This window comes from Kineococcus arenarius subsp. arenarius (assembly GCF_050871845.1).
GTDB lineage: Bacteria > Actinomycetota > Actinomycetes > Actinomycetales > Kineococcaceae > Kineococcus.
Window position 1 is genome coordinate 1 of record NZ_JBJLSE010000015.1, and the last position, 57,207, is coordinate 57,207.

The window sequence follows — 57,207 nt, forward strand, 5'->3', positions numbered from 1 at the left end:
CCCTCGGCGCGGTAGCGGGCCACCCAGCGGTGGGCGCACTGGCGCGAGACGCCCAGCTCGCGGGCCACGTGCGCCACGGCCCGCCCGTCGTGGACGACGCGCCGCACCAGCAGGGCACGGCCGTGGGCGGTTAGGCGGGCATTAGCGTGGGACATGAAGGCCTCTCGGTCGTTGGGCGGACGGCGTCAGACACCTCCACCCAGCACCAAGGGGCCTTCTTCGATCAAGCACCCACCCGGCGTGTCACCAACCTCATGGCCGAGTACACCTAGGGCACCCCGCAGGTCCCGGTGCGGCCGGGGTTCAGCCGTGCCGGCGCTGCGCGGGCACCCCGGCCCCGGCGCGGCGGCCGGCGTTGCCCCAGGCGCACCCGCCCAGCGCGACGGCGGCCGCGACGAGCATGACGACCGCGAGGTTGAGCGGGCTGGTGGCGCCGCCGAGGCTGACCAGCGGGGACGCGAGGGCGGCGAGCGCGAACTGCAGGGCCCCCAGCAGGGCGGAGGCGGAGCCGGCGGCGCGCGGCACGGCGGCCAGCGCGAGCGCGGTGCCGTTGCCCATCACCAGGCCCAGGGCGGCGATCGCGACGGCGATGGGCAGGGTGAACCAGCCCGCGGGCACGTCGAGCAGGACGAGCAGCAGCAGCGCCGCGGAGGCCAGCAGGCAGGCGCTCAGCCCGGTGGCGAGCAGGCGCTGCACGGGGAAGCGGCTGGCGAGGCGGGCCGAGGCGCCGCTGACCACGGCGAGCAGCAGGGCGTTGACGCCGAACACCAGGCCGTACTGGACCTCGCTCAGGCCCATCAGCTCCTGGTACAGGAACGGCGAGGCGGAGATGTAGGCCATCATCACGGCGAACCCGAACGCGAACGCGAGGGTGTTGCCGACGTAGGTGCGCGAGCGCAGATCCCGGGCGGTGGAGCCGGAGGCGGCGCGCAGCTCGCGCGCGACGGCGCGGCGGGCCGGCGGGTGCGACTCGCGCACGACCGCCAGGACGGCGACGAGCACCAGCACCGCGAGGGCCAGGACGACGGCGAGGATGCCGCGCCAGCCGACGGGACCGACGAGCAGGCTGCCGGCGAGCGGGGCGACGACCGGGGCCAGGCCACCGACGATCATCAGCAGGCTCAGGGCGCGCGCGGCGGCGGCACCGGCGACGAGGTCGGCGACGACGGCGCGGCCGATGACCATGCCGGCCGCACCGCCCAGGCCCTGCGCGACGCGGGCGGCGACGAGCACGCCCACCGTGAGGGCGAGCACGGCGAGCGCGCTGGCGAGCACGCACAGCACGGCGCCGGCGACCAGGGGGCGCACGCGGCCGAAGCGGTCCGACAGCGGGCCGAAGACGAGCTGGCCGGCGGCGGTGCCGACGAGGAACGCCGTCAGCGTCAGCTGCACGCCGGTCTCGTCGGTGCCGAGGTCGTCGGTCATCTGGGGGAAGGCGGCCAGGTACAGGTCGGTGGCGAAGGGGGCGATCGCGAACAGCAGGGCCAGCACGAGCAGCAGCCCGCGGGTGAGCCCGCGGTGGCCCTCGACGGGCGGGAGCGCGCGAGCGCCGGTGAGGTCGGCGGGGGCGGGAGTGGGCACGGGGGGTCCTCGTCGATCGATGATGTTTAGATAACTATAACCCGACAACGACCGTCGTACCCTGGAGCCGTGGGAACCACCGCGCAGCCGCCGGGGAACGACGAGCTCGCCGACCTCGCCGACCTGCTCATGACCGTCGCCCGCGACCTGCAGAGCCGGCACGGCGCCGTCGAGGGCGTCGTCGCGCTGACGGCCACCGAGACGACGGTGATGCGCCACCTCGACCGCAACCCCGGCACCTCCCCCAGCGCCGCCGCCGCGGCCACCGGCCTGCAGCGCAGCAACCTCAGCGCGACCGTGCGCTCGCTGGAGGCCAAGGGCCTGGTCGAGCGCTCCCACGACGCGCACGACGGCCGCGGGGTCGCGCTGCACCCGACCGCGCTGGCCGCGCGGAACCTCGCCCTGCTGCGCGCCCACTGGGCCGACCGCCTGCGCCGGGCCCTGAACGGCGGCGACGACGACGACGCGGTGCGCGGCGCGCTGGCCCTGCTGGAGCGGATCGAGCACGGCCTGGCCGCCGGCCGCTGACGCCCGGTGCGGCACGGGCAGCCGGGCCGCGCCGGCGGGCGCCGCTAGAGTCGACCGGCGCCCGATCACCGGACCGCGGCGCCGGGTGGGAGGGTCCGTTCCGTTGGCGCGCACGTCGCTGGTCAGCCAGGTGGCCGAGACGATCCTGGAGCAGGTCGTGCGCGGCGAGCTGCCCGCCGGGCAGCTGCTGCCCACCGAGGCCGAGCTGTGCGAGGCGCACGGCGTGAGCCGCATGACGCTGCGCGAGGCGCTGAAGACCCTGCAGGCGCAGAACGTGGTGCGCGCCGCGCCCGGCGTGGGCAGCTACGTGAACCCGGTGGAGCGCTGGACGGGGCTGGAGGCGGTGCTGCGGGCCACCTCCGCCGGCGCCGGGGACGACGCGACGTCCGTGCAGCTCGTCGAGGTGCGCCGGATGATCGAGACCGGCGCCGCCGCGCTGGCCGCCGCCCGCCGCGACGACGCCGACCTGGAGCGGCTGGAGGAACTGCTGGAGCGGATGCGCACCGCGCACGAGCACGGCGACGTGGACGGGTTCGTGCACGCCGACATCGCGTTCCACGACGTGCTCCTGCGCGCCTCGCGCAACCCGTTCGTCGCCGTGCTGCTGGACCCGCTCTCGCGGGTGCTGCGGGAGAAGCGCGAGCAGACCTCCGCCGTGCCGCAGATCCAGGCGAACGCCGTGGAGCAGCACGCCCTGGTGCTGGCGGCGGTGCGCGCGGGCGAGCCGGAGGGGGCTCGCCGGGCGATGGACGCGCACCTGCAGCAGACCGCGGAGGACCTGCGCCGCTACGTGCTCGACCCCTCCTGAGCACCCGCCCTCGACAGGGGCCACCCGGCCGCCTAAGATGTCTGACATCTGACAACAAAGGAGTTCTCATGGTGGACGAGGACAGCCTCCTCCAGCAGCACCCCTCCCCCGTCGCGGTGCCCGCCGCCCGCGTCGCCGAGGCCGTGGAACGCGCCGGCACCGTCCTGGTGGTCCTCGACGACGACCCCACCGGCACCCAGTCCGTGTCCGGGCTGCCCGTGCTCACCGCGTGGACCGAGGACGACCTCGCCTGGGCGCTCGGCCTGGGGGCGCCGGCGGTCTACGTGCTCACCAACACCCGCAGCCTGGACCCCGGCGAGGCCGCCGAGCGCAACCGGCAGGTCGTCACCGCGGCGCTGGCCGCCGCCGCCCGCACCGGCACCCGGGTCCGCTTCGTCAGCCGCAGCGACTCCACCCTGCGCGGGCACTTCCCGCTGGAGACCGACGTCATCGCCGCCACCCTCGCCGAGCACGGCGAGCGGGGCGTCGACGGTGTCGTGCTCGTGCCGGCCTTCCCCGACGCGGGGCGCATCACCGTCGGCGGCGTGCACTACCTGCGCACCCCCGACGGGCTCGTCCCGGCCGGCGAGACCGAGTTCGCCCGCGACGCCACGTTCGGCTACCGCAGCTCCGACCTGCGCGAGTGGGTGGCGGAGAAGACCGCCGGCCGGGTGCGCGCCGCGGACGTCGTCGTGCTCGACCTCGACGTCGTGCGCGCCGGCCCCGCCGCCGTCGCCGCGGCCCTGGCCCCCGTCACCGGCGGTGCCCCGGTCGTCGCCGACGTCGTCACCGAGGACGACATGCGCCTGCTCTCCCTGGGCCTGGCGCGGGCCGAGGAGACCGGCAAGGAACTGCTGTACCGGGTGGGCCCGCCGTTCGTGCGCGCCCGCACCGGGCAGGAGGTCCACCCCCCGCTGACCGCGGCGGAGGTCTTCGGCGAGCGCCCGCCCCGCAGCGGCGGCGGGCTGGTCGTCGTCGGCTCGCACGTGGGCCTGACCAGCCGCCAGCTCGCGGTGCTGCAGGCCGAGCGCCCGGACGTGCGCTCCCTGGTCGTCGAGGTGCCCCAGGTCCTGGACCCCGCGCGCGCCGGGCAGCACGTCGCCGAGGTCGCCGCCGAGGCCGTGCGGCTGCTCGCCGACGGCGACGTCGTCGTGCACACCAGCCGCGACCTGCGGCGCACCGACGACCCCGCCGAGAGCCTGGCGATCTCCCGGCGCGTCTCCGCGGCCGTCGTCGAGGTCGTGCAGCGCGTGCTCGCCGCGCACCCGCCGCGCTTCGTCATCGCCAAGGGCGGCATCACCTCCAGCGACGTGGCCGCGCACGGCCTCGGCATCCGCCGCGCCCTGGTGCGCGGGCCGATGCTGCCCGGCATCGTCTCGCTGTGGGAGCCCGTCGACGGCCCCGCGGTGGGCACCCCGTACGTGGTGTTCGCCGGCAACGTCGGCGACGACGGCTCCCTGGCCGCCGTCGTGCGCACCCTCACCGCCCCGTGACCGACCCCGCGACCACCCCCGCGACCACCCAGGAGCCCCCGATGCCCACCACCCCCGGCTACACCGTCGCCGTCCTCGGCCTGGGCGCCATGGGGCTGCCCATGGCCACGCGGCTGACCGAGCAGCTCACCGTGCACGGCTTCGATCCCGCGCCGCAGCGGGCGGCGCTGGCCGCGGACGCGGGCGTGCGGACGTTCCCCTCCGCGCCCGAGGCCGCCACCGGCGCCGACGCCGTCCTGCTCGCCGTGCGCGACGGCGCGCAGCTGCGCGAGGTGCTCTTCGGCGAGCAGGGCGTCGCGGGCGTCCTGGCCCCCGGCGCCGTGGTCGTCATGACCAGCACCGTCGGCATCGACGACGTCGTGGACGTCGCCCGGCGCCTGGCCGAGCACGACGTCCACCTCGTCGACGCCCCCCTCAGCGGCGGCCCCGCGCGCGCCGGCGCCGGCGACCTGCTCATCGTGGTCGGCGCCGCCCCGCAGGCGCGCGAGAAGGCGGCGCCGGTGCTGGACCTGCTCGCCTCCACGCTCAGCGTCATCGGCGACGAGCCCGGTCAGGGCCAGGCCTTCAAGACCGTCAACCAGCTGCTGTGCGGGGTGCACATCGCCGCCGGCGCCGAGGCGCTCGCGCTGGCCGAGCGCCTCGGGCTGGACCCCGCCGCCACCCTGGAGACCCTCTCCGCCGGGGCCGCCGGCTCCTTCATGCTCGCCAACCGCGGCCCGCGCATGCTGCAGGCGCTGCAGGAGGAGGACCCCGAGGTCCTCAGCCGCCTGGACATCTTCGTCAAGGACATGGGCATCGTCACCCGCGCCGCCCGCGCCGCGGGCCTGCCGACCCCGGTGGCCTCCGCCGCCGAGCAGCTGTACCTGCTGGGGGCCGCGCAGGGGCGCGGCGCCGACGACGACTCCTCGGTGATCGAGGTCGTCGCCCCCCGCCCCGCGGGCACCAGGGGCGGGGCCGCCGGGTGAGGGCGCGCCTGGACGAGCTCGTCGCCGGCCGGCTGGCGGTGCGGGCCGCGCTGCCGGCGCTGAGCTGCTACGAGTTCGGCACCGCCCTGGCCGTCGTGGAGGCCGCCGAGGAGGCCGGCGCCCCCGTGGCACTGCTCGTGCCGCCGGCCGTGGCCGGCGGCCGGCACGGCCCGCGGCTGATCGCGGCCCTGCGCGTCCTGGCCGACGCCGCGAGCGTCCCCGTCAGCGTCCAGCTCGACCACGCCACCGACGTGGACCTGGTGCTGGAGGCGGTCGCCGCGGGCGCCGACGCGGTGCTCGCCGACGGCTCCAAGCTCCCGCTGGAGGACAACGCCGCCTTCGTGGCGCGCGTGCGCGAGCTCACCGCCGGCTCCGGCACCGTCGTGGAGGCCGAGCTGGGCGACATCGCCGGCGACGAGGACCGCGCCCTGAGCGTGCACGCGGCCGGCAAGACCGACCCCGAGCTGGTCGCCGGGTTCGTGGAGGCGTCCGGGGCCCAGCTGCTGGCGGTCTCCGTCGGCAACGTCCACGGCCGCTACGCGGGTGAGCCGCGGCTGGACTGGCCGCTGGTGGCCGCGGTGCGCGAGCGCTGCCCGGTCCCCCTGGCCCTGCACGGGGCCTCCGGCCTGCCCGAGGACGACCTCGCCCGCGCCGGGGCCGCCGGCCTGGGCAAGGTCAACGTCAACACCGAGCTGCGCGCGGCGGTGCTGGACGCCACGCAGGAACTGCTGCCGCGCACCCGTGCGGCGGGCGACGACGTCCTCACCCTGGAGGCGGCGCGGCGCACGGCGGCGCACCGGTTCACCGGCTCGCTGCTGCGCACGCTCACCCCCGCCCCGCGCTGAGCGGGTCCACCACGGGGGGGCCGCTCCGCGTGGAGGTGGGGACCGCGCCACCCTCCTCCCGCCCCTTCCCCCGTCCTCCCGCCCTCTGCCACCCTCGTCACGTGGACCAGGAGGTGGACACCTTCGGTGCCGGGGTGCAGCGCGGGGTGCTGTGCGGCGCCGTGCTGGGTGCGGTGCTCGTCGCGGTCCGGGGCGGTTCCACGCTGAGCGGCGAGGACGCCGGGACGATCCTCGTGACGTTCGTGGTGCTGGGGGCCTTCACCGGCTCAGCCGCCGGCGCTGTCTGCGGCACCGTCGCAGCGGTGCTCCAGCGGTCGGCGCAGCGTGCCGGTGCCGCCGAGGCGTGGTGGGTCGCCGTCTGCGGCGCACTGGTCGCAGCCGCGGTCACCGCCGGCGGTCTCGGCCTGTGGCCCGTGTTCTTCAAGGGCGTGGCGCCGCCGGGGTCGCAGGGAGGCTGGGTGCTCGTGTGCGCCGCCACCGCGCTGTGGCAGGTCCGCCGGGTGCAGCACCGGTTCGCGGGGTAGTCCCGCGGGTCCGGCGCTCCCGGCCGAGGACGACCTCGCCCGCGCCGGTGCCGCCCGTCTGGGCGAGGTCGACGTCGACACCGAGCTGCGCGCGGCGGTGCTGGACGCCACGCAGGGACTGCTGCCGCGCCCCCGTGCGGCGGGAGGCGCGGCGGGGCACGACGGGGCACGACGGGGCACGACAGGGCTTGTCGATCCCGTGACGATCCGTCCGCGGCGGCCGTCAGGCCGGGCCCGAGCGGCGGGACGCGCCTAGCGTCGGGGGTGCGGGTCCAGCGCCGGACCCGCGAGGCGACACGGGAGGAGAGGACCGTGGGAACCACCCCGCAGGACGGACACCGCACCGGACGCCGCGCGGCGCTGACCGCCGCCGCGGTGCTGGCGCTGGCCGTCCCCGGCACCGCAGCGGCCGGCGCCACCACCGGTACCGTCACGGGCAGCAGCACCGCACCCGCCGCGGCGAGCACCACCGCAGCCGCCGAGGTGACCGCGGCCCGCGCCGGCGGGGCCGACCGCTACGCCACGGCCGCGGTGGCCGCCACCGAGGTCACCCACCCCGGCGGCGCGGCCACCGCGGTGCTGGTCACCGGCGAGGCCTTCCCCGACGCGGTGGCCGCCGCCGCCCTCGCCGGGCAGGCCGACGCCGCCCTGCTGCTCACCCCCGGCGACCGGCCCCACGAGGCCACCGCCCGGGCGCTGGACGAGCTGGGCGTGCGGGAACTGCTGGTGCTGGGCTCGGAGTCCGCCGTGAGCGCGCAGGTCGTCGACGCCTACGCCGGCGGCACCCGGCGGGTCACCCGCCTCGGCGGTGCGGACCGGTACGAGACCGCCGCCCTCACCGCCCGGGAGGTCGCCCGCCGCGGTGACGTGCGCGAGCTGAACGGCTACCGGGCGGCGTTCCTCGTCAGCGGGGAGGACTTCCCCGACGCCCTGGCCGCCTCCGCCCCGGCCGCCGCCGGGGCACCGGCGCCGGTGCTGCTGACCCGCCGCGGGGAGCTGCCGGCGGCCACCGCGCAGGCGCTGCGCGACCTGGGCGTCGAGCACGTCTGGATCGTCGGCGGCGAGGGCTCCGTGGCCGCGGAGGTGCAGGCGCAGCTCGAGGGTGCGGGCATCGGCAGCCTGCGGCTGGGCGGCGCGGACCGGTACGGGACGGCGGTCGAGCTGGCCCGCGAGTTCGTGCCCACGCCGCTGCTGGACGGCTCCAGCGCCACCCTCGCCCGCGGGGACTCCTTCCCCGACGCCCTGGTGGCCGGCGTCACCGCCGCCGCGACCGGGGGCCCGGTCCTGCTGACCGCCTCCGCCGACGACCTGGGCGCCGCCACCCGGGACTACCTCGCGACCCCCTCGGGGCAGGTGTCCGTGGTGCGGGCGGTCGGCGGCCAGGGGGTCCTGACCCCCGACCTGCTGGCGCGGGCCGTGCACACCGTCGAGACGGGCCTGAGCACACCGGTCCTGCCGGCGTGGGAGCTGAGCCCGGCCGACCCGGTGACCGTGCCCGCCGGGGACGTGGCCGACTTCGCCGTGCGCGCGCTGCCGGGCGGGCCGGCCGTGCCCTTCGAGCTGGACGTGGTGCTGTTCGAGTGCACCGCGGCCGGCGAGGTGGACGGCGCGTGGACGTTCACCGACGCCGACGGCGACGGCCTGGCCGACGGCTACGCGAGCACCGACACGGGCTCGGCGGCCATCGCCGTCGTCAACGGCCAGGACGTCGCCGACGCCGACGCCGTCGTCAGCGGGGCGCTCGGGGGCGAACTGACGTTCCGGCTGGCCAGCGCCGCTCCCGACTGCGCCGTCCCGGTCGCCTTCGACGACACCGGCAGCGACGACGGCTGGCTGGCCGTGGACGGCGCCGGGCGGCCGCTGGAGCCGTACGCCGCCGGCCGGGCGGAGTGGACGTGAGCAGCCGGGCGTGAGCGGCTGGGCACGGGCGCTCAGCCGAGCGGCACGGCCTCCAGCAGCTCCCACGGGCCGCCGGCGCAGCGGTGCACCTGCACGCCGGTGGCCCGCACCGTCCACGGCGAGAACCCCGCCGAGAGCCGGGCCACCAGCTCGCGCGCCCGCTCGGGGGGCACGAAGTTCTGCACGGTGACGTGCGCGGAGAAGCGCTGCGCGTCCTGGCGGGTCAGCCACGGCGCGAACCGGCCGGCGAGGTCGGCGCGCAGCGCGTCCAGCGGCGCCGAACGCAGCACCAGCGCCGCACCTCGGCCCAGCGAGCGCACCCCGCTCACTTCCACGGCGAAGGGCGGACGGCGGCACGCGTCGGCCACCTCGGTCAGCACCAGCGGCAGCCGTTCGCCGGGCAGGGCGTGGAACAGGGTGACGTGGGCGCCGACCTTCAGCCGCTCGGGCGGGAAGTGCCGGCGGCGCAGCTCGTCGAGGTGCTGCTGGTCGCCGGGGTCCAGCGCCAGGGCCAGCACCAGCGGGGCGGGGTCCCCGGGCCGCCCACCGGGCCCGTTCACCGGGTGGTGAGCAGCCAGACGCCCAGGGCGGAGGTCGCCAGGGAGAGGACGGACAGCACGGTGGCCGCCACCCACCAGGCGCGGTGCGGCGCCCGGCGCGCCAGCGCCCGCACCGACAGCACCAGCACCACCAGAGCGACCGCGATCGCCAGGGGGAAGAAGGCCAGCGAGCACAGGATCGACAGCCCCGCCGCGATCGTGGCGCCGATGGCCCCGATGGAGGGGTCGGGCGCCACCTCGGGCTCGCGGGGGAGCACCGGCGGTGCCGGCCGGGGGCGGGGGTTCCTGCGCTGGGCCACCCGTCCACTGTGCCAGCCGCCGCGCACGCCGCCGCGGGCCGGTGCCGCGGGACCGGCCCCCGGGCCTGCTCACCCCGTGCTCCGTAGGGTGGGCGCGTGCCCGCCACCGCCACCCGCCACCCGGCCACCCCCCGCCGCACCGCCCGCGCCGCGGCAGCGCTCGTCCTCGGCCTGAGCGCCGGCCTCGGCGGTGCGCTGGCCACCGCCCCGGCCGCCGCGGCGCACGACCGCCTCGTCTCCAGCGACCCGGCCGCCGACGCCGTGCTGGAGCAGGCGCCCGAGCAGGTGGTGCTGACGATGTCGGCCGCCCCCCTCGGGCTGGGGACGCAGGTGGAGGTCACCGGCCCCACCGGTGTCGTGTCCACCGGCGAGGCGCAGATCGTCGACGAGACGATCACCCAGGCGCTGGGCGGCGAGCGCCCCGCGGGCAGCTACGAGGTGCAGTACCGGGTGACGTCCTCCGACGGGCACCCGATCTCCGGCTCCTTCACCTTCACCGCCGAGGCGGCGGCGGCCGCGGCCGGCGCGGCCACCACCGCCCCCACGCCGGACGTGGTGACGTCCTCCCCGGCGACCGAACCGGCCCCGGCCACGGAGAGCTCCCCCGCCGCGGACGGTGACGCGGACGCGCTCGCGGACGTCGCGGCGGACGACGGCGGGACGAGCACCGGGGTGGTCGCCGCCGTGGTGGTGGCCGTGCTGGCCGTGCTCGCCGGCGCCGGCGTCATCGTGGCGCGCCGGCGCCGGCGGGGCTGACCTCCCCCGCCGGCGGGCGCACCCGGCGCTCGGCGCGCACGTCCACCAGCCACAGCGCGGTCGTCAGCAGCGCGAACGCCGCGCCCACGGCCGTCACCGCGCCCCAGCCGCCGGCGATCCAGGCCGCCGACCCGGCGGCCGAGCCGAGCGCGCCGCCGGCGAAGTACGTGGTCATGTAGGCGGAGTTCAGCCGGGCGCGGGCGTCCGGGCGCAGCGGGTAGATCACGTTCTGGTTGGACACGTGCACCATCTGCAGGCCGAGGTCGGCCACCGCGAAGCCGGCCACGAACAGCACCAGGGACGTCAGCGCGTCCGAGGCGGACAGGCCCAGCGCCGCCCAGGACGCCACCAGCAGCAGCGCACCGGCTCCCGTGGCCAGCTGGGTGCGGCCCGCGTCGGCCATCCGCCCCGCCAGCGACGCGGCCAGCGCGGCGCCCGCCCCGACCAGGGCGATCAGGCCGATGGCGCCGTCGCTGAGGCCGAAGCGCTCCCCCGCCAGCAGGAACGTCATCGTGCTGAACAGCACCGAGACGCCCGCGAAGCCCGCCGCGCCCAGCAGGGCGCGGGTGCGCAACCTCGGCTCGGCGCGCACCAGCGCCGCCGTGGAGGCCAGCGTGGCCCGGTAGCCGCCCACCCTCCGGGGCACGCTCACCGGCAGGCGGCGGCGCAGCACCAGCGCCAGCAGCACCAGCCCGGCGGCGACCACCGCGTACGGCGCGTGCCAGCCGGCCACGTCGGCCAGCGCTCCGGACGCGCTGCGCGCCAGCAGCGCGCCGACGAGCAGGCCGCTCATCACCGTGCCCACCGCCCGACCGGCGCGGCCGGGTTCGGCCAGCTCGGCGGCGAAGGGCACCAGGACCTGCGCGGCCACCGAGAACAGCCCCGCCACGGCGGTGCCGATCAGCAGCACGGGGAACGACGTCGCCACCGCGCACACCGCGTGCCCGGCCGCGGCCAGCAGCGCCAGCGCGGTGAGCAGTCGGCGGCGCTCCAGCAGGTCGCCCAGCGGCACCACGAGCAGCAGGCCCAGGCCGTAGGAGACCTGCGCGGTGGTGACCAGGGTGGCGGCGCTGCCCTGCCGCACCCCCAGGTCGGCGGCGATGGTGTCCAGCAGCGGCTGGTTGACGTAGTTGCCGCCGACGGTCAGGCCGGTCGCGACGGCCATGAGCAGCAGCAGGGAGCGGGTGAGCACGCACCCAGCGTGCTCCCGTGCGGCGGCCACCGTCCAAGCGGTCGCAGACCCCCCACCGATCGGGGAACGCGATGGGTCCGCCCCTGCGGCAGCGCGCGGGCGGGAGCGGACCACCGCGCGGTGCCCGCCCCCGGACCGGCCGTGACCCGGCGACCTTGCCCTGCCGGGCGGCGGCGGGGAGCATGTCGGGGTGGCACCCCCGGCTCCCGGGCCGTCAGCAGGGCCGCTCGCGACGACGCGCAGCGCCGCCGTCGCGCGAGCGGTGCGGGCCGGCGAGGACAGCGAGCAGCTGCAGCGGCTGGTGCGCACAGCGGCGCGCGTCCTGCACGTCCCGGTGGTGATGGTCTCCTTCGTCGCCGCGGACCGCGAGATCATCGAGGCCGCGGTCGGCCTGCCGGAGCCGTGGGCCTCGCTGCGCTCCACCCCGCTGAGCCACTCCCTGTGCGCCCAGGTCGTCCGCCTGGACGGTCCCGTCGTCCTGTTCGACGCCCGCACGGACCCCGCCTACCGGGAGCACGCGGCGGTGGTGGAGATGGGCGCCGGCGCCTACGCCGGCTACCCGCTGCGCCACGGCGGGCACGCGCTGGGGGCCTTCTGCGCGGCCGACTTCGTCCCGCGGCAGTGGTCCGCCGGCGACCTGCAGCTGCTGGAGGACCTCGCCGCCGCGGTCTCCGGGGAGCTGGGCCTGCGCATCGCGCTGCAGGAGCTGCAGGACTCGCACGAGCAGCTGCGCGGGGTGGTCGCGGAGCTGCGCGAGCAGTCGCGCACCGACGCCCTCACGGGCGTGGCCAACCGCCGCCGCTTCGACGAGCGCCTGGCCGAGGAGGTCGCCCGCCTGCAGCGGCGGCCCGGCTCCCTGGCGCTGGTCCTCGTCGACGTCGACCGGCCCGGGGAGGCCGGCGGCACCGCGGGGCACCGGGCCGGTGACGAGGTCTTGGCCGAGGTGGCCGCCCGCGCGCGGTCCGTCCTGCGCGGCACGGACCTCGTCGCCCGCCTGGGGGGCGACCAGCTCGCCGTGCTCCTGCCGGACGCCGACGCGGCCGCCGCCGCCCGGGCGGCGCGGCGCGTGCGCCGGGTCGTCCGGGAGCGCCCCGTCGCCGGAGCGGCGATCACCGTCACCACCGGCACCGCGGCCTACGTGCCCTCCCGCGGGGTCGAGCAGTTCCTCGCCGACGCCGACGCCGCCCTGCACGAGACCGGCGGCGCCGGCGCGGACCAGGACCAGGACCAGGACCAGGACGAGGGGTGAGGGGCCGCACCGGACGGGGCAGACTCGGGGCATGAGCGCACCCGAGGGCCCCGCCTCCGCCGACACCCCCGGCTCCGCCGACACCGCCGACACCGCCGGCACCGCCGGCACCGCCTTCGCCGACCTCGCCCTGCGGGAGGAGCTGCTGCGGGCCCTGACCGCGCTCGGGTACGAGGAACCCACGCCCGTCCAGCGGGAGGCCGTCCCGCCGCTGCTGGCCGGCCACGACGTCCTCGGGGTTGCGGCGACCGGCACCGGCAAGACCGCGGCCTACGCGCTGCCCCTGCTGCACGTGCTCGCGCCGCTGCCCGAGCGGCCGGGCACCCCCACCGCCCTGGTGCTGACCCCCACCCGGGAGCTGGCGGTGCAGGTCTCGGAGGCGATGTACAAGTACGGCCGCGAGCTCGGCGCCCGGGTGCTGCCGGTCTACGGCGGCACCCCCGTCGGCCAGCAGCTGCGGGCGCTCTCCCGGGGCGTGGACGTCGTCGTGGCCACCCCCGGGCGGGCGCTGGACCTGCTCGGGCGCGGGGCGCTGAGCTTCGAGGCGCTGCGCACCGTCGTGCTCGACGAGGCCGACGAGATGCTCGACATGGGTTTCAGCGAGGACATCGAGACGCTGCTGTCCGCCACGCCCGAGGAGCGCCAGACGGTGCTCTTCTCCGCGACCATGCCCGCCCGCACGGCGGCGCTGGCCCGCCGGCACCTGCGCGAACCGGTGCGGGTGCGCATCGAGCGCGCCCCCCTCGCCGAGGGGGACGTGCCGAAGGTCCGCCAGAGCGCCTACCTGGTCCCCCGCGCCCACAAGACGGCCGCGCTGGGGCGGGTGCTGGACGTGGAGGCGCCCAGCGCCGCCATCGTCTTCTGCCGCACCCGCGAGCAGGTGGACGCGGTCACCGAGAGCCTGAACGGGCGCGGGTACCGGGCCGAGGCCCTGCACGGCGGCATGGGCCAGGACCAGCGCGAGAAGGTGCTGGGGCGGTTGCGGGCGGAGACCGCGGACCTGCTGGTGGCCACCGACGTCGCCGCCCGCGGCCTGGACGTGGAGCACCTGAGCCACGTCGTGAACTACGACGTGCCCAGCGCGCCGGAGTCGTACGTGCACCGCATCGGCCGGGTCGGTCGGGCCGGGCGCGAGGGCGTGGCCATCACGCTGGCCGACTCCCGCGAGCACCGGATGCTGAAGACGATCGAGCGGGTCACCGGCCAGCGCATCGCCGTCGAGTCGCTGCCGACGGTCGCCGACCTGCACGCCCGGCGCCTGGAGCTGACCCGCGCCGCGCTGCGCGAGAGCCTGCTCACCGACGACCTGGACCGCTTCCGCCCGGTCGTGGAGGCCCTCGGCGACGAGTTCGACGTGGTGCAGGTCGCCCTGGCCGCGGTCAAGCTCGCCCACGAGGCCACCGGGGGCCGCGACGACGACGTCGACATCCCGCAGGAGCGCCCGGCGAGCGGCGCGGCCGGCGGGCGCGGCACCGGGCCGGACCGCGGCCGCCCGCCGCGCCGCGGGAGCGGGGAGGCGATGACGCGCCTGTACGTGGGGGCGGGGCGCAGCGCCGGCATCCGCCCGCAGGACCTCGTGGGGGCGATCGCCGGGGAGTCCTCCCTGACCGGGCGGGACGTGGGCGCCATCGAGATCACCGAGCGGTTCTCGCTGGTGGACGTGCCCGCCGACAGGGCCGAGGAGGTCATCCGGGGCCTGCGCGCGGCGACGCTGCGCGGCAGGCGGGCGACGGTGCGCCGCGAGCGCCCGGCCGGGCGGGGCGCGGCCGCGCGTCGGTGACCCCCCTGCAGCTGCGGTGCGCGCTGGCCGTGGCCGACGCCCTGCACTTCACCCGCGCCGCGCACGAGGTGGGCATCGCCCAGTCGGCGCTCAGCGCCCACGTCGCCCGGTTGGAGGACGAGCTGGGCGCGGCGCTGTTCGAGCGCACCAGCCGCAGCGTGCGGCTCACCGCGGCCGGCGAGGCGCTGCTGCCGCGCGCCCGCGCGGTGCTGGCCGAGCTGGACCGGCTGCGCACGGACGTGGCCGCGGTCACCGGGGCCGTCGAGGGGCCGCTGCGCATCGGCACCATCCCGACGCTGGTGGACGTGGACCTGGCGGGGTTGCTGGCGCTGCTGCGCGAACGGCACCCGGGGGTGCGCGCCACCGTCGTGGAGCAGACCTCCGGCCGCACCCTGGCCGCCGTGGCCGACGGCACCCTGGACGTGGGGTTCACCGGCACCGCGCTCAGCGAGCCCCTGCCCGGCGTGCAGGTGCAGGTGATCGCCACCGAGCCGCTGGCGGCCGTCGTCGCCGAGGACGACCCGTGGGCGGCCCGGCGCCGGCTGCGGCTGCGGGACCTCGCCGGGCGGGCGGGCGTGGACTTCCCCGCCGGCACCAGCGGGCGCCGGCAGAGCGACGAGGCGTTCGCGGCGGCCGGCCTGGCGCGCGAGGTCGCCGTGGAGAGCTCCTCGGCCGCCTTCCTGCTGGCCCTCGTGCGCGCCGGGGTGGGGGTCGCGCTGCTGCCGGCCTCCGCGGCGCGGGCGGCCGGCGGGGTGCGGGCGGTCGCGGTGGTCGACGCGCCGGTGCGCCGGGTGTGCGCCGTGCACGCCGGCGCGGCCTCCTCCGCCGCGGCTCGCGCCTTCCTGGACCTGCTCGGGCGGCGGCTGCCCGCGTGAGCGCCACGAGGGGCGGCCCCCGCCGGGGACCGCCCCTCGCACGTCAGCGCGGGTCAGCGCACCGTCACGGGACGATGAGGCCGGCCGTCTGCGAGCGCGCCTTCTCGAAGCGCTGGGCGGCGTCGGCCCAGTTCACGACGTTCCACCACGCCTTGACGTAGTCGGCGCGCACGTTCTTGTAGTCCAGGTAGTAGGCGTGCTCCCACACGTCCAGCAGCACGATCGGCACCAGGCCGAGCGCGATGTTGCCCTGCTGGTCGTACAGCTGGACGTTGATGAGCTTCTGCCCCACCGAGTCCCAGGCGAGGATCGCCCAGCCGGAGCCCTGCACGCCCGCGGCGACGGCCGCGAAGTGCGCGCGGAACTTGTCGAAGGAGCCGAAGTGCTCGTCGATGGCGGCGGCCAGCTCGCCGGTCGGCTTGTCGCCGCCGTCCGGGGAGAGGTTCGGCCAGAACGCCGAGTGGTTGACGTGCCCGCCCAGGTTGAAGGACAGGTTCTTCTCGTGCAGGTTCACGGTGGCCAGGTCGTCGGCGTCGCGCGCCGCGGCCAGCTTCTCCAGGGCCGTGTTGGCGCCCGTCACGTACGCCTGGTGGTGCTTGTCGTGGTGCAGCTCCATGATCGTCCCCGAGATGTGGGGCTCGAGCGCGGAGTAGTCGTACGGAAGGTCCGGCAGCGCGTAGTCAGCCATGTCGTCTCGTCGTCTCCTCGTCCTTCGCGTGGGTCCTCGCGCGGGGCGGGCGGCCCCCGGGGGGCCCGGGGTGCCGGGCACCCGCGCGCTCGACCTTCGCGCAGCCTCCCGGGCCGCGCAACCGGCCGCGGCCAGCATCCCACCTGGTGATCACGCCGCCGGGGACGGGGGTGTCGGCGGCGCCTGGCACTGTTGACCGCGTGACCTCCCCCGCCCGGACCGACCGCCCCGCCCCCGCGCCGCCCGCCGCGCCCGTCGTCGGCTTCGACCTGGACATGACGCTGGTGGACTCCAGCGAGGGCATCGCCGCGACGCTGCGCGCGACGCTGGCGGAGGCGGGCGTGCACGTCACCGCCGCGGACGTGTGGCCGTACGCCGGGATGCCGCTGGAGCTCATCGTCGCCGGCCTGGTCCCCGGCGCCTCCCCGGAGCGGGTGGCCGGGCTGGCCGCGCGCTACCGCGAGCTGTACCCGTCCCTGGGCGTGCCGGGCGTGCGGGCCTACCCGGGCGCGGCGGCCGCCCTGGCCGCTCCCGCCGCGCACGGCGGGCGCAGCGTCGTCGTCAGCGCCAAGCACACCCCGAACGTGCACCGGGTGCTGGCGTGCGCCGGGCTGGACGGCGCGGTACGCCCCGAGGACGTCGCCGGCGACCTCTTCGCCGAGCAGAAGGGCGTGCGCCTGGCCGAGGCGGGCGCGACCGCCTACGTGGGCGACCACCCCGGCGACGTGCGCGCCGCCCGCGCCGCCGGCGCCGTCGCCGTGGGGGTGACCACCGGCGCCCACGACGCCGCCGCGCTGCGCGGGGCCGGCGCCGACGTCGTCCTGGACGGGCTGGAGGGCTTCCCCGCCTGGCTCGCCGCGCACGCCGCCGACCTCGCCGGTGCCGCCGCGGGCGCGGCCGGGCGGCGGGAGGGCACCGCCCCCGGATCCCGTTAACCTGGGTACCGGCCGACGCGCCCCCGACCGGGGCCGCGCGACGGCCCGCAGACACCCGATGCTCACCGGGCCGCGGCCACCGGCCGCGCCCACCGCTCACACGAGAAGGTTCCCGTGCCGACTGGCAAGGTCAAGTGGTTCGACGCCGACAAGGGGTTCGGCTTCCTCGCCGCCGAGGACGGCGGCGAGGTGTTCGTGCACGCCTCGGCGCTGCCGGCGGGCACCACGACGCTGTCCAAGGGCGCCCGCGTGGAGTTCGGCGTCGTGCAGGGCGAGCGCGGCACGCAGGCGCTGTCCGTGCGGCTGCTGGACCCCGTGCACTCCGTGGCGCGCGCCACCCGCAAGAAGCCCGAGGACATGGTCGTCATCGTGGAGGACCTCATCAAGCTCCTCGACGGCGTCTCCGCATCGCTGCGCCGGGGCCGCTACCCCGAGAAGGGCGGGGCCCGCAAGGTCGCCACCGTCCTGCGCGCCGTCGCCGACGACCTCGAGGCGTGAGGGTGGCCGAGAGCACCGCGGCCCGCCCGCGCCGCACCCGCAAGCCGGTCCTCGACGCGGCGACGGCCGGTGCCGTCGACCTGGCCCGCGCGGCCGCCGAGGAGGTGGCCGACGCCGGCACCGTCGGCGAGCACCTGGAGGCCGTCGCCGAGGGCGACCGGGTCGTCAGCCACGCCTTCGACTGCCTGCTGCCGGGGTACCGGGGCTGGCGGTGGACGGTGACGCTGACGCGCGCCTCCCGCGCCCGCAACGTCACCGTCAGCGAGGTCTGCCTGCTGCCCGGCGACGAGGCGCTGCGCCCGCCGCAGTGGCTGCCGTGGGCCGAGCGGATCACGCCCGGTGACGTGGGCCCGCGCGACACCCTGCCGCGCAAGGCGCACGACCCCCTGCTGGAGCAGGGCTACGAGGCCGTCGGCGACGACGAGGCCGACGCGCTGGCGCTGTGGGAGCTGGGCCTGGGCCGCGAGCGGGTCCTGTCGGCGCAGGGTCGCGACGAGGCCGCGACGCGCTGGTACGAGGGCGACCGCGGCCCGCGCACCGAGATCGCCGAGAACGCCGCCGCCCCGTGCTCCACGTGCGGGTTCTACCTGCTGCTGGCCGGTTCGCTGCGGCAGGTGTTCGGGGTGTGCGCCAACGAGTGGTCCCCCGAGGACGGCCGCGTCGTCAGCGCCGACCACGGCTGCGGCGCGCACAGCGAGACCGACGTGGAGGCCGAGCCGGAGGCGGCACCGCCCGCACCGCTGGTGGACGACCTCGCCGTCGACGAGCTGGACCTCGTGGGCACCGCGGACGACGCCGACGACGCGGTCCCGGCGTCCTGAACCGTCCCGCGGCCGGGGTCGGCCCCGACCCGTTCGGCACCGCGCGGCTGCGCGAGCGGGTCCTGCAGGCCTGGGCGGCCTCACCGGCGCGGCTGCGCGAGGACGCCAACGCCGAGGAGGACGCCGCCCTCGGCGCCTACCGCGACCGGCTGGTGGTGGAGCTGGCCCAGAACGCCGCCGACGCCGCCTCGGCCGCCGGGGTGGGCGGCCGGCTGCTGCTGCGCCTGGACGACGACCGCGCCGGCGGGCCGGGGCGGCTGCTGGCCGCCAACACCGGCGCCCCGCTGGACGCCGCGGGCGTGCAGGGCCTGGCGACGCTGCGCGCCTCCGCCAAGCGCGGCGCCGGCGCCGAGGTGGTGGGCCGCTTCGGCGTGGGCTTCTCCGCGGTGCTGGCCGTCACCGACGCCCCCGTGGTGGCCTCCACCACCGGCGCGGTGCGCTTCTCCCGCGAGGACAGCGCCGCCCTGGTGCGCGAGGTGGCGCACCGCCCCGGCGGCGAGGGGCTGCGGGCGGAGGTGGAGCGGCGCGGCGGGCACGTGCCCGTGCTGCGGCTGCCGTTCCCCGCCGAGGCCGTCCCCCCCGCCGGTTTCGACACCGCCGTGGAGCTGCCGCTGCGCGACGCGGCGGCCCGCGAGCTGGTGCTGGAGCTGCTGGCCGGCACCGGGGACGTGCTGCTGCTGGCGCTGCCCGCCCTGGACGAGGTGGTCGTGCAGGTGCCCGGCGAGCCGGACCGGGTGCTGCGCGACGTCGCCGACCGCTGGCGGGTGCTGCGCCGCGCGGGCCGTCACGAGGCGGCGGTGCTGGCCGGCCGGGGCGTGGAGGAGCGCGAGCGACCCGCCTGGCAGCTGGCGTGGGCGCTGCCGCGCACCGGGTCCGCGGCACCGGCCGGACCGGGCGTGCTGTGCGCCCCCACCCCCACCGACGAGGACCTGCCGTGGCCGGCGCTGCTGGTGGCGACCCTGCCGCTGGGGCCGGACCGGCGCCGGGTGGTGCCCGGGCCCGCCGCCGACGCCGTGCTGGACGCCGCCGCGCAGGCGTACTGCGACCTGCTGGTGCAGGTCGCCGCCGACGGCGGCGACGCCCCGGCCCTGCTGCCGCACGGGGTGGCGGCCGGCCGGCTGGACGCCGAGCTGCGCGAGCGGGTGCTGCTGCGCGCCCGCGACGCCCCGCTGCTGCCCGCCGTGGAGGCGGTGCCGGCTGAGCCGGGCGAGCCGGCTGAGCCGGGCGGCGGGGGCACGGGGCGGCTGCTGCTGCGGCCGTCGTCGGCGATCGCGCTGCGCGGCGCCGGGGCCGACGACCCGGTGCTGCTGGCCGCGCTGGCCCCGTCCCTGGCGGGCCTGGTGGCGGCGCCGCGCGCCGTGGACCGCCTGCTCACCGAACTGGGCGTGGTGCGCGTCGGCCTGGCCGACGCGCTGGAGCTGCTGCCCGGTGCGGGCCCGCCCGCGGCCGCGCGCGAGCTGTTCGCGGCCCTGCTGCCGCTGGCGGCCGACGCCTCGGCGCGCGAGGCGGTGTCCGGGCTGCCGGTGCCGCTGCTGGACGGGCGCACGGTGCGCGGCGCCCGCGGCGTCGTCGTCCTGGACGCCGCCGCGGCCGACGCCCTGGACCCCGGTGCCGCCCGGCTGCTGGCCGGGTACGGCCTGCGCGTCGCGCACCCGGAGGCCGCGGCCGGCGCGGCCGGTGAGCTGCTGGTGCGCCTGGGCGCGCGGGAGGGCGGGGCGTGGGCGCTGCTCACCGACCCGGCGCTGGCGGCGGCCGCTGCGGACTCCCCCGACGCCGAGGACCCCGACGCCGTCGCGGACGCGGTGCTGGCCGTGGTGGAGGCCGCGGTGAGCGGCCCGGACGGCCCCGTCGACGCGGGGTCCGTGGCCCGGGTGGCGCGCGACGTGCCGGCGCTGCGCGACCTGGCGCTGCGCGACGCCGACGGCGAGCTGGCGCCGGCCGGCGCCCTGGTGCTGCCCGGCACGCTCGCGGCGCGCGCCCTGGACCCGGCGGCGGTCGCGGAGGTGGACCCCGAGCTGCTGGAAGTGTGGGGGCCGGGGGTGCTGCGGGCCGCCGGCGTGCTGGCCGGGCTGGTCGCCGTGCCGGTGACCGCCCTGGACCTGGGCGACGCCGAGGAGGTCGGCGACGCGGTGGAGCGCGGGGTGAGCGGGCTGGACGAGTACGTCCAGGAGGTGTGGGGCGACGTGCTGGACGACGCGGCCGACGGCCCCGGCGACGACGCCGGTCCCGACGGCGCGTGGGGCACCGTGGTGGAGGACGCCTGGGCGGTGCCCGACCTGGACCTGGTGACCGGGTGGTGGCCGCAGGTGCTGGGCGAGCTGAGCGCCGACCCGGTGGGGGCGGCCGCCCTGACCCGGCCGTGGGCGGTGGGGCACCGCCGCCGGCCGGGGCCGGCAGCCTGGTGGCTGCGCACCCGCGGGCCGCTGCCTCCGGTCAGCCGCGCCCCCGGGGGTGCCGCACCGGGGTGGCTGCCGGTCGCGCCGCAGTGGGTGCAGGAGCTGCCGGCGCCGGTGCGCGCGGCACTGGGGGTGCTGGAGGACCTCTCCGGCGCCGGTGCGCACGACGTGGCGGGCCTGCTGGCGGCGGCCGCCACCGACCCGGCCGCGGTGCCGGTGGCGGACCTGCTGCGGGTGTGGGCCCTGCTGGCCGCGCACGCGGACGAGCTGCCCCCGCAGCCGCCGCGGGTGCTGGCGGCCCTGGACGCCGCCGGGCGGGTCGTGCGGGCCGGCGCCGGCGAGGTGGTGGTGGCCGACGACCCCGGCTGGGCGCAGCGCACCGACCTGGGCCCGCGCCTGCTGGTGCCGGCCCGGTGCGCCACGGCGGTGGCGGACCTGCTGGACGTGGACCTCGCCTCCGACCGCGCCGACGGCGTGGTCGAGGAGTCCGGCGACGGCGGCGTGCGGCCGGTGCCGTCCGAGGTGGCGGTGCTGCTGCCGGGCTGCCCGCCGTCGTGGCGGGCGGTGCGGCGGCTGCGGGTGGACGGGCACGAGGTGGCGTTCTGGGTGGAACCGGCGGACGGGCCGGGCGCGGCCACCGTGCGGGCCACGGGCCCGACCGCCGCGGCCGCGGGCCTGGCGCTGGCGGCGGGCCGATGGGCGCTGCGCCGGGCGGTGGCCGACCTGCTGACCGCGGACGCCGGGCAGCGGGCCCACCTGCTGGCGGAGGAGCTGCCCGGCTAGCGCACCCGCGGCGGTGCCCCGCCGGGCTCCGCGGGCCCGTGCTCGCGCCGCCGGGCGGCGCGGCGCTCGCGCCGGTGCACGTACCCCAGGCCGATCAGGCCGAGCGCGATGCCGGCGATGCACGAGCCCAGCCAGCGCCCCTCCCCCGTGTCCCGCACCTCGGGCACCACGAGCGCGACGACGAGCAGGACCCCCCACACGGCCAGGCCGACGAGCACGGCGCGGCGGTCGTCGGTGCGCAGCGGTGGCGGCGGGGGCTTGGCCCGGGAGGGCGGCAGGTACAGCGGCACGCCCCCAGTGTGCGGGACGGGCCCCTCTGGTGGGATGGGTCCCGTGCCCCAGCAGACGCCCGGCCCCGCCCGCCCCGCCTCCCCCGCCACCGTGCTCACCGACCCCTCCCCGCGCCGGCGCACCGCGCTGGTGACCGGTGCCAGCAGCGGCATCGGCGCCGCCACGGTGCGGGCCCTGGCCGCGGCCGGGTTCGACACCGTGGCGGCGGCCCGCCGGGTGGAGCGCTGCGAGGAGCTGGCCCGGGAGGTCGGCGGGCGGGCGCTCGCGCTGGACGTCACCGACGACGCCTCGGTGGCGGCGCTGGCGGCGGCGGTGCCGGAGGTGGACGTCGTGGTGCACTCCGCCGGCGGCGCCCTGGGGACCGACCGCGTCGAGGACGGCGACGTCGAGGGCTGGCGGCGCATGTACGACACGAACGTGCTCGGCGTGCTGCGCGTGCACAAGGCGCTGCTGCCGGCGCTGCGCCGCGGCGGCGACGGGCACGTCGTGGTGCTGGGGTCCATCGCCGGTTTCGAGACCTACCCCGGTGGCGGCGGGTACACGGCCGTCAAGCACGCGGTCAACGCGCTGTGCCGCACGGTGCGCCAGGAGATGGTGGGCGAGCCGGTGCGGGTCACGGAGATCGCCCCCGGCATGGTGGAGACGGAGTTCTCCCTGGTGCGCCTGGGCGACGCCGAGGCGGCGGCGAAGGTCTACGAGGGGCTGACGCCGCTGAGCGCGCAGGACGTCGCGGAGGTGATCGCCTTCGCGGTGACGCGCCCTGCGCACGTGGACCTGGACCGGGTCGTGGTGCGCCCGGTGCAGCAGGCCGACGCCGCGCACGTGCACCGGCGGCGCTGAGCGCGCCCGGCCCGGGGGTGCCGGGGGGCCTCAGCGCCCCAGCAGCAGCCCGGCGGCCACCGGCCGCCCGAACAGCCAGCCCTGGGCCCGGTCGCAGCCCATCTCGCGCAGCAGCGTCGCCTGCTCGCGGGTCTCCACGCCCTCGGCGGTGACGACCATGCCGTGCGCGTGCGCCAGGGCGATGAGGGCGCGCACGACGGCCGCGGCGCGCTCGGAGGTGCCCAGCGGCCGCACGAAGCTCATGTCGATCTTCAGGAAGCTCAGCGGGAAGCGGTCCAGGTAGGACAGGGAGGAGTAGCCCGTCCCGAAGTCGTCCAGGCCGACGCGGGCGCCGATGCTGCGCAGCTCGCCGAGGCTGGCGCGGGTGGAGCTGGACAGGTCGATGAGGGTGCGCTCGGTGACCTCGCAGAGCAGGCTGGAGCCGGAGGCGCCGGTGCTCTCCACGCTGTGCGCCAGGCGGTGCGCGAAGGAGGGGTGCTCCAGCGTCTTGCCGGAGACGTTGAACGACACCTGCAGGCCCTCGCCGTCCTGGCGCCACTGGCGCAGCTGGCGCAGCACCTCCCCCAGCACCCAGGTGTCGACGTCCACGATCAGGCCCGTGTCCTCGGCGGTGTCGACGAAGACCTTGGGCTCCAGCAGCCCCTCCGCGGGGTCCTGCAGGCGCACGAGGGCCTCGGCGGCCACGAGCCGCTCGTCGCGCAGGTCGACGATGGGCTGCCACACCACGCGCAGCCCGTCGGTGCGCAGGGCGCGGCGGACCTTGTGCTCGGCCTCCCGGCGCGCCTGGGCGTCCTCGCGCATGGCCGAGTCGTAGACGGCCACGCGGTCGCGCCCGGCGTCCTTGGCCCGGTAGAGGGCCATGTCGGCGCTGCGGAAGAGGTCGTCGGCGGTGCCCTCGTGGCCGACGGCGACGCCGGCGCTGGAGGTGCACACGAACGGCTCGGGCAGGCCGGGCAGCAGGACGGGGGCGCGCAGGCGCCGCAGGATGTTGCGGGCCATGGTGGCGGCGGCCTCGGGGCGGTCCACGCCGGGCACCATGAGGACGAACTCGTCGCCCCCCAGGCGCGCCAGGGTCGAGCCGGCGGGGGCCGCCTGCTCCAGGCGGGCGGCGATCTGGCACAGCAGCGCGTCGCCGATCTGGTGGCCGAGGGTGTCGTTGACGAGCTTGAAGCGGTCCAGGTCCAGCAGGACCAGCGCGACGGCGGCGGTGGGCGTGGCGCTCGCCAGGGCCTCGCCGAGGCGGACGTCCAGCACGGCCCGGTTGGCCAGTCCGGTCAGGGAGTCGCACTGGGCCAGCCGCACCAGCTCCCCCGTGGAGCGGTCCCCGGCGACCAGGTCGAGCACGAGGCCCTGCACGACACCCGCACCACCGGCACCCAGGGGCACGCTGGCGCCCAGGAGGGTGCGCTCGGTGCCGTCGGCGGTGCGCACCCGGAACGGGTACGGCACGGGGGCCCCCACGCGGGCGGCGGGGTCCTGGGTCTGCGCGAAGGGGCCGCGGTCGTCGGGGTGGACGCGCTCGCGCCAGGTGGCCAGGTCGGGGTCGGGGTCGTCGGGGCCCATCCCGAGCACGGCGCGCAGCCTGTCGTCCAGGGTCAGGCGGCCCGTGGCGGGGTCCCACGACCAGGAGCCGAGCCCGGCCAGGCGCACGGCGCCGGAGAGCAGCTTCTGCACGCCGGCCAGCTCGGCCGCGCTCCGCTCCGCGTCGCGGGTGGCGCGCAGGGCGCGCCAGGCGGCGCCGGCGGCGGCGGCCAGCAGCTCCAGGACGGCGCGGTCGGGGGCGGGGTCCCCCCACACGGCCAGCCGGGGGGCGCTCGGGTCACCGGGCAGGAGCTCCAGGACGGCCGAGGGCGTGGCGCCGGCGAGGTCGGTGACGGTGGTGCGCCGGCCGGGCAGCAGGACCACCTCGCCGCGGGCGGCCAGGACCTCCAGCTCGCGGTGGCGGGAGCGGGCGACGGGCCGCAGCAGCAGGGCGCGGGTGCAGCCGGCCCGTCGAGCCTCGTCGACGAGCTCCTCGGCGAGCGCGCCGGGGTCGGTGCAACCGGCGAGGCGGCGCTGTGCCCGCAGGACGGCGGCGAGGTCCTGCGGGACCCCCTCGCCCAGCGCAGGCTCGTCCCGCAGGACCGAGGTCGTCGGAGAACCCCTCACGCGTCAGCTCCCGTCTCCGAGCAGGCGTCCCTGCCCGACGCCTGGCACTCGCTCACCGCCATCGACTGTAACGCTTCGTAGAGAACTGCGGCACTCATCGTGACAAGCACTTCGTTGCCGTTGGTAATTAGCATGGCTAAGGAGTACCGTGGTCGCGTGACCAGCAGCACTCCCGAACCACCCGGCGCACCCGTCGACGAGGCGCGCGTGGACCTGCTCGCCGCCGACCTGCGCGTCGCCGTGCTGCGCACCGCGCGCCGCCTGCGCTCGCAGAAGAGCGTCGAGGACCTCACCGACGGGCAGCTCTCCGTCCTCGCCGACCTGCACGTCCACGGCCCGCGCACCCCCGGCGAGCTCGCCGAGGCCGAGCACGTGCGCCCGCCCTCGATGACGCGCACCGTCGCCGCGCTGGCCGCCGCCGGTTACGTCGAGCGCACCGGCCACCCGGACGACGGGCGCCAGGTGCTCGTGTTCCCCACCGCGGCCGGCCGCGCGGCGGTCGAGGAGACGCGCGCGCGCCGCTCCGCGTGGCTGCGCGAGCGCCTGACCCGCCTGGACGACGACGAGCGCGCCACCCTGGAGAGCGCGGCGCGCCTGCTGCGCGCGGTGGTCGAGGAGTGAACCGGACCTTCCGCTCGCTGCGGCACCGCGACTACCGCCTGTGGGCCAGCGGCGCCATCGTCAGCAACACCGGCACGTGGATGCAGCGCGTGGCGCAGGACTGGCTCGTCATCCAGGTCCTCACGAACGGCTCGGGCACCGCCGGCGGCATCACCACCGGCCTGCAGTTCGGCCCGATCCTGCTGCTGGCACCCGTCGCCGGCTGGGTCGCCGACCGCTTCCCGCAGCGCCGCACCCTGATGGCCACGCAGGCGGCGATGATGGCCCTGGGCCTGGCGATGGCGGCGCTCGTGCTGTCCGGGGTCGCCCAGCTGTGGCACGTGTACGTGCTGGCCACGCTGCTGGGCTGCGCCTCGGCGATCGACGGGCCCGTGCGCCAGACCTTCGTGGGCCAGCTCGTGCCGCCGGAGGACCTGCCCAACGCCATCGGGCTGAACTCCGCCTCGTTCAACTCCGCCCGGCTCATCGGTCCCGGCCTGGCCGGCCTGCTGATCGCGGCCTTCGGCACCGGGCCGGTGTTCCTGATCAACGCGCTGTCGTTCCTCGGCCCGCTGACCACCCTGCACCTGATGCGCCCGGCCGAGCCGGTGCGCCGCGAGCGCCCCGCGAAGGGCACCGGCGGGATGCGCGAGGGCCTGCGGTACGTGCGCGCCCGCCCGGACCTGCTGGCGATCTTCGCCCTCGTGGGTGTCGTGGGGACCTTCGGGCTGAACTTCCAGCTCACCTCCGCGCTCATCACGAGCGTGAAGTTCGGCCGGGACGCCGCCGCGTTCGGCGTGGCCGGCACGGTGCTGGCCGTCGGCTCGCTGCTGGGCGCGCTCATCGCCGCGCGCCGCGAGCGCCCCCGCTGGCGCCTGGTGATCGGCGCTGCGGTGGCGTTCGCGGCGACCGCGTCGGTGTCGGCGGTGATGCCGAACTACTGGCTGTACCTGGTGGTCCTGCCGTTCCTGGGGCTGTCGTCGCTGACGCTGCTGACGGCGGCCAACGCGACGGTGCAGATGACCACCGAGCCGCGCATCCGCGGGCGGGTCATGGCGCTGTACATGTCCCTGGTGCAGGGCGGCACCGTCGTCGGCGGCCCGTTCGTGGGCTGGGTCGGCACCCGCTTCGGGGCGGAGTGGTCCGTGCTGGTGGGCTCGATCCCCTCGGGGCTCGTGGCGGTGGCCGTCGGCGTCGTGGTGCTGCGGCGCGCCAGGGTCCGCGTGAGGTACTCCTTCCGCACCACCCCCCACCTGCGGGTGGTCCCGGTCCGCTCCCCCGACGGCGGCGACGAGCGCGACGCCGCCGCGGCGTAGCCGCGAGAGCGGCCACCGCTTCAAGGGCGGGCGCCGCACTGCCGACCCCTGGTCGGTGAGCTCCTCGTCCAGGCGGCCGGCCGCTGCGGTGCGTCACCTGCTCGCCCCCCTCCTCGTGGCGGGGCTGCTCGCCGCAGCCGCGGTGCTGCTGCACCGGACCCTGCGCCACTACTCCTGGGCGGACCTGGGGGGCGACCTGCTGGCGCTCGGCCCGGGCGTCGCGCTCGGCGCGACGGCGGTCTCCTACCTGGCGATGACCGGCTACGACGCGCTGGCGCTGCGCTACGTCGGGCACCCCCTGCCCTACCGCCGCTACGGCCTGGCGTCGTTCGTGGCGACCGCCTTCGGCAACAACCTGGGCGCCTCGGCGGTGGTGGGGGCGGCCCTGCGGGCCCGCGTCTACTCCCGCTGGCAGGTCCCCGGTTCCGCCATCACGCGGATCGTCGGCTTCAACGCGGTCACCCTGGCGCTGGGAGCCGCGGTCCTGGCCGGCGGCGGCATGCTGCACGACCCGGCCGGGGTCGGCGCGGCGCTGCACCTGCCCCGCGCCGTCGTCCTGGCCGTCGGGTCGCTGCTGCTGGCGTCGGTGGTGGGCTACCTCGCCTGGGCCGTCGCCGGGCGCGCGGTCGGCCGGCGCTCCTGGCGCGTCGAGCGCCCCTCCCCCGGCCTGGCGGTGGCTCAGGTCGTGCTGTCGACGTTCGAGTGGCTGACCATGGCCGCGGCCCTGCACGTCCTGCTGCCCGCCGAGGGCAGGCTCCCGTTCCTGGCCTTCGCCGTCGCCTTCTCGATCGCGACCCTCGCCGGGCTGGTGAGCGGCGTGCCCGGCGGGCTGGGCGTCTTCGAGTCGGCGCTGGTCGTGCTGATCGGGTCGACGACCTCGCCCGCGGGGCTCGCGGTGGCGCTGGTGGCGTACCGGATCTGCTACTTCGTGCTGCCGCTGCTGCTGGCCGCCGTGCTCCTCGTCGTGCACGAGGCCCGCCCGGTCGTGGAGGCGTCCCGCTCGGTGCGCCTGCCGTCCGTGCTCACGCCCTCGGTGCTCGCGCTCGGCGTCGCCGGCACCGGGGTGTTCATGGTGGTGGTCGGGGACCTGCCGGGCACCCGGGCGCTGGACGTGTCGGCCGTCACCATCAGCCTCGCCGGCTTGTCCGCCCTGCTCACGGCCCGGGGGCTGCACCGGCGGCTGCGGAGAGCCTGGGCGGCCACCCTGGCGCTCCTGGCCGGCGTCACGGTGGTCGCCGCCGCCCACGGCGACCTGGCGCTGTCCGCCGTGACCGCCGTGCTCGCCCTGCTCCTGGTGCCGGCACGCCCGGCGTTCTACCGCGGCGCCCTCTCCGCCCGGCCGCGGAACCCGGCCTGGCCGATCACCGCGGCCGTGCTGGTCGGGGCGGCCGTCTGGTGGCACGAGTTCAGCGGCTTCGGCGGTGCGGTCGACGCCCCCCTGCTGGCGGCGTCGTTCTCCGGCGACACGCCGGGGGCGGACCGGCTCGTGATGGCTGCGGGCGCCGTCGGCATCCTCATCGGCGGGCGCCGGACCCTGACGGCGGCGGTCCCCGTCCCGCGGGTCGCGGACGACGACGAGGTGGCCCGGGTGGCGGACGTCGTCGCCCGGTGGGGGCGCTGCACCTCGCACCTGGCCTTCACCGGCGACAAGCGCTTCCACTTCGGCCCGCGCGGCACGGCCTTCCTGATGTACCAGGTCCAGGGGCGCAGCTGGGTGGTGATGGGGGACCCGGTCGGGGACCCCGCCGACCACCGCGAGCTGGTCCGCAGCTTCCTCGGGGAGGTCGACCGGCACGGCGGCCGGCCGGTCTTCTACAACGTGCTCCCCGACCACGCGGACCTGTACCGCGAGTGCGGGCTGAGCCTGGCCAAGCTCGGCGAGGAGGCCGTCGTCCCGCTGGAGGGGTTCACGCTCAGCGGCAGGGCCAAGGTGAACCTGCGCAACTGCCGCAACAAGTCCCAGCGCCTGGGCATGACGGTCGAGTTCGTCGCGCCGGGGGACGTCGCTCCCCTGCTGCCCGCCCTGCGCGAGGTGTCCGACGCCTGGCTGACCCGGCGCAACGGCAGGGAGAAGCGGTTCTCCCTGGGCGCCTTCGAGGAGGAGTACGTCTCGCGCTTCCCGCTGGTCGTGGTGCGCCAGGGGGAACGGGTCATCGCCTTCGCGACCCTGTGGATCGGCGCGGACGGCCGGGAGGTGCAGGTCGACCTGATGCGCCGCCTGCCCGACGGTCCCCGGACGGTGATGACGTTCCTGTTCATCGAGTGCATCCTGTGGGCGGAGGAGCACGGTGCCACGTCGTTCAACCTGGGGATGGCGCCCCTGTCGGGGCTGCGCACCGACGCCACCGCCTCCCCCTGGGACCGGATCGGGCACCTGCTGTGGAGCCGCGGGGAGCAGTTCTACAACTTCAGGGGTCTGCGGGCGTTCAAGCAGGGCTTCGGCCCCCGGTGGCGGACCCGCTACGTGGCCGCCCCCGGCGGCCTGGCCCTGCCGAACGCCATGGTGGACGTGGCGACGCTGGTCGGCGGCGGTATCCGCGGGGTCGTCCGGGGCTGATCCGGCGACCGGACCCGGGGCCGTCGGGGGCGGCCGGGGTCAGGACTCCTCGATCGGCAGCGTGACGTCCAGGTCGTAGAACCGCGTGGTCTGGGTCGGACGTTCGTTGTCGTCGCTGACCAGCAGCAGCTGCAGGCGCCGATCGCCCTGCGCGGACAGCACGGTCATCCCCTCGATGTTGTCCAGCAGCGGGTTCAGCTGCTCCTGCTCGGCCACCGCCCCCTGCGCCGGGCACGTCACGAGGTCGGCCAGCAACGTCTTCGCGACGACGGACTCCTCGTCGAGGACCTCCACCGCGCTGACGTCGGCCGCCGCCGCGGGGTCGATCACGTAGAGCCGGACGGTGTTGCCCACCTGCTCGATGAACTCCCGCTCGATGAGCACGATCCGGCCGTCGGGAGCGGCGAGGAGTTCGGGGACGCCGAGGCCCGGGTCGGCCTGGTAGGCGATCTGCGGGCCGAGCTCGAACGGCGCCGCGAGGTCGGTGCGGTGCCAGGTCTGGATGCGCAGCGCGCCGTCGGGGTCGCCGAGCAGTTCCTGCTCGTCGTTGGAGTAGAGCGTCAGGCCGTCGGCCGAGAGGGTGAGGCCCTCCAGGGACAGGTTCGTCTGCGCGCGGCCGGCGGGGGCGATCTGCAGAGCCGCGGGAACGGGCAGGCTGCCCAGGATCCGGCCGTCGGGGCTGTAGCGCCGGACGGCCGGGCCGACCTCCGAGGAGACCAGCAGGGTTCCGTCCCGGTCGACGACGAGGCCCTCGCTGTCGAGCTCGGCGCCCGCCTCGTCCCGCAGGGGGACCACGGCGGTCGGGGTCCGGGTGGCGGCGTCGAGCGTGAACAGCTCCGAGCGGTCGGACAGGGCCAGCAGCGAACCGTCGGGGGCCGGTGCGAGCGCGGACAGGCCGGCGACGGGCTGCCCACCGAACGTCGTCTCGTCCAGGTGGTCGGAGAAGCCCGTCAGGCTCACGGCGGCGCTGCACCGGACCGCCGCGGAGGCGTCGGGGCCCAGCGGAGCGGCCGCGGAGGACGTGACGGTGGACAGCGACACGGCGCTGGCGAGGACGGCGGTGGCGGCGAGGGTTCTCTTCACGAGGGCGCAACCTAGGAGCCGTCCGCGACCGCCCGGGGGACGGCACGTGAAGAGCGGACGAAGATCACCCACGCCTCCCGGTGCACGAGGGGGCTCGGCTCCTCACCGGGGACGGCACCCGGAGCACCCCGCCGGCGGGCGGACAATGTCCGGGTGCCGACCACCGACCTCGCCACCGCGCTGTCCGACGTCCGCGAGCTGCTGCTGGACGAGCAGAACCTCGTGCGGGCGGTGGCGGCGGGCCGTCGGCGCGGGGTGGAGCCGCCGGAGCACGAGCGGGTGGAGGTGCGCCCCGTGGCGCTGCGGTCCGGTGCGCACCTGCAGGTCCTGTTCCGCAGCGGCCCGGTGGTCAGCACCCGCAACGTGCCCGCGGGCGAGGCCGCCGGGGCGGTGGACGACCTGCTGGCCCTGCCCTACGGCAACTGGCACGTGGAGACCGCGACGGCGACGCTGCAGCTGCGGGTGACGAAGAAGGGCGAGGCGCAGGTGCACCGCGCCGCGCGCGCCGGCACCGCGCCGGCGGGCCCGCAGGCGCACGACCGCGCCAAGCAGCGCCTGGTGGACCCCGACGACCCGGTGTTCCGGGTCCTGGGCGCCGGCGGGGACAAGCGCCGTCAGGTGGAGGCGTTCGTGCGCCAGCTGGCACCGCTGACCCCGGCGGTGCTGGAGCAGGCCGGGCCGGTGGTGCGGGCGGTGGACCTGGGCTGCGGCAACGCGTACCTGACGTTCGCGGCGCACCGCTGGCTGTCCGCGCAGGCCGGCGGGCGCGGGAAGGAGCTGCGCACCGTCGGCGTCGACGTGCGCGAGGACGTCCTGGAGAACAGCCGTCGCGCGGCGGGCGAGGCGGGCCTGGCGGGTCTGGGGTTCGCGCGCGGCAGCATCGCCGAGGCCGAGCCCTTCGCCCCGGGCGAGCGCCCGGACGTCGTGCTCGCGCTGCACGCCTGCGACACCGCGACCGACGAGGCGCTGGCGCGCGCGGTGCGCTGGGGTGCGCCGCTGGTGCTGGCGGCGCCGTGCTGCCACCGGGACGTGCAGCGGCAGATCGTGGCCGCCGGGGAGCGCGGTCCGGTGGTGCGCCACGCGATCCTGCGCGAGCGGTTCGCCGACGTGCTCACCGACGCGCTGCGCGCGCTGGTGCTGCAGCTGCTGGGCTACCGGGTGGAGGTGGTGGAGTTCATCGACTCCGCCCACACGCCGCGCAATGCGATGCTGCGCGCGGTGCGGACGGGGTCCGCACCGCGCGCGGAGCACCTGGCGGAGTTCGACGGGCTGTGCCGCGAGTGGGGCGTGCAGCCCGCCCTGGCCGCCGAGCTGGCGGCGGAGCTGGACGCGGTGCGCTCAGCCCTCGCCGGCCGGCCGGCGGGCGACCGCGAGGCTCAGGCCGCGCTGTAGGTGAGGCACTTCGTCTCGCCGGAGTCGGCGGTGCCGACGTCGATGGCGGACGCGGTGCAGGTCAGGTCCGAGTTGTGCTTGCAGTCGGCGAGCTGGCAGGCGCCGACGTGGCCCTCGGGGGCGGTCTTGTGCTTGGTGGGCAGGCCCAGGAAGGTGCCGCAGTGGTTCGCACCGTGGTCGCCGACGGTGATCGTCGGGGCGTGGCACGACACGTCCGCGTTGAAGGTGCACCCGCTGACGGAGCACTGGTGGATGGGGGTCAGGTCCAGGTTCACGGTCGCCATGCCTTCGACCATAACGGCGGAATGCCTTCCCCGCCACGAAGGAACGCCTTTCCTACGCCTTTCGGGGAATGCGTAGGCAAGGCATTCCTTCGCCCGCCGGAGAAGAAGGTCAGGCTTTCCTGATCCGTTCGGCGACGTGGTCCACGCACGCGGTCAGCGCCCGCACGTCCTCGGGTTCCACGGCCGGGAACAGCCCGATGCGCAGCTGGTTGCGGCCCAGGCTGCGGTAGGGGAAGACGTCGACGATGCCGTTGCGGCGCAGGACGTCCTGCACCCGGACGCTGTCGACGGAGGGGTCCAGGTCGATCGTGGCCACGACGGTGCTGCGCGCGGCGGGCTCGGTCACGAAGGGGGTGGCCCACTCCCGCCCGGCGGCCCAGCCGTAGACGACGGCGGCCGATTCCGCGGTGCGCCGGGCGGCCCACTCCAGCCCCCCCTGCCCCAGCAGCCACTCCACCTGCTCGGCCAGCATCACCAACGTCGCCACCGCGGGGGTGTTGTACGTCTGGTCCTTGCGGGAGTTCTCCACCGCGGTGCGCAGGTCCAGCGACGGCGGCACCCACCGGCCGCTCGCGCCGAGCTCCTCGGCGCGCGCCAGGGCGGCCGGGGACAGCAGCGCGATCCACAGCCCGCCGTCGGAGGCGAACGACTTCTGCGGGGCGAAGTAGTAGGCGTCCGCCTGCGAGACGTCCACGGCCAGGCCCCCGGCGCCGGAGGTGGCGTCCACCAGCACCAGCGGCCCGCCGTCGGCCGGGGCCGGCCCGGCCGGGCGCCGCACCGGGGCCATGACGCCGGTGGAGGTCTCGTTGTGCGGCCAGGTCACGACGTCGACGCCGCCGGCGACCTCGCCCAGCGGCGGCAGCGTGCCGGGCTCGCCGCGCACGACGACCGGTTCGGCCAGGAACGGCGCCCCGGCGGTGACGGCGGCGAACTTCGAGGAGAACTCCCCCAGCACCAGGTGCTGGGAGCGCTCGCGCACCAGGCACAGCGCCGCGACGTCCCAGAAGGCGGTGCTGCCGCCGTTGCCGAGGACCACCTCGTAGCCGGCCGGCAGCGAGAACAACTGCGCCAGCCCTTCGCGCACGCGCCGCACGAGGGACTTCACGGGCTCCTGGCGGTGGGAGGTGCCCAGCACGGTGCGCCCGGCGCGCAGCAGCGCCTCGACCTGCTCGGGGCGCACCTTGCTGGGACCGGAGCCGAAGCGCCCGTCGGCGGGCAGCAGCTCGGCGGGGATGCGGATCTCGGGCGCGTCGCTCACCCCCCGATCCTCCCGCACCGGCGCGGGTGGGCCCGCCCGGGAGGTGCCCGGCGCCGGGCCGGTGCAGGGTGGAGGGGTGGACGACCCCTTCGACCTGCAGCGCTTCACCGACGCCCAGGAGGGCACCTACGAGCGGGCCCTGGCCGAGATCGGCGCCGGGCGCAAGACCTCGCACTGGATGTGGTGGGTCTTCCCGCAGGTCGCCGGGCTGGGCCGCAGCGAGACGTCGCGGCGGTACGCGGTCTCCGGGCTGCCCGAGGCGCAGGCGTACCTGGCGCACCCCGTGCTGGGGCAGCGGCTGCGCGAGTGCGCGCGGGTGCTGCTGGACCTGCCGGGTGAGGACCCGGTGGCGGTCTTCGGCGAGACGGACGCGGCGAAGCTGCGCTCGTCCATGACGCTGTTCGCGGCCACCGACCCCGAGGAGCCGACGTTCGACGCGGTGCTGGAGAAGTTCTTCGGGGGCGAGCGCGACGGGCTGACGGAGGACCGGCTCGGCTGAGGCCGGTCCCCCGCCCGTCACCGGCTCAGTCGCAGAACGCCTCGGCCAGCAGCTCGACCTGGCCGCGGAACTCACCGGGGTCGGCGGCGGTGGTCAGGGACGCCACGAGCCGTTCCCCGGTGTCCTCGGTGCTCAGGGCGGTGCTGAGGTAGCCGGGGATGCCGCCGTCGTGGCCGTACACGGTCGTGACGCCCGTCCCGCACTGCAGCGGCGCCACCGTCAGCCCCAGGCCGTACGCCGGGGAGACCTCCGTGGTCCGCTTCATCTCCGCCAGCAGCTCCGGCGGCAGCAGCTCCCCGTCCAGCAGGGCGTCGAGGAACCGGTCCAGGTCCGCCGTGGTGGACACCAGCTCCCCGGCGGACGAGGCGACCGAGGGGTTCAGCCGGGTGACGTTGACGACTTCCCCGCCGATGCGCGCGTAGCCGTGGGCGTGCGGCGCGGGCAGGTTCACCCGGTCGCCGGGCAGCGAGGTGCCGCGCAGGCCGAGCGGTTCCAGGACGCGCTGCTCGACGGCGCTCGCGTACGGCTCACCGGTCACCGCCTCGACGAGCTCGCCCAGCACCAGGTAGCCGGTGTTGGAGTAGTTCCAGGCTGTGCCCGGCTCGAAGTCCAGCGGGCGGGCGGCGGCCAGGGCGATGAGGTCCCGGGCCTCGTGGTGCTGGTAGCGGACCTGCTCGTAGGCCTCGGGCGTGGGCACGGCCGACGGGTCGGCGGGGATCAGCGCGGTGTAGTTCGCCAGGCCGCTGGTGTGCTGCAGCAGCATGCGCACGGTGATGCGGTCCCCGTCCGGCAGCAGGCCGGGCAGGTGGCGGGACACCGGTTCGTCGAGCTCGACGCGCCCCTCGGCGACGAGCTGGAGCACCACCGTGGCGACGAACGTCTTGGTGATGCTGCCGGCGCGGAACCTGCCGTCGCGCGGCACGGGGGTGCGGCGCTCGTGGTGGGCGCTGCCGCTGGTCAGGACGGCCTGCCGGCGGCCGTTGGTGACGCGCACCTGCACGGCCTGCGCGCCGGTGGCGGTGAGCTCGTCCAGCGCCCGCTGGACCGCGCGGCGGTCGATGCCGTCCCGCGCGGGCGCGGCGGGCGGGGCGGCCGCCGCGCCGAGCGCGGGTGCGCTGAGCAGCGCCGCGCAGGCGAGCACCGCGGCGGCGCGGCGGCGGTCGTGGTGGCGGGCGCGGGTGGTCGTCGTCATCGTCGTGCCTCTCCTGTGGGCCGGCTGAGGACACGAACCCTCCCGGGCGGTCACGGCCGCCACCAGCCCCCGGGGTCTCGCGGGCACCGGTGCGCGATCACCCGGAAGTCGTAGGCCGGCCGCGACGACGGTCGGGAGGGTTCAGACGAACTCCTCGAACCGCTTGCGCACCAGGCGCAGGACGTCGTCGGGGTCCTCGGCCCACCAGCGCGAGGAGAGGACCTCGACCTCGACGGGCCCGTCGAAACCGGTGGCCGCGACCTGCGCGGAGAGCCGCGGCAGGTCCATGAGGCCGTCGCCCATGACGCCGCGGTCCAGCAGCAGGTCGGAGGTCCCGGGCAGCCAGTCGGAGACGTGGTAGCCGAAGACCTTGCCGGTGGCGCGCTGCAGCTGCTGCTCCAGGGCCGGGTCCCACCACACGTGGTAGGCGTCGACGATCACGCCGAGGTGGCCGGGGTGGGCGGGTTCCAGCTCCTCGACGAGGTCGAGGGCCTGGCCGATGGAGACCACGACGGAGCGGACGCTGATCATCATGGGGTGCAGCGGCTCGATCGCCAGGCGCACCCCGGCGGCGGCGGCGTGCGGCAGCAGGGCCGCGATGCCGTCGCGCACGCGGGTGCGGGCGGCGGGCAGGTCCTTGTCGACCAGCGGCCCGCAGACCAGGACGAGGGTGTCGGCGCCCAGCTCGGCGGCCTCCTCCACGGCGCGGCGGTTGTCGTCCAGGACGGCGGCCGGGTCGGCGGAGGGGTCGGTGAACATGCCGCCGCGGCACACGGAGCTGACGCGCAGGCCCGCCTCGCGCACCAGCTCCACCGCGCGCGGCAGCCCCGCGGCGGCGATCTTGTCCCGCCACAGGGCGATCGCGCCGATGTCGTGGCGCACGCACCCGGCGACGGCCTGCTCCAGGGACCAGGAGTTGACGGTGATCTGGTTGAGGCTGAGGCGACGGGTGTCCACGGGCTCGCTCCTTCGCGGGCTGGAATACGCTTTCCATCGAGCCTGCCACAGCGGCTCGCGGCGGTCAACGCCCCGCACGCACGACGCCCCCGGCCCAGGGGGCCGGGGGCGTTCGGGGTGCCCGGGAGCGGGGCGCTCCGGTGCGGCGGCGCGTCAGGAGCCGCTGTGCTCGCCGGACTGCTGCCCGCCGCCCTCGTCGGCCTGCTCGGCCTCCTCGGCGAAGCCGGTGTCGTTGCCGTAACCGGGTTCGGTGGGCGACTCGGCCGCCTCCGCGCTGCCGGGCTCCTGGCTGGGCTGGGTGGTCATGGCGTTCCTCTCGCTCGGGGTCGTCGGTCGGTCAGGGGCGGAAGACCGCGCGCAGGCAGCCGTCCTGCTTCTCCTTGAACATCTCGTACCCGCGCACGGCGTCCTCCAGCGGCATCTCGTGCGTGGCGAGGAAGCCGGTGTCCAGCTCGCCGTCCAGGACGTGCTGCAGCAGGCGCGGCACGTACCGCTGGCCGTGCTGCTGCGCCGAGCGGATCGTCAGGCCCTTGTTCAGGACCACGCCCATCGGGAACTTGTCGGTCAGGCCGTACACGCCCAGCACCGAGACCACCCCGCCCTTGCGGCAGGCCAGGATCGCCTCGCGCAACGGGGTGGCGCGGTCGGTCTCCAGGCGCAGGGCCTGCTTGGCGCGGTCGTAGACCTCCTGGGCACCGGTCCCGTGGCCCTCCATGCCGACCGCTTCGACGACCGCGTCGGGCCCGCGCCCACCGGTGCTCTCGCGCAGGGCCTCCTGGACGCTGTCGACCTCGGAGTAGTCGATCGTCTCGGCGCCCACGCGGGTGCGGGCCAGTTCCAGCCGCTCGGGCAGGCGGTCCACCACGATGACGCGCTCGGCACCCAGCAGCTTCGCGCCGGCGGCGGCCATGAGCCCCACCGCACCGGCGCCGAACACCGCCACGGTGTCGCCGGGGGTGATGTCGCAGAAGTCGGCGCCCATGAACCCGGTGGGGGCGGCGTCGGAGGTGAACAGCGCCTGCACGTCGCTCACGCCCTCGGGGACGGAGAAGCAGTTCACGTCCCCGAACGGCACGCGGACGAACTCCGCGTGCGAACCGGCGTAGCCGCCGAAGGGGTGGGTGTACCCGTAGATCCCGCCGCTGGGGTACCCCAGGACGGGTTGCTGCAGCGGGGCGTTGGGGTTGGTGGTGTCGCACAGCGACCACATGTCGTGGCGGCAGTAGAAGCACTCCCCGCACCCGATGAACGACGGCACGACGACGCGGTCGCCGACGCGCACCCGCCGCACCTCCGGGCCCACCTCCACGACGACGCCCATGAACTCGTGGCCGAACACGTCGCCCCGGCGCATCCCGGGCAGGTAGCCGTCGATGAAGTGCAGGTCCGAACCGCAGGTGACGGTCAGGCTCACGTCCAGCAGCACGTCGTGCGGGTTCAGCAGCTCGGGGTCGCGGACGGTCTCCACGGCCAGGTCGTTCACGCCGTTCCACACCAGCGCACGCATCAGCGCTCCTCCTCCCGGGCGGCGGGCTGCGGTCCCAGGGTGGGGATCTCCCCCGTCACCAGCAGGGCCCGCAACCGGTACAGCAGGGTGAACGGCACCGCGCCGACCCCGGCGCTCAGCTCCGGCGCGACCTCGCAGGTCACCTCGGTGCCCAGCTCCCGCGGCGCGGGGCGGGTGCTCACGCGCAGCAGGGCGCCGTCCGGGCCCTGCTCGCCGGGGCGGTGGAACTCCACGACGTCCGGCCCGTCGGTGAGCTCGGCCTCCACGCTCGTGCCGCCCCCGGCGGTGAGCGAGAACGTCCAGCGGCCGGGGGCGCCGGCCTCGACGCGGCCGAGGTCGCCCAGCAGCCGCGAGACCACCTGCGGGTCCCGCCAGGCGGCCAGCACGTCCGCGGTGGGGCGGCCGACGGTCAGGGTCTGGCGGGCCGGCTGCGCACCGGGCCGCGAACCGGGCAGGACCTTGGCGGCGGCGCCCACGGCCGAGGCGACCACCTCGCGTGCCTTCTGCGTCACGTCCACGGTCGGCCACGCTACGGCGAGGGCGCGGGGGCGGCACCTCGGCGGCCGGGGCCCGCGGGTCCCCGGTCCGGGCGGTCAGCGCAGGGAGTCCAGGTGCGCGTCCAGGACCGCCTCGGCCCAGGCGGTGTCCTCGCCTTCGGGCAGGCGCAGCAGGTGCAGGGCCAGGCCGTCGACGAGGGCGTGCAGGCGGGCGGCCTCCATGTCCGGGTCCAGCCCGGCACGTGCCTGGCCCACCTGCTCGAGGGCGAGCACGATCCCGCGGCAGCCGACGGCGAGCTCGGCGTGGGCGGCGTCGTAGCCGGGGCGCAGGTCGGCGTCGGTGAGCGCCAGGGCGCCGATGAGCAGGAACACCTCCATCTCCAGGCGGCGCTCGGCGTCCAGGGGCAGCAGCTGGCGCAGCACGGCCCGGGCGGCCTCGCGCGGGGCCAGGCCCGCCGCGGCGGCGGCGGTGCGCTCGCGCACGCGCCGGCCGGCGAGCTCCAGGCAGTAGGCGAGCAGGGCGTTCTGGGTGGGGAACGCGCGCCGCAGCGAGGCGGTGGCGAGCCCCGCCTCCGTGGCGACGGAGCGCACGGACACCGCGCGCACGCCGTCGCGCACTGCCACGCGCCAGGCGGCCTCGGCGATCTGCACCTCGCGGGCGGCGTGGTCGATGAGCTTCGGCACCCCCGGAGCGTACACAGTCGTGTTAAATTCTTTGGTGACACAGCCGTATTAGCAAGAGTCCCGGAGGTTCCCGTGCTCGCCCTCATCGCCGCCTGCGAGGCGGGTTTCTGGATCGCCGTCCTCGCGGGGCTCACCGCCCGCTACCCGCTGCGCGCACCCCGGGCGGGCCTGGTCCTGCTCGCCCTGGCGCCCGTGCTCGACCTCGTGCTGCTCGCCGCCACCGCGGTGCACCTGCGCGGCGGTGCCGTCGCCACCTGGCACCACGGCCTGGCGGCCGTGTACATCGGGGTGTCCGTCGCCTACGGGCACCGCCTCGTGCACTGGGCCGACGTGCGGTTCGCGCACCGCTTCGCCGGCGGGCCGGCCCCGGTGAAGCCCACCGGGCGGGCCTACGCGCGGGCGTGCTGGGCGGACGTGGCGCGCACCCTGCTCGCCGCCGGGATCGCCGCCGGGATCGTCCTGGGCCTGGTCGCGCTCGTGGGCGCCCCCCGGCGCACCGAGGCCCTGCTGGGCGTGCTCCCGCTGCTCGGGGTGATCTGCGCCGTGGACCTGCTGTGGGCCGTGAGCTACACGCTGTGGCCGAAGCGCGAGCGCACCGGCACCCGGGGCCGCGGGGTCCCCACCGCCCTAGGGTGAATCCCGTGGAGGACCCCGCCCGGCGCCGCGTCGACTACGGCGAGCGCTCGTTCGACGAGGACGACCTGGCCGCCCACCCCCTGGCCCAGTTCGAGCGCTGGTACTCCGCAGCCGTCGCCTCCGGCGAACCGGAACCCAACGCGATGGCCCTGTCGACCCACGGCCCCGACGGGGTCTCCTCGCGCACCGTGCTGCTCAAGGGCGTCGACGGGCGCGGGTTCGTCCTGTTCACCAACCAGCGCTCGCGCAAGGCGCTGGCGATCGCCCACGACCCGCGGGTGGCGCTGCTGCTCGTCTGGCACGGCACCCACCGCCAGGTGGCGGTGCGCGGCACCGCCGAGGTGCTCCCGCGCGCCGAGACCGAGGCCTACTTCGCCTCGCGCCCCTACGGCTCGCGCATCGGCGCGTGGGCCAGCGAGCAGTCCCGGCCGATCACCTCGCCCGCCGAGCTGCGCGAGCGCGAGGCCGAGCTGCGCCGGCGCTTCCCGAACACCGGCTCGGCCGACGACGTGCCCGCCCCGCCGCACTGGGGCGGCTACCTCGTGCGCGCGCACGAGGTGGAGTTCTGGCAGGGCCGCACCTCGCGCCTGCACGACCGGCTCGTCCTGCTCAGCCGCGACGGCTCCCCCGCCGCCCTGGACGACGCGGCGGCCTGGCGCACGGAGCGCCGCCAGCCCTGAGCGCAGCGGCGCGGGGCTCCGCCACCCGGCGACCGGCCGGGTCCGGTCCTTGACATCGTCGCCAGGATTGTCGACAGTCTCGTCGTCAGCCCGGACCGCCCGGCACCGGCTGCCCGCGGTCGCAGGAGACCGCCCGCCGCCGCAGGCACCGCAGCCGCGCACCACGACCGCTCCAGGAGAGTCCGTGACGCAGACGTCACCCGCAACCGCCGAGCACGACCCCGACCAGCACCCCCAGCCCTCCCCGCGGGCGCGCGAACTGGTCCGCGGCGCCTACGACACCCACGTCCACGTCGCCCCCGACGTCATGCGCCGGCGCATCGACGACCTCGACCTCGCGCGGCGGTTCGCGGACGTCGGCATGGCGGGTTTCGTGCTGAAGTCCCACTACGTCCCCACCGCCGAGCGGGCGGCCGTGGTGCGCAAGGCCGTGCCCGGCACCGACGCGCTCGGCGCCGTCACCCTCAACGGCTCGGTCGGCGGGCTCAACCCCGTCGCCGTGGAGATCGCCGGGCGCCAGGGCGCCCGGATCGTCTGGTTCCCCACCGTCGACAGCGCCAACCAGCGCCGCAGCCGGGCCGCCGCGCCCCCCGGCGCCACCCCGCCCATGTGGGCGCAGGTGCAGGACGACCTCGCCGCCAAGGGCGTGGTGTCCCCGCCCGTGGAGGTCGTCGACGCCGACGGGCGGGTGCTGCCGGCCGTGCGCGAGGTCCTCACCGTCATGGCCGACCACGACCTCGTCCTGGCCACCGGCCACCTCAGCGGACCGGAGATCGTCGCCGTGGTCGACGCCGCCGCCGAGACGGGCGTGCAGCGCATCGTCGTCACCCACCCGGAGTTCACCTCCCAGCAGCTGCCGGCCGACGTGCAGCGCCACCTCGCCGGGCGCGGCGCCCTGCTGGAGCGGTGCTTCACCACCCCGCACACCGGCAAGGTCAGCTGGGACCTGCTGTTCGAGCACGTGCGCGCCGTCGGCCCCGAGCACTCCCTGCTGTCCTCCGACCTGGGGCAGCCGTTCAACCCCCCCGTCGAGGACGGCCTGGCGCTCATGGCCGACGCGTTCCTGGCGGCGGGCTTCTCCGAGGACGAGGTCGTCACGATGGCGGTGACGAACTCGCGCCGCATCGGCGCGCCCTCCTCCGCTCAGGACGGGGCGGTGGGTTCACCGTGACCGCCGCCGCCGCCGCGCGCACGGACGAGGACGTCGTGCTCGGCGTGCAGGGCCTGTCCAAGCACTTCGTCAAGGGCGACGAGGCCCTCGTCGCCCTGCGCGACGTGGACCTGCAGGTGCAGCGGGGCAGTTTCGTGGTGCTGCTGGGCCGCAGCGGGTGCGGCAAGTCGACGCTGCTGAACCTGCTGGCCGGGCTGACCCGGCCCACCGCCGGGCGCATCACCTACCGGGGCGAACCCGTCGAGGGCCCCCGCACGCAGGTCGGCTACCTCACCCAGCACGACACGCTCATGCCGTGGCGCGACGTGGTGCGCAACGTGGAGATGCCCCGGGAGATCGCCGGGCAGCCCCGCGCCGAGCGCCGCGCCAAGGCGGAGGAGCTCATCCGCACCGTCGGGCTCGGCGGCTTCGAGAACCACTACCCCCGCGAGCTGTCGGGGGGGATGCGCCGGCGCGCCAGCCTGGCGCGGATGCTGTGCGCCGATCCGGAGACCCTGCTGCTGGACGAGCCGTTCGGCGCGCTGGACGCGCAGCTGCGCACCGAGCTGCAGGCGGAGCTGCTGCGCCTGTGGTCGGGCAGCGGGCGCACCGTCGTGTTCGTCACCCACGACATCGAGGAGGCGCTCGTGCTGGCCGACCGGGTCGTGGTGCTCGGCCTGGCCGGGCGCATCGTCCTGGACCAGCAGGTGGACCTGCCGCGACCGCGCGACCCCGACGAGGTGCGGGTCGAGCCCCGCTTCGTCGAACTGCACCGGGCCCTGTCGGCGGCCCTGAAGGAGGGAGCACGGTGAGCACCACCGCACCGTTGTCGGGTCCCGGCGCGGGCGACCTCGCCGGGCCGCTGCGCGTGGAGTCGCAGCGCGGGTGGCGGACCCGGCACGGCCGCACCTCCGTCGTGTGGGGCGCCCGGGCCGCGGTCCTGGTCGTGTTCCTCGTGGCCTGGCAGCTGCTGTCCGGCCCGGTCCTGGACGCGACGGTCGTCAGCGCCCCGCTGGCCATCGCCGAACGCCTGGTGGAGTGGACCGTCGACGGCACGCTGTGGACGAACACCTGGATCACCGTGCAGGAGATCGTGCTGGGGTTCCTCCTCGGCGCCGGCACCGGTGCCCTGCTGGCCTACCTCATCGCGCCGGTGCGCACGCTGTGGGAGGTCCTGGACCCCTACCTCATGGCGCTGTACTCGATCCCCAAGGTGGCCCTGGCGCCGCTGTTCATCGTGTGGTTCGGCATCGGCACGGAGATGAAGGTGCTGCTGGCGGCGGTCACCGTGTTCTTCCTCGTGTTCCTGAACACCGCGGCCGGGGTCCACGAGGTCGACCGGGCGCTGATCGACGCCGTGCGGCTGATGGGCGGGAACCGCCGCGACGTGGCCCTCAAGGTGGTGCTGCCCGCGTCGCTGACGGGACTGATCACCGGGCTGCGCGTCTCCATCCCCTACGCCCTGATCGGCGCGGTGATCGGTGAGCTCGTCGCCTCCAACCGGGGGCTGGGCTACCTCATCAGCGCCTCCTCCGCCCAGTTCGACACCGACGGAGTGTTCGCCACGCTCATCGTGCTGAGCGTCGTGGCCGCGGTGCTGAACACCCTCGTCGGCCTGCTCGGCCGCCGGGCGAACCGCTGGAAGCCCCTCGGGGACGACTGAGCACCACCCCGCGCCACCCCGCACCACCCCCGCTCGCCCCGTCGAAGGAGACACCATGAGCAGGTCCCACCCGCCCACCCGCCGCCTCGTGCTGGGCGCCTCGGCCGCCGCCCTCCTGGCCGGGTGCGCCAACGACGCGGACACCACCCCGGCCACGGGCGAGGACGCGATGACGCTGGCCGTCGGGCAGATCAGCGACTCCGTCGCCTTCTTCCCGTTGTTCGTGGCCGAGGACCAGGGGTACTTCACCGACGAGGGCCTGACCCTGGGCGACCGCCCGCGGCTGGGCACCGGCGCCAAGCTCGCGGCGGCGGTGCAGTCCGGCAGCATCGACGTCGCCGCCGGCGTCATGACCGACGCCTTCAACCTGTACGGCAACAACCCGGACGCGCGCGTCGTGGGCAGCCTGGTGAACGCCTACTACGTCGACGTCATCGCCGGGAACTCCCTGCAGGTCTCCGCCGACGCCCCCCTGGAGGAGAAGGTCCAGGCGCTGCGCGGGCGCAACATCGGCATGACCGGCCCCGGCAGCGGCACCGAGGCCCTGCTGACCTACCTGTTCACGACGAACGGGATGGACCCCGCCACCGACGCGGTCCTGGTCAACCTGGGCGCCGACCCGTCCGCGGCGATCGGCGCGCTGGAGGCGGGGCGGGTCGACGCCCTGTCGTTCTTCCAGCCCGTCGGCCAGCAGGCGGAGGCCACCGGCGTGGGCACCATCCTCATCTCCCCCGCCCGGGGCGACGTGCCCGCGCTGCAGGACCCCGTGCACGGGGCGCTGTTCACCACGCAGGGCGTGCTGGACCGCAAGCCCGAGGCGGTCGCCGCGTTCCTGCGCGCGATCGCGCGCGCCGAGGAGACCATCGCCGGCGACCCGGCGCAGGTGCGGGAACTGCTCAGCGGCTACCTGGGCGCCCTGGAACCGGCCACCGTCGACGCGCTGGTGCCCGTGCTGCAGGCGGAGATCCCCTCGAGCCCGGAGGTCACCGAGGCCGCTTACCAGGAGTCGGCCGACTTCCACCGCACCAGCGGTCTGGTCGAGGACCCGCCGGCGTACGCGGAGGTCGTGGCGACCGACGCGGCCGGCTGACCTCGTCCGGGAACTTTCCGGCAACGAGGTTCCGGAACCCCTCCCGTCCTGGTCCGGAAGCCGCTAGCGTCCCTGCTGAGAGCGCTCGCACCACCTCGACGCGGAGTGGTCGAGCGCTCCCGGGCCGAAGCTTCGCCTCGATGCCGCACCGTCGCGGCTCGTCGGACAGGAGACCACCGTGGACCGCACCACCACCCGCCGCTCCCTCCTCGCCGCGGCGCTGGGCGCGCCGCTCACGGCGACCGCGCTGACCGCCTGCGGCGGTTCCTCCGGGCCCGGCCAGGCCGCCGAGGGGGGCGCGAGCATCTGGTACCTCACCGGCGAGCCGAAGGAGAGCATCCGCGACGCCTACGTCGAGGCCTTCAACGAGAGCTCCGAGGGCGACCTCGCCCACACCGCGTTCGAGAACGACGCCTACAAGTCCAAGATCCGCACCGCGGTCGGCGCGAACCAGGCGCCCACCATCATCTACGGCTGGGGCGGCGGCGGCATGCGCGACTTCGCCCGGGCGGGGCAGATCGAGGACCTCACGGACTGGCTGGCGGAGAACCCCGAGGTCAAGGACCGCCTGCTCGACACCACCTGGCCCGCCGCGACCGTCGACGGCCGGATCTACGCGATGCCCAACGAGACGGTCCAGCCGATCGTCCTCTTCTACAACAAGCGCCTCTTCGAGCAGGTCGGCGCGCAGCCCCCGCAGACCTGGGACGACGTGATGGCCCTGACGGGGACGTTCAACGCGGCGGGCATCGCGCCGATCTCGCTGGCCGGGCAGTCCCGCTGGACCACGATGATGTGGCTGGAGTTCCTCTTCGACCGCGTCGGCGGCCCCGAGGTGTTCCAGGCCATCTACGACGGCGAGCCGGAGGCCTGGTCGAACCCGGACGCGATCAAGGCGCTGACGATGGCTCAGGACCTGGTGCGCGCCGACGGCTTCATCACGGGCTTCAACTCCGTCGTCGCCGACCAGAACGCCGACCAGGCCCTGCTCTACACCGACAAGGCCGCCATGATGCTGCACGGCACGTGGACCTACGGGTCCATGAAGGCCGACGGCGGCGACTTCGTCACCGGCGGGCACCTGGGGTACGCGAACTTCCCCGCCGTCGCCGGCGGCAAGGGCGACCCCAGCAACTCCGTGGGCAACCCGGCGCAGTACTTCTACCTCTCCTCCTCCGCCACGGACGAGCAGAAGGAGCTGGCCAAGACGTTCTTCGCCGAGGGCCTCATGACCGACGAGGTCGTCACCGCGTTCATCACCGACGCCGGCGAGGTCCCGGTCGTCAAGGGCGTGGAGGACCAGCTGGGCCAGGCCGCCGACCCCGAGTGGATGGAGTTCGTCTACGGCACCGTCAGCGACGCCGCCTTCTTCGGGCAGTCCTGGGACCAGGCGCTGAGCCCCACCGCGGCCGAGGAGCTGCTGACCAACATCGAGCAGCTCTTCCAGCTCTCCATCACCCCGGAGGAGTTCGCCGCGAACATGAACGCCGTCCTGGGGCAGTGACGCCCCGCGGGCCCGGGCACACCGGGTGACGCAGCCGCGCCCCGCCCGCGGTGCCACCGGCGGGGCACGGCTGCGTCACCGCGCGGCGCGCCGGGAGGGCGCCCTCGGCCCGAGCACGGTAGGCAGGGGACGTGCACGAACCCGACGTGAGGACGCGCCTGCCCAAGGGGCGGCGCCTGTCGCCGCTGCGCGCGATCGCCGTCCGCCTCGGCATCGCGGTCGCCCTCGTCCTGGTGGCCTGGGGCATGGTGGTGTTCGAGCGCGGCGACTACACCGACAGCCTGGACGGCGAGGTGTCCGTCCTCGACGCGCTCTACTACACGACCGTCACCCTGACGACGACCGGCTACGGCGACATCGTCCCGATCACGCCCAGCGCCCGGCTGCTCAACACCTTCGTGGTGACGCCGATGCGGATCATGTTCGTCATCGTGCTGGTCGGCACCACCATCCAGGCGCTCACCGAGCGCTCGCGAACCGAGATCCGACTCGCCCGCCGGAGGGCCCGCATGCGTGACCACGTCGTCGTCCTGGGGTACGGCACGAAGGGGCGCAGCGCGGTGCGCCAACTGCGCCTGCACGGCCACCCCCAGGAGCACCTGGTCGTGGTCGACAGCGACCCGCGGGCGACCGCGGACGCCGCCCAGGAGGGGTACCTCTCCATCACCGGCGACGCGACCCGCTCGGCCACCTTCCGCGCCGCGCTCGTCGAGCGCGCCGCCCGCGTCGTGGTGGCCCTCGACCGCGACGACACCGCGATCCTCGCCACCCTCGCGGCCCGGCGCCTGAACCCGAAGGTCGCCGTGGTGGCGGCCGCCCGTGAGGCCGAGCACGCCGAGCTGCTGCGCGAGAGCGGCGCGAGCTCGGTGGTGGTCTCCTCCGAGACGGCCGGGCGGCTGCTGGGCATGGCCGCCGACAGCCCCGCCGCGGTCGACGTGGTGGAGGACCTGGTCTCCTTCGGCACCGGCCTGGACCTCGCCGAGCGGGAGGTGAGCGCCGCGGAGGTGGGCCGCTCGCCGGAGTCGTTCTCCGTGCCGGTGCTGGCCGTCGTGCGCGACGGGCACCCGCACCGGTTCGGCGACCCCGAGGTGGCGCAGCTGCGCGCCGGCGACCGGCTGCTGTACGTCATCGCCGGGTAGCGGACCCCGGGGCGGCGGCCGACCGCGCTCAGCGGGGGGCGCGCACCCCGGCGAGGAACTCGGTGAGCACCGCCGGCTGCACGTGCACGGTCACCCGGGCGAGCACGCCCTCCACGTCCCAGGCGACGGCCACGTCGGGCACGTGCACCCCGTACAGCATGAGGTCCAGGGCGACGACCTCGGACAGGAAGTCGCCGGGTTCGATGGCGAGGGCTTCGCGGCGACGGTCCTCGCCGAGGGAGGCCCACCACTCCTCGAGGGCTGCGGTCTGGTTCACGTGCTGCTCATCGCGGCGGCGGCACCCGGTGAAACGGGGTGTCCCCCGTGTGGCGCAACGCCCCGGCCCGGCGTGCGCGGGGCCGCCGCGGCGTGTAGATCAATGGGATGCCTGGAACCGCACGGGACGCCACCACCCACGACGAGGTCGAGCTCAAGTACGCCGTCGGCGAGGACTTCGTGCTGCCGGAGCTGGAGGGGCTGGACGGCGAGGCCCGCACCGACCGCCTGGAGGCCGTCTACTTCGACACCCCGGGGCAGCGCCTGGCCGCGGCCCGCGTCACGCTGCGCCGGCGCACCGGCGGTGAGGACGCCGGCTGGCACCTGAAGCTGCCGCTGGCCGGCGCGCGCCGGGAGGTGCGCCTGCCCCCGGGCCGTTCCGCCCGGGGGGTCCCCCGGGAGCTGCAGCGGCTGGTGTCGTCCCTGACCCGGGGTGAGCCGCTGGTCCCCGTGGCGCGCCTGATCACCCTGCGCACCGTGCGGCACGTCGTCGACACCGGCGGGCGGGTCCTGGCCGAGGTCGCCGACGACCGGGTCCAGGCGCGCAGGCTGCTCACGGAGGGCCCGGCGCCCGCGCCGGAGACCTGGCGGGAGCTGGAGGTGGAGCTGGTCGAGGGCGACCGCCAGCTCCTGTCGGACCTCGACGCGCAGCTGCGCGCGCACGGGGTGGTCGAGGCCCCGCACGGCTCGAAGCTGGCCCGCGCCCTGGGCACGCCCCCCGCGGCCCCGGCCGCCGCCCCCCTGAAGCGGGGCTCGGCCGCCGGCGCGGTCGTCGGCGCCCACCTGGCGGCGCAGGTGTCGGTGATCGTCTCCGGCGACCCGATGGTGCGCCTGGACGAGCCGGACAGCGTGCACAAGGTGCGCGTGGCCACCCGGCGGCTGCGCAGCGCCCTGAAGACGTACCGGCCGCTGTTCGCCGAGGGGGTGCCCGAGGCGCTGCGCGAGGAGCTGTCCTGGCTGGCCGACGAGCTGGGCGGCGCCCGCGACGCGGAGGTCATGCGCGACCGGCTGGTCGCCGCCGTCGGCGAGCTGGACCCCGTCGAGGGCGAGGACCCCGCCGCGACCGCGACCGCGCTGCGCGAGGTGCTGGAGGCCGACTACCGCGCCGCGCACGACGAGCTGCTGCGCGCCCTGGACGGCGAGCGGTACGCCGCGCTGCTGGCCCGCCTGGAGGAGCTCGTCGCCGCGCCGCTGGACGGCCCGCCGTTCTCGCCCCTGGCGCTGGAGAAGGCGAAGGACGTGCTGCCGGGGATGGTGCGCGCCACCGACCGCAAGCTGCGCAAGCGCGTGCGCGCCGCCTACGCGGCCGACGCCGACCCGGCGGTGCCCGCCGTCGAGGCCGACCACCTGTTCCACGACGCCCGCAAGCGCGCCAAGGAGGCCCGCTACGCCGGGGAGTCGCTCGTGCCGGTGTGGGGCGAGGAGGCCAAGGCGTACGCGAAGGCCGTGGAGGGGCTGCAGGAGGTGCTGGGCGAGCACCAGGACTCCGTCGTCGTGCGCGAGGTGCTGCACCGCCTCGCCGGTCGCGACCCGCAGGCCCTGGCGTTCACGTGCGGGCGCCTGTACGCGGCCGAGGTGGGGCGCGCCGCCGCCAGCCGCGAGGCCGTGGACGCCGCGTGGGAGGCGGCGTCCTCGCGCAAGCTGCGGCGCTGGCTGCGCTGACGTCCCGGCGTGCGCGGCGGCGCGACGGGGACTAGGCAGGGGGCGTGGACGCCAAGGACCTCCTGCTCGACGGCTTCGGCCGCATCCCGCCCGCCGTGCACGCCGTCCTGGACGGCTGCGACGAGGAGGCGCTGACCGCCCGGGCGGCCCCGGGCACCAACACGGTCGCCTGGCTGCTGTGGCACCTGGCCCGCGTGCAGGACGACCACGTCAGCGAGGTCGCCGGCACCGAGCAGGCCTGGACCGCGCAGGGGTGGGCGCGGCGCTTCGACCTGCCCTTCGGCGACGACGAGACCGGTTACGGCTTCAGCGCCGAGCAGGTCGGCAGCGTGCGGGCGGGCGCCGACCTGCTCGGCGGCTACGTCGACGCGGTGCACGAGCGCACCGAGCGGTACCTGCGCACCCTCACCGACGCCGACCTGGACCGCGTCGTGGACGACTCCTACGACCCGCCGGTGACGCTGGGGGTGCGGCTGGTGAGCGTGCTGGACGACGACCTGGAGCACGTGGGCCAGGCCGCGTTCCTGGCCGGGCTGCTGCGGCGGCGCTGACCGGCGCCCGGGCACGTGCCCGGGCGGGTGACCGGTGTGCCCGCCGGCCGGCCCGCGGGCCTAGGCTCTCGGGGTCCGCGATCCAGGCACGCGCGTCAGGAGAGACCGCCGAGTGAGCCAGTCCACCGATCGCCCCGGGGTGCGCGGGACCAGCGCAGCGAACGGCAGCGCAGCCAGCGGCGGCGCTCCCGGGGAGCGCGCGGCCGAGGAGGTCGCCCACGAGGACGCCCGCGTGGGGCTGCTGTACGCGCGCCTGGACGAGCTGCGCGAGCAGACCGCCGCCCAGCTGGCCGCGGTGCGGCGCACCCGCGCCACCGGCACGCACCAGAACCGCTTCGAGCGCGACGCGTTCGCCACCCTGTACGAGGACCGCCTGGCCCAGCTGTGGTCGGTGGAGAACCGGTTGTGCTTCGGCCGCCTCGACCTGCGGGAGGGCACCGAGGACCCGCGCCGCTACGTGGGCCGCCTCGGGCTGGCCGACGAGCGCGGCGAGCAGCTGCTGGTCGACTGGCGCGCGCCCGCCGCGCAGGACTTCTACCAGGCCACCGCCGCCGCCCCGCGCGACGTGGTGCGCCGCCGGCACCTGCTGACCGAGGGCCGGCACGTCACCGCGGTGGACGACGAGGTGCTGGTGGCCGCCGACGGCGAGCGCACCACCGGCGACGCGGCGCTGCTGGCCGCGGTCACCGCGCCGCGCACCGGGCGCATGGGCGACATCGTGGCCACCATCCAGGCCGAGCAGGACCGGGTGATCCGCGCCTCCGAGCGCGGCGTGCTCGTCGTGCAGGGCGGCCCGGGCACGGGCAAGACGGCGGTGGCGCTGCACCGCACCGCCTACCTGCTCTACACGCACCGCGACCGGCTGGCGCGCAGCGGCGTGCTGCTGCTGGGCCCCAGCCCGGTGTTCCTGCGCTACGTGGAGCAGGTGCTGCCGGCGCTGGGCGAGACGGGCGTGGTGACGATGACGCTGGGTGAGATGTTCCCCGGCGTGAGCGCCCGCGGGGCCGACTCCCCGCGCGCGGCGCGGGTGAAGGGCTCGCCGGTGATGGTGGACGTGCTGGCCGCCGCCGTGGCCGCGCGCCAGCGGGTGCCGGAGCGGGCGATCCGCTTCGACCTGGACGGCACACCGGTGCTGCTGCGGCCGGAGGCGGTCCTGTCGGCCCGCACGCGCGCCCGGCGCAGCCGCAAGCCGCACAACGCCGCCCGCGTGACCTTCGTGCGCGAGGTGCTGAACGGGCTCGTGCAGCAGCTGGCGCGCGGGCGCGGGGTGGACCTGGGCGAGGAGCGCGAGGACCTGCTCACCGAGCTGCGCGAGTCGGTCGACGTGCGCCGCGAGGTGAACCTGTGCTGGATGCCCCTGACGCCGCAGAAGGTGCTCGCGGGGCTGTACCGGAACCCCGAGCAGCTGCGCCGGGCGGCGCCGCAGCTGTCCCGGGCGGACCGCGAGGCGCTGCACCGCGACCAGCCGGAGGCGTGGAGCGAGGCGGACGTGCCGCTGCTGGACGAGCTGGCCGAGCTGCTGGGGCCGCTGGAGGAGAACCGCGCCGCGCAGGCGCGCGACGCCGAGCGCGAGGAGCAGCTGGCGCACGCCCGCGAGGTGCTGGAGGCCTTCGAGGCCTCGGGGGTGGGCGACACGCTCGTGACCCCCGAGCTGCTGGCCGACCGCTTCGCCACGGGCGGGCCGTCGGGCACGGTGGCCGAGCGCGCCGCCGCGGACCGCACGTGGGCGTACGGGCACGTCGTGGTCGACGAGGCGCAGGAGCTGTCCGCGATGGCGTGGCGGCTGGTGGAGCGGCGCTGCCCGGCGCGCTCGATGACCCTGGTGGGCGACGTCGCGCAGACGTCCAACCCCGCCGGGGCGCGCAGCTGGGCGGAGGCGCTCAAGCCGGTGGTGGACGACCGCTGGCGCCTGGAGGAGCTGACCGTCAACTACCGCACCCCGGCGCGCATCGCCCGGGTCGCGGCGGACGTGCTGCTGGCCGCGGGGATCGACGCGAAGCCGCCGACGCCGGTGCGCGAGGGGGACGCGGACCCCGCGGCGGTGCGCCTGGCCGGCCCGCGGGACACCGCGGGCGCCGCCGCGCAGGTGCGCCGGGTGCTGGGTGAGCTGGACGAGGGCCGGGTGGCGGTGCTGACCGCCGGCGAGGACGGGCCGCTGGGCTCGGACGCGCTGCGCGCCGCGGTGGCGCAGGTGCTGGGGCCGGGGGCGGTGGCCGCCTCCCCCGACGACCTGGACGCCGAGGTCAGCGTCCTGGACGTGCACCGGGCCAAGGGGCTGGAGTTCGACGTGGTGGTGCTGGTGGAGCCGGCGGCGGTGCTGCGCCGCCCGCGCGGCGCCAACGACCTGTACGTGGCGCTCACCCGGGCGACCCGGCGGCTGCTGGTGCTGCACGCCGAGGACCTGCCCGCGTCGATGGCCTCGGTGGCGCCGGCCGCCGCGGGCTGACGCGCGCACGGCCCCGCCCCGGGGACGGGGCGGGGCCGTGGGCCCGTGCGGGCGGGGTTCAGCCGGCGGTGCCCCAGCGGGCCCGCAGCGACTCGCTGAAGGCCCGGAACGCGGCGACCATCGCGGTGCCCACCGGCTCGCCGGAGTGCAGCCACTGCACCTGCAGGCCGTCGAGGACGGCGACGGTGGCGGCGGTGATCGCGTCCACGTCGGCCTCGGGCGAGACCTCGCCGGCGTCCACCCCGGCGCGCAGGGCCGCGGCGATCCACGACGTGATGCCCGAGTAGTGCTCGCGGGCCCACTCGTGCGCGGGGTGCGCGGGGTCCACGGCCTCCGCGGAGATCGTCACGAACAGCTCCACCCACTCGCGGTCGCGGGCGTTGGCGACCACGAGGCGCTCCAGCCCCTCGAACGCCGCCCACCCGATCGCCTCCCCCCGCCCGACGATCACCGGGGTGGTGCGGGCGTCTCGGTGCGCGAGGGCGGCGGTCAGCAGGGTCGCCTTCGTCGGGAAGTGGTGCAGCAGGCCGGACTGGCTCAGCCCGGCCCGCTGCGCCACCAGGGCGATGGGGGTCCCGCGGTACCCGCGGGCCCCGAACAGCTCCAGCGCGACGTCCAGGGCGCGCTCGCGGGCGGCGGCGGGGGCCGTGGGGGCGGTGCTCACGGCAGCAGTCTGCACCGCCACCGGGCTCACCGGACCTTGCGGACGAACATGATCGCCACGGCGCCCAGGACGGTGACGACACCCGCGACCCACAGCATCAGGCCGTAGTTCTCGCTCGTGGCGCTGCCGACGGCGAGCAGGGCGGCGGTCGCGGCCGGCGCCAGGCTCTGCGGCAGGGCGTTGGCCATGTTGAGCACGCCGAGGTCCTTGCCGGCCTCCTCGGGCGAGGGCAGCACGTCGATGACCAGGGCGGTGTCGACGGCCAGGTACACGCCGTAGGCCAGGCCCATGACGACCTCGGCGAGGTAGAAGCCGCCGGGGGTCTGCACGTGGGCGAGCATCACCAGGCCCACCGCGAACAGCACGGTCGACAGGGCCACGAACACCTTGCGCCGCCCGAGGCGGTCGGAGGCCCACCCCGCGAGGCGGGCGGCCACGACGAGCGCGGCGGTGTAGACGGCGACGCCGACCAGCGCGACGACGGTGGCGCCGCCGGCGTCCAGCGCGAAGGAGTGCTGCAGGTACAGCACCCGCACCGTGGTGAACATGAAGGAGCCGAAGATGATGAAGAAGCGCGACCACCAGGCGAGCGCGAAGTCGGGGTTCTTCCGCGGGCTGGTGTAGAAGGTGCGGGCGAAGGCCTTCAGGTCGAACGGCTCGCGGGGTTCGGGGTGCGGGGTGTCGTCCAGCCGGGCGACGAACACGAGCACCGTGACCAGGCCGATCGCGGCCGGCACCAGGAACAGCGGCCACATGCTGAAGGTGAACTGCACGGCGACGACGAACGCGAGCAGGACGCTGGCGTTCTGCGCGATGCCCACCCACGAGGAGACGGCGCCGCGCCGGTCCTCGGGCACCTGGTCGGCGACGGCGGCGATGAGGCAGGCGAGCACCGCGTTGGCGGCGACCTGCGCGACGAACCAGGCGACGCCCAGCTGCAGGACGCTGGGGGCGGCGGCCACCCAGACCAGCGCCGCGGTGAAGACGAGGGCACCGCCGAGGATCCAGGGGCGGCGGCGGCCGAAGCGGCTGCGGGTGCGGTCGCTGAGCATCCCGAACAGCGGGTTGGCGATGAACGCGCCGAGGGCTCCCCACGGCAGGACCGCGCCGATGACGGCCGCCGGGTTCACCGGGTCCAGCTGGGAGGCCTTCAGCTGCATGGTCACCATGACGGGCGCCAGCAGGGCCAGGAACAGCCCGAACTGGGCCAGGGTCAGCGTCACCACGAACGTGCGCGACGCCTTCGGCCCGTCGCCGGGCGGGATCGGCACCCCGGCGGCCACCGGGGTGCGGGGTGCGTTCGACAGGGCCACAGCGCCTCCTCGAGCTCGCGGGCGACGGCTGCGTCACCCGACCGACCGAGCACTCGGTCGGTGCGGGGGAACGTAGCCCCCTTCCCTGTGGGAACGGCCCGCCCGCGGCCCGGTCGTGAGCGATCTCACAGATCCCCTCCCGTCCTGTCGGTCCCGCGTGCTTGTGTGTGCCGCGTGACGATCCCCGCCCCCGCCGCCCCGGACCGCGCGGTCGAGCACGCCGTCGACCGCCCCGACGAACCCGCCCCCCGGCCCGCCGCCGACCCGGCCGCCGACCCGGCCGCCGACCCGGCCGCCGACCTCGAGCCCCGGCTCGCCCAGCACCGCCGCGAGCTGACCGGCTACTGCTACCGGATGCTCGGCTCCGCCTTCGACGCCGAGGACGCCGTGCAGGAGACGCTGCTGCGCGCGTGGAAGGGCGTCGACGGCTTCCAGGGCCGCTCGTCGCTGCGCTCGTGGCTGTACCGCATCGCCACCAACGTGTGCCTGACGGCGATCGAGACCCGCGGCCGGCGGGCCCGGCCGATGGACCTGTCCGCCTCGGCGTGGGAGCCGGTGCAGGCCTCGCTGGCGGCCCGGCAGCCGGAGGACACCTGGCTGGAGCCGATGGTCGACACCCGGGTGCTGCCCGAGGCCGGCGACCCCGCCGACGTCGCGGTGGCGCGCGAGTCGATCCGCCTGGCGTTCGTCGCCGCCCTGCAGCACCTGCCGCCGCGCCAGCGGGCGGTGCTGGTCCTGCGCGACGTGCTGCGCTGGCGGGCCGAGGAGGTCGCCGGGCTGCTGGAGACGTCCACCGCGTCGGTGAACAGCGCCCTGCAGCGCGCCCGCGCCACCCTGGCCGCCCGGCACGACGTGGACCTCGACGCGGCCACCGGCGCCGGTGGCGCGGACCTCGACGCCGAGCACCGCGACCTGCTCGAGCGCTACGTGCGCGCCTTCGAGTCCTACGACATGGACGCCTTCGTGGCGCTGCTGGCCGAGGACGTCACGCAGAACATGCCGCCGTTCGAGATGTGGCTGGCCGGGCCGCAGGACGTCGTGGCGTGGATGGTGGGGCCCGGGCGCGCGTGCCGCGGCTCACGGCTCGTGCGGGTCGACGTCAACGGCTCCCCCGCCTTCGCGCAGTACAAGCCGGGCGGTGCGGACGGGACGCTCGGGCCCTGGGCCATCCACGCGCTGGAGCTGCGCGGCGGGCGGATCCACGGCATCACCTCGTTCCTGGACACCCGCCTGCTCGCGCACTTCGGCCTGCCCCCGGGGCTGCCGGCGCGCTGAGGCGCCGCGGCGGGCGCACACCTAGGATCGGCCGGTGCCCCCGGCCGCCCGCAGCACCCCGCGCACCCTCGCGGAGGACCTGCGCGCCCGCGACGACGCCGAGCTGGAGGCCCTGCTCGCCGCCCGCCCCGACCTGGCCACCCCCCTGCCCTCGTCCACCACGGCGCTGGCCACCCGCGCCACCACCCGCGCCAGCGTGCAGCGCGCGCTGGACGCGCTGGACACCCCCGCCCTGCAGGTGGCCGAGGTGCTGTCCGTGCTGCCCGAGCCCACCAGCGCCACCGCCGTGTCGCGGGCGTGGGGGGCGCGGGCGAACGACGTCCTGACGCGGTTGCGCACCCGGGCGCTGGTGTGGGGACCGGACCGCCGGCTGCACCTCGTGCACGCCGTGCGCGACCTGCTGGGCCCGCACCCGGCGGGGCTGGGCCCGCCCCTGGCCGACGCCCTGGGGCGGCGCTCCCCGCAGCGGCTGGCGGAGCTGCTGGAGGACCTCGACCTGCCGGTCAGCCACGACCCGGAGGTGGCGCTGCCGCGGCTGGCGGAGCACCTGGGGGCGCCGGCGACCCTGGAGGCGCTGCTGACCCGCGCGCCCGAGGGGGTGCGGGCGCTGCTGGACCGCCTCGCCTGGGGCCCGCCGACGGGTTCGGTGGAGCGCGCCGACCGGCAGGTGCGCGCGGCCGGCGCCACCGGCCCGGTGGACTGGCTGCTGGCGCACGGGCTGCTCGCGGTCTCCGGCCCCGGCACGGTGGTCCTGCCCCGGGAGGTGGGGCTGGCGCTGCGCGGCGGGAAGGTGCACCGCGCCCCCGACCGCGAGCCACCGGCGGCGGCCGTGCAGCAGCGCCGCCCGCAGGTGGTCGCCGCGGCGTCGGCGGAGGCCGCGGCCGAGGCGTGCCGGCTGGTGGAGGAGCTGGGCCGGCTCTGGGGCGCCGCTCCCCCGCCGGTGCTGCGCGCGGGCGGGGTGGGGGTGCGCGAGCTGCGCCGCACCGCGGGCTCCCTGGAGGTCGACGACGCCACCGCGGCGCTGGTCGCGGAGGTCGCGCGCCTGGCGGGCCTGGTCGCCGACGACGCCGAGGTCGAACCGCGCTGGCTGCCCACGCCGGCCTTCGACGCCTGGTGCGAGCTGGACGTGCCGGGTCGCTGGCCGGTGCTGGCCCGGGCGTGGCTGGGGTCCACCCGGGTGCCGGCGATGGTCGGCACCCGCGACGCGAAGGGCTCGGCGCGCAACGCCCTGGGCCCGGACCTGGACCGCGGGGCCGTGCTGGCGGTGCGGCGCGCGGTGCTGGCGGAGCTCGCCGCGGCCGGGCGGGACCGCGCGGTGGACGCCGAGGACCTGCTGGCGCGGTTGCGCTGGCAGGCCCCGCGCCGCACCGGCCGGCTGCACGAGGACCTCGTGCGCTGGACGCTGCGCGACGCCGGCTGGCTGGGCGTGCTGGGGGCGGGCGCGCTGTCACCGGCCGGGTGGGCCCTGCTGGACGGCGGCACCGGGGACGGACCCACCGGCACCGCCGACGGCACCGACACCGCCGACGACGCCGCGGCGGCGGCCCTGGCGGCGGCCCTGCCCGCACCGGTCGGCGAGGTGCTGCTGCAGGCGGACCTGACGGCGGTGGCGCCCGGGCCGCTGGAGGTGCACCTGGCGCAGCGGCTGGCGGCGCTGGCGCGGGTGGAGAGCCGCGGCGGGGCCACCGTCTACCGCTTCGACGCCGCCACCGTGCGCCGCGGCCTGGACGAGGGGCTGACCGCCGACGACGCGCTGCGCTTCCTGGCGGACGTGTCCGCCACCGGGGTGCCGCAGCCGCTGGAGTACCTGGTGCGGGACGTGGCGCGCCGGCACGGGCGGGTGCGGGTGGGCCGGGCCGGCAGCTACGTGCGCGCCGAGGACCCCGCGCTGCTCGCCGAGCTGCTGTCCGACCGCCGCTGCGCGCAGCTGGGCCTGCGCTCGCTGGCACCCACGGTGCTGGCCGCGGCCGCCGAGCCGGACGAGGTGCTGTCGGCGCTGCGCGCCGCGGGGGTCGCACCGGCGGCGGAGGGGCCGGACGGGGAGCTCGTGGTGCGCCGCGCGGTGGCCCTGCGCAGCGGTCCGCGCGCGCTGCCGCGGCCGGTGACCGGCGAGCCGCCCCCGCCGTCGCCGGCGCTGCTGTCCGCGGCGGTGCGCTCGCTGCGCACCGGGGACGAGGACACCGAGGCGGGCGAGCGCCGCCGGGCCGAGCACGCCGGCACCCCGCCGCTGAGCCACCTGGACCCGGCCACGTCGCTGGACCTGCTGCGCCGGGCGGCGGCGGAGCGGCGGGCGGTGTGGGTGGGGTACGTGGACGCCGACGGCTCGCCGCGCCGGCACCTGGTGGAGCCGATCGGCGTCGAGGGCGGCCGCATCACCGCCTTCGACCGCGCCGAGCGCTCGGTCCGCACCTTCTCGGTGCACCGCGTCACCGGTGTGGCCCTGCAGGGGGCGTGAGGTCCGTCCGCGTCGGCTAGCGTCGACGGTCGAGCGGACCAGGTCGAGGGGAGCACGGTCGATGAGCGAGGCGGAGCGGGGCGCGGAGCAGCGCGCCTGGTGGGAGAAGCCCGACGCGGGGCA

General features: G+C 76.7%; 55 protein-coding genes (1 of these 55 only partly in view). 35 read left to right on the forward strand and 20 right to left on the reverse strand.

The window, feature by feature from the left end; all coding sequences use genetic code 11:
* Together ACRYM0_RS05985 and ACRYM0_RS05990 are read right to left on the reverse strand one after the other, a co-directional pair.
* The coding region (locus tag ACRYM0_RS05985) for a leucine zipper domain-containing protein (RefSeq protein WP_432503189.1) at window positions 1-155 on the reverse strand (155 nt) is incomplete at its 3' end.
* Window positions 156-303: 148 nt separating this feature from the next.
* Window positions 304-1,581: a Bcr/CflA family efflux MFS transporter gene (locus ACRYM0_RS05990; protein ID WP_432503070.1), complete on the reverse strand. Its 1,278-nt coding sequence runs from the start codon at window positions 1,579-1,581 to the stop codon at window positions 304-306.
* A 69-nt stretch (window positions 1,582-1,650) separates the two neighbouring features.
* On the opposite strand from ACRYM0_RS05990, the gene ACRYM0_RS05995 reads away from it, so the two are divergent.
* The 7 genes from ACRYM0_RS05995 (at window position 1,651) to ACRYM0_RS06025 (ending at window position 8,643) form a co-directional block, all read left to right on the forward strand.
* On the forward strand, window positions 1,651-2,109 hold the full coding sequence (locus ACRYM0_RS05995) for a MarR family winged helix-turn-helix transcriptional regulator (protein ID WP_432503072.1): 459 nt from the start codon (window positions 1,651-1,653) through the stop codon (window positions 2,107-2,109).
* Window positions 2,110-2,212: 103 nt separating this feature from the next.
* A complete protein-coding gene (locus tag ACRYM0_RS06000) occupies window positions 2,213-2,917 on the forward strand; it encodes a FadR/GntR family transcriptional regulator (protein WP_432503074.1) in 705 nt (234 codons plus the stop codon).
* Between the two features lie 68 nt (window positions 2,918-2,985).
* Window positions 2,986-4,410 (forward strand): four-carbon acid sugar kinase family protein, encoded by a 1,425-nt coding sequence (locus ACRYM0_RS06005; RefSeq protein WP_432503076.1) that lies wholly within the window; start codon window positions 2,986-2,988, stop codon window positions 4,408-4,410.
* A 41-nt stretch (window positions 4,411-4,451) separates the two neighbouring features.
* On the forward strand, window positions 4,452-5,375 hold the full coding sequence (locus ACRYM0_RS06010) for an NAD(P)-dependent oxidoreductase (RefSeq protein ID WP_432503078.1): 924 nt from the start codon (window positions 4,452-4,454) through the stop codon (window positions 5,373-5,375).
* Entirely contained in the window at window positions 5,372-6,220 is an 849-nt protein-coding gene (locus ACRYM0_RS06015) for a class II fructose-bisphosphate aldolase (RefSeq protein WP_432503080.1), read from the forward strand. The genes ACRYM0_RS06010 and ACRYM0_RS06015 overlap by 4 nt, the downstream gene beginning before the upstream one ends.
* A gap of 101 nt (window positions 6,221-6,321) precedes the next feature.
* Window positions 6,322-6,744, forward strand: coding sequence for a hypothetical protein (locus ACRYM0_RS06020; RefSeq protein WP_432503082.1), 423 nt, complete (start codon window positions 6,322-6,324; stop codon window positions 6,742-6,744).
* A 312-nt stretch (window positions 6,745-7,056) separates the two neighbouring features.
* Entirely contained in the window at window positions 7,057-8,643 is a 1,587-nt protein-coding gene (locus ACRYM0_RS06025; protein WP_432503084.1) for a cell wall-binding repeat-containing protein, read from the forward strand.
* A 32-nt stretch (window positions 8,644-8,675) separates the two neighbouring features.
* Here ACRYM0_RS06025 and ACRYM0_RS06030 read toward each other — a convergent pair whose 3' ends face one another.
* The gene (locus ACRYM0_RS06030; protein WP_432503086.1) at window positions 8,676-9,203 is read right to left on the reverse strand and encodes a 2'-5' RNA ligase family protein; all 528 of its coding nucleotides are present in this window, start codon (window positions 9,201-9,203) and stop codon (window positions 8,676-8,678) included.
* On the reverse strand, window positions 9,200-9,502 hold the full coding sequence (locus ACRYM0_RS06035; protein WP_432503088.1) for a hypothetical protein: 303 nt from the start codon (window positions 9,500-9,502) through the stop codon (window positions 9,200-9,202). The genes ACRYM0_RS06030 and ACRYM0_RS06035 overlap by 4 nt, the downstream gene beginning before the upstream one ends.
* 96 nt (window positions 9,503-9,598) lie before the next feature.
* Here ACRYM0_RS06035 and ACRYM0_RS06040 point away from each other — a divergent pair, with 96 nt between their 5' ends.
* Window positions 9,599-10,258 (forward strand): copper resistance CopC family protein, encoded by a 660-nt coding sequence (locus ACRYM0_RS06040; RefSeq protein ID WP_432503090.1) that lies wholly within the window; start codon window positions 9,599-9,601, stop codon window positions 10,256-10,258.
* Here the strand turns inward: ACRYM0_RS06040 and ACRYM0_RS06045 are convergent.
* Window positions 10,227-11,450, reverse strand: coding sequence for an MFS transporter (locus ACRYM0_RS06045; RefSeq protein WP_432503092.1), 1,224 nt, complete (start codon window positions 11,448-11,450; stop codon window positions 10,227-10,229). The genes ACRYM0_RS06040 and ACRYM0_RS06045 overlap by 32 nt on opposite strands.
* Before the next feature lie 190 nt (window positions 11,451-11,640).
* Between ACRYM0_RS06045 and ACRYM0_RS06050 the strand changes: the two genes are divergently transcribed.
* Genes ACRYM0_RS06050 through ACRYM0_RS06060 form a run of 3 tightly spaced genes read left to right on the forward strand, consistent with a single transcriptional unit; the run spans window position 11,641 to window position 15,354 of the window.
* Window positions 11,641-12,699 carry a sensor domain-containing diguanylate cyclase gene (locus ACRYM0_RS06050; RefSeq protein WP_432503094.1) on the forward strand — a complete coding sequence of 353 codons (1,059 nt, stop codon included), beginning with the start codon at window positions 11,641-11,643 and terminating at the stop codon, window positions 12,697-12,699.
* 31 nt (window positions 12,700-12,730) lie between these two features.
* The gene (locus ACRYM0_RS06055) at window positions 12,731-14,479 is read left to right on the forward strand and encodes a DEAD/DEAH box helicase (RefSeq protein ID WP_432503096.1); all 1,749 of its coding nucleotides are present in this window, start codon (window positions 12,731-12,733) and stop codon (window positions 14,477-14,479) included.
* A complete protein-coding gene (locus tag ACRYM0_RS06060; RefSeq protein ID WP_432503098.1) occupies window positions 14,476-15,354 on the forward strand; it encodes a LysR family transcriptional regulator in 879 nt (292 codons plus the stop codon). The genes ACRYM0_RS06055 and ACRYM0_RS06060 overlap by 4 nt, the downstream gene beginning before the upstream one ends.
* Window positions 15,355-15,418: 64 nt before the next feature.
* Here the strand turns inward: ACRYM0_RS06060 and ACRYM0_RS06065 are convergent, their stop codons facing one another.
* Window positions 15,419-16,042, reverse strand: coding sequence for a superoxide dismutase (locus ACRYM0_RS06065; protein ID WP_432503100.1), 624 nt, complete (start codon window positions 16,040-16,042; stop codon window positions 15,419-15,421).
* 200 nt (window positions 16,043-16,242) lie between these two features.
* Between ACRYM0_RS06065 and ACRYM0_RS06070 the strand changes: the two genes are divergently transcribed.
* The 4 genes from ACRYM0_RS06070 to ACRYM0_RS06085 all read left to right on the forward strand — a co-directional run bounded on the left by ACRYM0_RS06070 (window position 16,243) and on the right by ACRYM0_RS06085 (window position 21,475).
* Window positions 16,243-16,977 carry an HAD family hydrolase gene (locus ACRYM0_RS06070; protein ID WP_432503102.1) on the forward strand — a complete coding sequence of 245 codons (735 nt, stop codon included), beginning with the start codon at window positions 16,243-16,245 and terminating at the stop codon, window positions 16,975-16,977.
* Window positions 16,978-17,091: 114 nt separating this feature from the next.
* Complete coding sequence (locus tag ACRYM0_RS06075; protein WP_432503104.1) at window positions 17,092-17,475, forward strand: cold-shock protein; 384 nt, start codon at window positions 17,092-17,094, stop codon at window positions 17,473-17,475.
* Window positions 17,476-17,477: 2 nt separating this feature from the next.
* Complete coding sequence (locus ACRYM0_RS06080) at window positions 17,478-18,296, forward strand: DUF3027 domain-containing protein (RefSeq protein WP_432503106.1); 819 nt, start codon at window positions 17,478-17,480, stop codon at window positions 18,294-18,296.
* Between the two features lie 152 nt (window positions 18,297-18,448).
* The gene (locus ACRYM0_RS06085) at window positions 18,449-21,475 is read left to right on the forward strand and encodes a sacsin N-terminal ATP-binding-like domain-containing protein (protein WP_432503108.1); all 3,027 of its coding nucleotides are present in this window, start codon (window positions 18,449-18,451) and stop codon (window positions 21,473-21,475) included.
* On the opposite strand, the gene ACRYM0_RS06090 is transcribed toward ACRYM0_RS06085, so the two are convergent.
* Entirely contained in the window at window positions 21,472-21,765 is a 294-nt protein-coding gene (locus ACRYM0_RS06090) for a DUF2530 domain-containing protein (protein WP_432503110.1), read from the reverse strand. The genes ACRYM0_RS06085 and ACRYM0_RS06090 overlap by 4 nt on opposite strands.
* A gap of 127 nt (window positions 21,766-21,892) precedes the next feature.
* Between ACRYM0_RS06090 and ACRYM0_RS06095 the strand changes: the two genes are divergently transcribed.
* On the forward strand, window positions 21,893-22,606 hold the full coding sequence (locus ACRYM0_RS06095; RefSeq protein ID WP_432503191.1) for an SDR family NAD(P)-dependent oxidoreductase: 714 nt from the start codon (window positions 21,893-21,895) through the stop codon (window positions 22,604-22,606).
* Between the two features lie 30 nt (window positions 22,607-22,636).
* On the opposite strand, the gene ACRYM0_RS06100 is transcribed toward ACRYM0_RS06095, so the two are convergent.
* Complete coding sequence (locus tag ACRYM0_RS06100) at window positions 22,637-24,754, reverse strand: putative bifunctional diguanylate cyclase/phosphodiesterase (RefSeq protein ID WP_432503112.1); 2,118 nt, start codon at window positions 24,752-24,754, stop codon at window positions 22,637-22,639.
* A 156-nt stretch (window positions 24,755-24,910) separates the two neighbouring features.
* On the opposite strand from ACRYM0_RS06100, the gene ACRYM0_RS06105 reads away from it, so the two are divergent.
* The 3 genes from ACRYM0_RS06105 to mprF are packed head-to-tail and all read left to right on the forward strand — an operon-like array spanning window position 24,911 to window position 29,227.
* A complete protein-coding gene (locus ACRYM0_RS06105) occupies window positions 24,911-25,375 on the forward strand; it encodes a MarR family winged helix-turn-helix transcriptional regulator (RefSeq protein ID WP_432503114.1) in 465 nt (154 codons plus the stop codon).
* On the forward strand, window positions 25,372-26,670 hold the full coding sequence (locus ACRYM0_RS06110) for an MFS transporter (RefSeq protein WP_432503117.1): 1,299 nt from the start codon (window positions 25,372-25,374) through the stop codon (window positions 26,668-26,670). Before ACRYM0_RS06105 ends, ACRYM0_RS06110 begins: the two co-directional genes overlap by 4 nt.
* Before the next feature lie 55 nt (window positions 26,671-26,725).
* On the forward strand, window positions 26,726-29,227 hold the full coding sequence (mprF, locus tag ACRYM0_RS06115) for a bifunctional lysylphosphatidylglycerol flippase/synthetase MprF (RefSeq protein ID WP_432503119.1): 2,502 nt from the start codon (window positions 26,726-26,728) through the stop codon (window positions 29,225-29,227).
* Between the two features lie 39 nt (window positions 29,228-29,266).
* On the opposite strand, the gene ACRYM0_RS06120 is transcribed toward mprF, so the two are convergent.
* Entirely contained in the window at window positions 29,267-30,310 is a 1,044-nt protein-coding gene (locus tag ACRYM0_RS06120; protein ID WP_432503121.1) for an esterase-like activity of phytase family protein, read from the reverse strand.
* Between the two features lie 153 nt (window positions 30,311-30,463).
* Between ACRYM0_RS06120 and ACRYM0_RS06125 the strand changes: the two genes are divergently transcribed.
* Window positions 30,464-31,702 carry a class I SAM-dependent methyltransferase gene (locus ACRYM0_RS06125; RefSeq protein WP_432503123.1) on the forward strand — a complete coding sequence of 413 codons (1,239 nt, stop codon included), beginning with the start codon at window positions 30,464-30,466 and terminating at the stop codon, window positions 31,700-31,702.
* Here the strand turns inward: ACRYM0_RS06125 and ACRYM0_RS06130 are convergent.
* A complete protein-coding gene (locus ACRYM0_RS06130; RefSeq protein WP_432503125.1) occupies window positions 31,687-31,986 on the reverse strand; it encodes a DUF1540 domain-containing protein in 300 nt (99 codons plus the stop codon). The two genes, ACRYM0_RS06125 and ACRYM0_RS06130, sit on opposite strands and share 16 nt — an antisense overlap.
* A 109-nt stretch (window positions 31,987-32,095) precedes the next feature.
* The gene (serC, locus tag ACRYM0_RS06135) at window positions 32,096-33,244 is read right to left on the reverse strand and encodes a phosphoserine transaminase (RefSeq protein ID WP_432503127.1); all 1,149 of its coding nucleotides are present in this window, start codon (window positions 33,242-33,244) and stop codon (window positions 32,096-32,098) included.
* A 76-nt stretch (window positions 33,245-33,320) separates the two neighbouring features.
* Here serC and ACRYM0_RS06140 point away from each other — a divergent pair, with 76 nt between their 5' ends.
* Window positions 33,321-33,743 carry a DUF1810 domain-containing protein gene (locus tag ACRYM0_RS06140; protein ID WP_432492809.1) on the forward strand — a complete coding sequence of 141 codons (423 nt, stop codon included), beginning with the start codon at window positions 33,321-33,323 and terminating at the stop codon, window positions 33,741-33,743.
* Window positions 33,744-33,768: 25 nt separating this feature from the next.
* On the opposite strand, the gene ACRYM0_RS06145 is transcribed toward ACRYM0_RS06140, so the two are convergent.
* The 6 genes from ACRYM0_RS06145 to ACRYM0_RS06170 form a co-directional block, all read right to left on the reverse strand.
* Complete coding sequence (locus tag ACRYM0_RS06145) at window positions 33,769-34,935, reverse strand: serine hydrolase domain-containing protein (RefSeq protein ID WP_432503129.1); 1,167 nt, start codon at window positions 34,933-34,935, stop codon at window positions 33,769-33,771.
* Between the two features lie 141 nt (window positions 34,936-35,076).
* Window positions 35,077-35,892 (reverse strand): sugar phosphate isomerase/epimerase family protein, encoded by an 816-nt coding sequence (locus tag ACRYM0_RS06150; protein WP_432503131.1) that lies wholly within the window; start codon window positions 35,890-35,892, stop codon window positions 35,077-35,079.
* Between the two features lie 153 nt (window positions 35,893-36,045).
* Window positions 36,046-36,198 (reverse strand): hypothetical protein, encoded by a 153-nt coding sequence (locus ACRYM0_RS06155; protein WP_432503133.1) that lies wholly within the window; start codon window positions 36,196-36,198, stop codon window positions 36,046-36,048.
* Window positions 36,199-36,229: 31 nt separating this feature from the next.
* Window positions 36,230-37,399, reverse strand: a complete 1,170-nt coding sequence (locus ACRYM0_RS06160; RefSeq protein ID WP_432503135.1) for a zinc-dependent alcohol dehydrogenase — start codon at window positions 37,397-37,399, stop codon at window positions 36,230-36,232.
* A complete protein-coding gene (locus ACRYM0_RS06165) occupies window positions 37,399-37,917 on the reverse strand; it encodes a hypothetical protein (protein WP_432503137.1) in 519 nt (172 codons plus the stop codon). The genes ACRYM0_RS06160 and ACRYM0_RS06165 overlap by 1 nt, the downstream gene beginning before the upstream one ends.
* 75 nt (window positions 37,918-37,992) lie before the next feature.
* A complete protein-coding gene (locus ACRYM0_RS06170; RefSeq protein WP_432503139.1) occupies window positions 37,993-38,580 on the reverse strand; it encodes a TetR/AcrR family transcriptional regulator in 588 nt (195 codons plus the stop codon).
* Window positions 38,581-38,652: 72 nt separating this feature from the next.
* Here ACRYM0_RS06170 and ACRYM0_RS06175 point away from each other — a divergent pair, with 72 nt between their 5' ends.
* From ACRYM0_RS06175 to ACRYM0_RS06210, 8 genes are all read left to right on the forward strand, one after another.
* Window positions 38,653-39,216 (forward strand): hypothetical protein, encoded by a 564-nt coding sequence (locus ACRYM0_RS06175; RefSeq protein ID WP_432503141.1) that lies wholly within the window; start codon window positions 38,653-38,655, stop codon window positions 39,214-39,216.
* 5 nt (window positions 39,217-39,221) lie between these two features.
* A complete protein-coding gene (gene pdxH / locus ACRYM0_RS06180) occupies window positions 39,222-39,896 on the forward strand; it encodes a pyridoxamine 5'-phosphate oxidase (protein ID WP_432503143.1) in 675 nt (224 codons plus the stop codon).
* A gap of 184 nt (window positions 39,897-40,080) precedes the next feature.
* Window positions 40,081-41,067: a DUF6282 family protein gene (locus ACRYM0_RS06185; RefSeq protein ID WP_432503145.1), complete on the forward strand. Its 987-nt coding sequence runs from the start codon at window positions 40,081-40,083 to the stop codon at window positions 41,065-41,067.
* Window positions 41,064-41,858: an ABC transporter ATP-binding protein gene (locus ACRYM0_RS06190; RefSeq protein WP_432503147.1), complete on the forward strand. Its 795-nt coding sequence runs from the start codon at window positions 41,064-41,066 to the stop codon at window positions 41,856-41,858. Before ACRYM0_RS06185 ends, ACRYM0_RS06190 begins: the two co-directional genes overlap by 4 nt.
* Window positions 41,855-42,709 (forward strand): ABC transporter permease, encoded by an 855-nt coding sequence (locus ACRYM0_RS06195; RefSeq protein WP_432503150.1) that lies wholly within the window; start codon window positions 41,855-41,857, stop codon window positions 42,707-42,709. Before ACRYM0_RS06190 ends, ACRYM0_RS06195 begins: the two co-directional genes overlap by 4 nt.
* Before the next feature lie 55 nt (window positions 42,710-42,764).
* Window positions 42,765-43,799, forward strand: coding sequence for an ABC transporter substrate-binding protein (locus tag ACRYM0_RS06200; RefSeq protein WP_432503152.1), 1,035 nt, complete (start codon window positions 42,765-42,767; stop codon window positions 43,797-43,799).
* Window positions 43,800-43,977: 178 nt separating this feature from the next.
* Entirely contained in the window at window positions 43,978-45,303 is a 1,326-nt protein-coding gene (locus tag ACRYM0_RS06205) for an extracellular solute-binding protein (protein WP_432503154.1), read from the forward strand.
* A 146-nt stretch (window positions 45,304-45,449) separates the two neighbouring features.
* Window positions 45,450-46,442 carry a potassium channel family protein gene (locus ACRYM0_RS06210; RefSeq protein ID WP_432503156.1) on the forward strand — a complete coding sequence of 331 codons (993 nt, stop codon included), beginning with the start codon at window positions 45,450-45,452 and terminating at the stop codon, window positions 46,440-46,442.
* A 28-nt stretch (window positions 46,443-46,470) separates the two neighbouring features.
* On the opposite strand, the gene ACRYM0_RS06215 is transcribed toward ACRYM0_RS06210, so the two are convergent.
* Window positions 46,471-46,719, reverse strand: a complete 249-nt coding sequence (locus tag ACRYM0_RS06215; protein ID WP_432503158.1) for a hypothetical protein — start codon at window positions 46,717-46,719, stop codon at window positions 46,471-46,473.
* Window positions 46,720-46,826: 107 nt separating this feature from the next.
* On the opposite strand from ACRYM0_RS06215, the gene ACRYM0_RS06220 reads away from it, so the two are divergent.
* From ACRYM0_RS06220 to ACRYM0_RS06230, 3 genes are all read left to right on the forward strand, one after another.
* Window positions 46,827-48,380 carry a CYTH and CHAD domain-containing protein gene (locus ACRYM0_RS06220; RefSeq protein ID WP_432503160.1) on the forward strand — a complete coding sequence of 518 codons (1,554 nt, stop codon included), beginning with the start codon at window positions 46,827-46,829 and terminating at the stop codon, window positions 48,378-48,380.
* A gap of 44 nt (window positions 48,381-48,424) precedes the next feature.
* Window positions 48,425-48,931, forward strand: a complete 507-nt coding sequence (locus ACRYM0_RS06225; protein ID WP_432503162.1) for a mycothiol transferase — start codon at window positions 48,425-48,427, stop codon at window positions 48,929-48,931.
* Between the two features lie 112 nt (window positions 48,932-49,043).
* Complete coding sequence (locus tag ACRYM0_RS06230; RefSeq protein ID WP_432503164.1) at window positions 49,044-51,377, forward strand: HelD family protein; 2,334 nt, start codon at window positions 49,044-49,046, stop codon at window positions 51,375-51,377.
* Between the two features lie 58 nt (window positions 51,378-51,435).
* Here the strand turns inward: ACRYM0_RS06230 and ACRYM0_RS06235 are convergent, their stop codons facing one another.
* Both ACRYM0_RS06235 and ACRYM0_RS06240 read right to left on the reverse strand, forming a co-directional pair.
* Window positions 51,436-52,041: a TetR/AcrR family transcriptional regulator gene (locus tag ACRYM0_RS06235; protein WP_432503166.1), complete on the reverse strand. Its 606-nt coding sequence runs from the start codon at window positions 52,039-52,041 to the stop codon at window positions 51,436-51,438.
* Between the two features lie 26 nt (window positions 52,042-52,067).
* A complete protein-coding gene (locus tag ACRYM0_RS06240) occupies window positions 52,068-53,354 on the reverse strand; it encodes an MFS transporter (RefSeq protein ID WP_432503168.1) in 1,287 nt (428 codons plus the stop codon).
* 174 nt (window positions 53,355-53,528) lie between these two features.
* Here ACRYM0_RS06240 and ACRYM0_RS06245 point away from each other — a divergent pair, with 174 nt between their 5' ends.
* From ACRYM0_RS06245 to ACRYM0_RS06255, 3 genes are all read left to right on the forward strand, one after another.
* Window positions 53,529-54,629: a sigma-70 family RNA polymerase sigma factor gene (locus ACRYM0_RS06245; RefSeq protein ID WP_432503170.1), complete on the forward strand. Its 1,101-nt coding sequence runs from the start codon at window positions 53,529-53,531 to the stop codon at window positions 54,627-54,629.
* 34 nt (window positions 54,630-54,663) lie between these two features.
* Window positions 54,664-57,084 (forward strand): helicase-associated domain-containing protein, encoded by a 2,421-nt coding sequence (locus tag ACRYM0_RS06250; protein ID WP_432503173.1) that lies wholly within the window; start codon window positions 54,664-54,666, stop codon window positions 57,082-57,084.
* A 61-nt stretch (window positions 57,085-57,145) separates the two neighbouring features.
* A protein-coding gene (locus ACRYM0_RS06255; RefSeq protein ID WP_432503176.1) for a hypothetical protein crosses the window boundary here: on the forward strand, window positions 57,146-57,207 show its start. Its footprint extends 628 nt past the window's final position; only the first 62 of its 690 coding nucleotides appear in the window; the start codon lies at window positions 57,146-57,148; the stop codon falls past the right edge of the window.

Bases quoted from the DNA above. Each gene is read 5' to 3' on its own strand.
- ACRYM0_RS06005 (WP_432503076.1), top strand. From the start codon at position 2,986: ATGGTGGACGAGGACAGCCTCCTCCAGCAGCACCCCTCCCCCGTCGCG.
- ACRYM0_RS06010 (WP_432503078.1), top strand. From the start codon at position 4,452: ATGCCCACCACCCCCGGCTACACCGTCGCCGTCCTCGGCCTGGGCGCC.
- ACRYM0_RS06055 (WP_432503096.1), top strand. From the start codon at position 12,731: ATGAGCGCACCCGAGGGCCCCGCCTCCGCCGACACCCCCGGCTCCGCC.
- ACRYM0_RS06065 (WP_432503100.1), bottom strand. From the start codon at position 16,042: ATGGCTGACTACGCGCTGCCGGACCTTCCGTACGACTACTCCGCGCTC.
- ACRYM0_RS06130 (WP_432503125.1), bottom strand. From the start codon at position 31,986: ATGGCGACCGTGAACCTGGACCTGACCCCCATCCACCAGTGCTCCGTC.
- ACRYM0_RS06145 (WP_432503129.1), bottom strand. From the start codon at position 34,935: ATGACGACGACCACCCGCGCCCGCCACCACGACCGCCGCCGCGCCGCC.
- ACRYM0_RS06155 (WP_432503133.1), bottom strand. From the start codon at position 36,198: ATGACCACCCAGCCCAGCCAGGAGCCCGGCAGCGCGGAGGCGGCCGAG.
- ACRYM0_RS06160 (WP_432503135.1), bottom strand. From the start codon at position 37,399: ATGCGTGCGCTGGTGTGGAACGGCGTGAACGACCTGGCCGTGGAGACC.
- ACRYM0_RS06200 (WP_432503152.1), top strand. From the start codon at position 42,765: ATGAGCAGGTCCCACCCGCCCACCCGCCGCCTCGTGCTGGGCGCCTCG.
- ACRYM0_RS06220 (WP_432503160.1), top strand. From the start codon at position 46,827: ATGCCTGGAACCGCACGGGACGCCACCACCCACGACGAGGTCGAGCTC.